This is a genomic window from Bradyrhizobium sp. SZCCHNRI1009, from assembly GCF_032487575.1.
In the GTDB taxonomy this organism is placed as follows: Bacteria; Pseudomonadota; Alphaproteobacteria; order Rhizobiales; family Xanthobacteraceae; genus Bradyrhizobium.
This window is the reverse complement of record NZ_JAUEUL010000010.1, coordinates 173,015-230,296: the sequence shown is the minus strand read 5'-3', so window position 1 is coordinate 230,296 and position 57,282 is coordinate 173,015. Positions and strand designations below refer to the sequence as shown.

Below are 57,282 nucleotides of genomic sequence, written 5' to 3'. Positions count from 1 at the left end.
TCTTGATCACCTCGAGCCGCGGCGTGAGATCGATGCCGGTGTCGGCGGCGGTCTTCTCGGCGATCGGCTTCTTCTTCGCCTTCATGATGTTCGGCAGCGACGCGTAGCGCGGCTCGTTGAGGCGGAGATCGGTGGTGACGATCGCCGGTCCCTTCAGCTTCACGGTCTGCAGGCCGCCATCGACCTCGCGGGTAACCTTGAAGTCGGACCCTTCGACCTCGAGCTTGGAGGCGAAGGTCGCCTGCGCCCAGCCGAGCAGCGCCGCCAGCATCTGGCCAGTCTGGTTGCTATCGTCGTCGATCGCCTGCTTGCCGAGGATGATCAGGCCAGGCTGCTCTTCCTGGGCGACCGCCTTGAGGATCTTGGCGACTGCGAGCGGCTCGACATTGCCTTCGGCCTTGACCAGGATGCCGCGGTCGGCGCCCATCGCGAGCGCGGTGCGGATCGTCTCCGAGGCCTGCGCGGGCCCGATCGAGACCACCACCACCTCGGTCGCCTTGCCGGCTTCCTTCAGCCGCAGCGCTTCCTCGACGGCGATCTCGTCGAACGGATTCATCGACATCTTGACGTTGGCGAGTTCAACGCCCGATCCATCGCTCTTGACGCGGACCTTGACGTTGTAATCGACCACCCGCTTGACCGGCACCAGAACCTTCATCGATCCTCTTTCGCTCTAAATTGTCCGGGGTTGACCTTTCGGGCGCGGAACCTAAAGCGCCCATCCCCCCCGGTCAACGCGCGACGGGCGAAAAAAGCAGGCCCGCACGCCCCCGGGTTAACGGTTTTGCCCCGGCACCCACAACACGTCGCCGGCGCCGTTCCGGTTCGCCGCCCTGCTGGCGACGAACAGGAAATCCGACAGCCGGTTCATATAACGAATGGCGGCCTCGCTGACCGGCTCGTCCGGCTTGCCGGCGAGTTCCGTCATGATCCGTTCCGCCCTGCGGCAAATGGTACGCGCCACATGCAGATGCGCCGCCGCCGCGGTCCCTCCGGGCAGCACGAACGAGGTCAATGGCGCGAGCCGCTCGTTCAGTGTGTCGATGTCGCGCTCCAGACGGTCGACCTGGCTGGCGACGACGCGCAGCCGCTCGGCCTTGCCCTCGCGCTGCGGCACCGCGAGATCGGCGCCGAGGTCGAACAGATCGTTCTGGATCAGGCCGAGCATCGCATCGATTTCGGGCGCATCAGCCAGATGCAGCCGGACCACGCCGATCGCGGCGTTGGTCTCGTCCACGGTTCCATAGGCGGAGACGCGCAGATCGTATTTGGGACGCCGCTCGCCATTGCCGAGCGCGGTCGTGCCGTCGTCACCGGTCCGCGTGTAGATGCGATTCAGGACCACCATGCTGCGTTCTCAACGTCCGTTTCTCGACGCCTCGGCGTCTCGGTCTCAGCGCCCCATCGCCCAGATCGCCGCCATGGCAATGACGACCGCGACGAACTGCAGGATCACCCGCCAGCGCATCAGCTTCTGCGACAGGTTGGGCGAGCCGCCCCGCGTCATGTTGACGAGGCCGAGAAACAGCACCAGCGCGACCGCGCCGACGGCGATGGGAAGGATGAATTTACCGAGAAGTGAAGCCATTCGGGCTAGATAACACCGCAGACGCAGGAGCGCCATGCCGGATCGGACCGCCAGAGGCCGCAACTTCTGGCTTTTGGGCCCGTAATATCGGATTGTACAAATCACATCGTTTCGCGGAGTGCAGGAACAGGTGAAGGCGCTTCGCTACATCTTCCACGTCGTCATGGACGCGTTCTACACCTTCCTCGCCGACGACGGCTGGGCGATCGCCAGCCATATCGCGCTGTCAACCCTGATGGCGCTGTTTCCGTTTCTGATCGTCCTGACCTCGCTCGCCGGCTTTCTCGGCTCCAAGGATCTGGCCGACCAGGCTGCCACCCTGATGCTGCAGACCTGGCCGGCCCAGGTCGCGGATGCGCTGACCGGCGAGATCCACGACGTGCTGACCACGACCCGGACCGACGCGCTGACCATCGGCGCCGTGCTCGCGGTCTATTTCGCCTCGAACGGCGTCGAGGCGCTGCGGGTCGCGCTCAACCGCGCCTATGGCGTGATCGAGCAGCGCCGCTGGTACTGGCTGCGGCTGGAATCGATCGGCTACACCCTGGTCGCCGCGATCACGGCGCTGGCGATGTCGTTCCTGATCGTGCTCGGCCCGCTGATGCTGGCCACCGCCCGGCGCTACCTGCCGCTGGCGGTCGAGGCCAACGAGCGCTTCGTCAACCTGTCGCGCTACGGCATCACCATCAGCGCGCTGATTGTGGCGCTGTTCATCCTGCATGCCTGGCTGCCGGCGGGCCGGCGCAGCTTCATGCAGATCATGCCCGGCATCGTCTTCACCTTCATCGCCTCGCTGGTGTCGGGCATCGTGTTCGGCCAGTATCTGGCGCGGTTCGCCAACAACTACGTCACGATGTATGCGGGGCTCGCATCGGTGATCATCGCGCTGGTGTTCCTGTATTTCATCGCCGCGATCTTCGTGTATGGCGGCGAGTTGAACGCCTCGATCATCAAGTCGCGGCTGCCGCGCGGCGTGTCGCTCCAAGAAGCGCAGTCGCTAGTGCCCGCGGCGAAACGGGCTTGAGCAGGAACGCGTCGGCGCCGGCGGCGCGCGAGGCCGCCTCGTCCTCGCCGCGTCCGGAGACGCCGATGATCGGGATCGTGCCGTGGGGCGCATCCAGCTTGCGGATACGGGCAATCGCCTCGACACCATTGATGCCGGGCAGCACCATGTCCATCAGCACCGCATCGTAGCTGCCGGCCATGATCCGCTCCGGTGCGGCCTCGCCGCGGCCGATGAACTCCGCCTGGTGGCCGAGCTCGTTGAGGATCGTGTTGAGCACCACGCGGCCGAACGGATTGTCCTCGACGCCGAGGATGCGCAAGGGCCGCGTCGGCCCCAGGGTGACGCCATCTTCCGAGCCGCCCGCCGTGGTGTGCGGCGCGGCCGCCACGGTCAGCGCCACGGTCAGCGTGAAGGTCGTGCCGCCGCCTTCATGCGGCGCCACCGCGACGTCGCCGCCCATGGCGCGCGCGATTTGCCGAACCGAGGACAGGCCGAGGCCGGCGCCCCCGAAGCGCGAGGCGATCGAGACATTGGCCTGGCTGAACGGGCGGAACAGCCGCTTGATCTCCTGCAGGGTCAGGCCGATGCCGGAATCGGAAACACGGAAGGCGACCGCGACCTTGCCCTTGGCGGCGCGCCTGATCGGCCTGCCGCGCCCGGCCTTGCCGGCCAGCGCGATGTCCAGCGCCACGCCCCCCTGCTCGGTGAACTTCACCGCATTATCGATCAGATTTTCGAGTGCGGCGCGTAGCCGCACGGGGTCACCGACGACGAGCCCCGGCAAATCGTCGGAGACACGGACCTTGGCCTCCAGCCCCTTGGCGGCGGCGCGGCCGGACAGCGAGTCCCCGGCGGCGCGCGCCAGCACGCGCAGGTCGAACAGATCCTCGCGCAGCAGCGTCCCCGCGGTCTCCTGCTTGGCGGCATCGACGAACAGGGTCGCCAGGCTCGACAGGTGCTCCGCGCCAGCCTTGATGGTGTCGACCCAGCGCCGCTCGCGCTCGCCGAGTTCGGATGTGGCGAGCAGGTCGCTGATGGCGAGAATGCCTGTCAGCGGCGTGCGGACCTCGTGGGCGAACACCGCCAAGGCGGCTTCGACGACTCCCGCACCTGGTCCGCCAAGCGCGAACGCCGCCCCTTTCGCCGAGACGGGCTTGGCTGATCCAGGCTTGGCTGATCCAGGTTTTGCTGATCCGGCCTTGGCCGCGCTGCGCCGGCTCCCCGCCATCGCCGTGACCTGAGGAACGTGCTTCTTGAGCGGTCGCGCCTTGGCGCGCTCCTTGACCGGCGGCGCCTTCGCGGCGGGCGTCTTCGGCTTCCCTGCTTTGGACGAGACCTTCGACGGCGCCATTCCAGAGGGCGTCTTTCCACCGGCCGGCCTCGACGCCGCGGCGGGCCTGGGCGCAGCAGGCTTGGCCGGTCGGGCCCGGCGCCCCGTACTCATGTTCCGAACGCGCTTCATCATGGCCCCTGTGACATGAACTCCGAAAAACGAAGGGGCACTTCTACTGTCATGTCTCGTCGTGCCGCTTTCGATTGAAGCTCCCGATTACCCGCGCCACCGAGCAGCATGGCACGGTCGTTTCCGGGTGTCACGATGCCCCGGAGGTTGTCCCCGCCGGAAACGTGGGAAGACATCGGGCTTGCGGCAGGACGCGGCTAGACCATGCCGATCCTGTGTCGGATTTCCGCCGGCGAGACGCCTTCCGCGCGCAAGGCGCGCAATCCCGTCGCCTGGGTGGACTTGGACAGCTTGTGGCCCTGTGCGTCGCGAATCAGTTGGTGATGCCGATAGGCCGGCGCCGGCAGGCCGAGCAGGACCTGCAGCAGCCGGTGGACGCTGGTGGCATGAAACAGGTCCTGGCCGCGCACCACCTCGGTCACCCCCTGCAGGACGTCGTCGAGCACTACGGACAGGTGATAGCTGGTCGGCGTCTCCTTGCGCGCCAGAACCACATCCCCCCACGCCTCCGGCCTTGCTTCGACCCTGCCGCTCTCGCCCGAAGGCCCGGCGCCCTGCTCGTCCCAGGCCAGCCGGCCCACGCGCGCGATCGCCGCGGCCATGTCCAGCCGCAAGGCATAGGGCACGCCACCGGCCATCAGCCCCGCACGTCGCGCTTCGGAAAGCGAGGTCGCCGTCCCCGGATAGAGCGGCGCCCCGTCGGGGTCGCGCGGCCAGGCCCCGTCCGCATCCCGTTGCGCGACCAGCCGCGCGATCTCGGCCCGGCTCTCGAAGCTCGGATAGACCAGCCCCATGCCCCGCAGCCGGTCCAGCGCAGCGCGGTACTCGGCAAGGTGCTCCGATTGTCGCCGCACCGGCTGCTCCCACGCGATGCCGAGCCAGGCGAGGTCCTCATAGATCGCCTGCTCGAACTCCGGCCGGCACCGGGTGGGGTCAATGTCCTCGATGCGCAGCAGGAAGCGGCCGCCGCTCTGCTGCGCGCATCGGACGTTCAACAGCGCCGAATAGGCGTGGCCGAGATGCAGATAGCCATTCGGACTGGGGGCAAATCGGAAAACGGGTGGCATGACATCTTGTCATTGCCGGACTTGAGCTGGCGCGATCCGACAATCATCCTTCAATTACGTTCGATCCGAGATGGATGCGCGGGTCAAGCCCGCGCATGACGACGCAGAAAGCTTTAGACACATGACCCTCCATCTCGACAGCCAGGACATTCTCGAGGACGCGGTCCGCGAGCTGGTGAAGCAGGACAACCGCCTCGCTCCGATCCTCGCCGCCACCGGCATGCCGGCGTTGCGGCGGCGGGAGCCGGGCTTTGCCGGGATCGCGCACATCGTCTGCGGCCAGCAATTGTCGACCGCGAGCGCGGCGGCGATCTGGGGCCGGCTGCAGGCGGCGTTCGATCCGTTCGATGCCGACGCGATCCGCCGCGCCCGTGCCGACCGGCTGGGCCGGCTCGGGCTCTCGGCCGCCAAGATCAAGACGCTGAAGCACATTGCGCGCGAACTCGGCGCCGAGCGCCTCAATCTCGACGTTCTCGCCAATGAGGACGCCGACGCCGCGCATGCGACCCTCACCGCGCTGCCCGGCATCGGGCCGTGGACAGCCGACGTCTACCTGCTGTTCTGCCTTGGCCATGGCGATGCCTGGCCGGCCGGCGACCTCGCCGTGCAGGAGGCCGTCAAGGTCGGGCTCGGCCTTGCGGCGCGGCCGACAGCGAAGCAGATGATGCCGCTTGCAGAAGGCTGGCGGCCGCTGCGCGGCGCGGCCGCGCATCTGTGGTGGAGCTATTACCGCGTGCTCAAGAAACGCGAGGGCGTCATCACGCCGGCGAACTAACAACTTCGGCGAACGCCGTTTCAAACAAAGTTGGGGTTGCAAAACGGTCATCGATGTCGGCCAGGATCGCACCACGACGCACATCATCGCATGGCCGGGGTCTTCATCATGCAATCGTCCGATTTCATCGTCGCACGCAGCGATCTGCAGCAGTGCCAGACGATCGTCACCGAGCTTCCCGGCAGCGACGCGCTTCCGGCCGAGGCGCTGCTGGTCAAGGTAGACCGCTTCGCCTTCACCGCCAACAACATCACCTATGCCCTGCTCGGCGAGCAGTTGAAATATTGGCAACTGTTTCCTGCGCCCGGCGGCTTCGGCATCATCCCCGTGTGGGGCTTCGGCGACGTGATCGCCTCTCGCCATCCTGCCGTGGCGGAAGGCGAGCGCCTGTTCGGCTACTTCCCGATGGCGACGCATCTCGTCATCGAGGCCGCCGACGTCGGCAAGCGCGGCCTGCGCGACGCGGCCGCACACCGCCAGGGCGTCGCGCCGGTCTACAACGCCTATGCACGGGTGGGCGACGATCCCGCCTTTGCCGGACGGCAAGGCGACTACCAGGCGCTGTTGCGCCCGCTGTTCATGCTGTCGTTCCTGGTCGACGACTTCCTCGCCGAACATGCCCATTTCGGCGCAACCACCGTGATCCTGTCCTCGGCCTCGAGCAAGACCGCGTTCGGACTCGCCCATCTCCTGCATACGCAGCGCAAGGGCATCCGCGTGATCGGGCTGACCTCGCCATCGAATGCAACCTTCGTCCGCTCGCTCGGCTGCTATGACGAGGTGGTGACCTACGATGCGATCGACATGCTCGACGCGGGGACGAGCGCGGCCTTCGTCGACATGGCCGGCAATGCCAGTCTGCGCGCCGCGCTGCATCGACGCTACGGCGACAACCTGGTCTATTCCGGCCGCATCGGCCTGACGCATCAGGACGTCATCGACGACGCAGACGCGCTTCCCGGTGCCCGGCCCACCTGGTTCTTCGCGCCCGACCAGATCAGGAAGCGCGCCAGGGAATGGGGACCCGGCGGCATCGAAAAGCGGCTCGGCGCGGCGTGGCAGGACTTTGCGCCGCGGCTCGACGGCTGGCTGACGATCGTGGATGGACGCGGTCCCGACGCGGTGCAGCGGATCTATCTCGACACGCTGCAAGGACGCATTCCGCCGGATCAGGGGCACATGCTGACAATGACGGCATGAGGCGCTTTCCGCCGGGTGCCGGTCGCGTGTAGCCTTGCGGCAGCTCAGATCAGGCGAATTCCCGGAGGCTGCTTCATGTCCATCACTCTCGGCTCCGGCGAGCACAGCTATCGCGTCGTCAAGGGCTGGGCCAGGCTGCCCGACGGCTGGGCGCTGACCGACGTCGCCTCGGTTGCCGTCGACAGCAAGGACCGCGTCTACGCCTTCAATCGCGGCGCCCATCCGATGATCGTGTTCGACCGCGACGGCAATTTCATCAGGAGTTTTGGCGAGGGGCTGTTCAGCCGCGCCCACGGCCTGTCGATCGACGCGGACGATAATCTCTACTGCACCGACGACGGCGACCACACCGTGCGCAAATGCACGCCCGAGGGCAAGGTGCTGCTGACGATCGGCCTGCCGGAGCGTCCGACGCCCTTCATGAGCGGCGAACCATTCAACCGCTGCACCCACACCGCGCTGTCGCCATCCGGCGAGATCTACGTGTCCGACGGCTACGGCAATGCACGGGTCCACAAATACACACCCGACGGCCGGCTAATCCGCAGTTGGGGCGAGCCCGGCTCCGATTCCGGCCAGTTCAACATCGTTCACAACATTGCGACCGATGCCGACGGCTTCGTCTATGTCGCGGACCGCGAGAACCACCGCATCCAGATCTTCGACGGCGACGGCCGCTACGAGACGCAGTGGAACAATCTGCATCGGCCCTGCGCGCTGTGCGCCTGCGGCGCCGGGCGCAAGACCTTCATCATCGGCGAGCTCGGTCCGGGCATGCCGGTCAACCTCAACGTTCCCAACCTCGGACCGCGGCTGACCATCACCGACGCCACCGGCCGGCGCATCGCCCGGCTCGGCGGCGAGCATGGCCCGGGCCTGGAAACCGGGCGTTTCCTGGCGCCGCACGGCCTCGCGATCGACAGCCGCGGCGACATCTATGTCGGCGAGGTCGGCGTCACCAATTGGAGCACGAGCTTTCCGGACCGGCCGATGCCGGACGAGGTCAGGATCCATCGCTGTCTGCAGAAGCTGGAGCGCGTCCCTGGCTGACCTTGGCCACCAGCGGATGCTGGCCCCGGCCGAGGACATGCAACTGATTTGCAGTGCAGCGGCTGAGCGCTCTGCCACGGTTCTGACGCGCTTTGACCGCAGCTCGAAAGGCGGGAGAAGCCAGGTCAAACCATGTGTCAAGCCATTCTTGGGGCTTCACAATCCCGTCACGCTGCATGTAGTATGTCAGGGCATGCTGCTTCGCAGCCGTTATGGAGGCCAGGAGCGTTACTTGAACGCACATGTCTCGCAAGGCGGTTGGCCGGTGTTGGTGCTGAACGCGGACTTCCGGCCGCTGAGTTATTACCCGCTGTCTCTCTGGTCGTGGCAGGACGCGATCAAGGCGGTGTTCCTCGATCGCGTCAATATCGTCGAGTACTACGACCGCGCGATCCGAAGTCCATCCTTCGAGATCCAGCTGCCCAGCGTGGTTTCGCTGAAATCCTTCGTGAAGCCGTCGACGCATCCGGCCTTCACCCGCTTCAACGTCTTCCTCCGCGACCGTTTCGCCTGCCAGTACTGCCACTCCGGCGACGACCTGACCTTCGATCACGTCATTCCCCGCAGCAAGGGCGGCCAGACCACCTGGGAGAACGTCGTCGCCGCCTGCTCGCCCTGCAATCTGAAGAAGGGCAATCTGACGCCGCAGCAGGCCAAGATGTTCCCCAAGCAGGCGCCCTATGCGCCGACCGTCCACCAGCTCCATCGCAACGGCCGGCTGTTCCCGCCGAACTACCTGCATGATAGCTGGCTCGACTATCTCTATTGGGACACCGAGCTCGATCCGTAGCAGATCGGCACGTCGTCGGAGCTGGTGCGGACGTCGCCCTGGGCGCGGCGACGCTTTGGCTGTTGCCCGCGCATGCCCCGCCGCCCGATCCGCTGGCCGAATGGCGCGGCCGTCCGGCGGTATAATGGACTGGATTAACCCCGCCTTAGGCCCCTGTTCAGCATGATCGCGCGTTGCCGCGTGGGCCCCATCATGGCTGCCCGCTTCCGTCATTGTTCGAGCAGGCTGTCCGTTCCGCGCATGCAGACCGCAATCCCCGAGTGCAAGGCGGCGGCGCTCGCGAAAGCCCAGGCGGCGAGCTCGCTGCAGAACATTTCCCTGACCCTGTTTGCCAACGTGGCGATCGCAACCTCGCTGGCGCTGCTGCTGTATCTCAGGGAGGGCGGCACCCTCATCTTCGGCTGGCTGGGCGCCGCCATCGTTTTCGCCGCATTCCGCGCCGGATGGGTGTCGTACCTGAAGGCATCCGGACGGATCGAGCGCGATGCACAGCGCGTGCTGCGCAATCTCACCATCATGGCCTTCGCCAGCGGCGTGCTGTGGGCGATCGTCCCGATCGCGCTGCCGGCCTTCTCCCGCGCGCACAACGTCAACGACGTCGTCTTCATCATGGCCGGCACCACCACCGGCGCCATCATCCAGAGTCTCGCTTATTCGCCGATGGCGATCGCCTTCGGCGCGCCACTGATGGGCGCGACCGTGCTGCGGATGCTGATCTCGGGCAGCGACGTCGACTACGTCGTCGCGGCCGACGTCGCGTTCCTGACCTTCATGCTGTTCCGCGCCTCGCGGCTCGGCGAGCGCAACTTCATCGCGAGCCAGAATACCGCCATCGAAGCGACGGTGCTCGCGGAGTCGGTGGCCGAGGCCAATCACGCCCTGGAGCGTCTGGTTCGCACGGACTCGCTCACCGGGCTCGCCAATCGCAGTCACTTCCGCACCGTGGCCGCCGCGGCGTGCCGTTCCGGACGCGGGGTCGCATTCCTCCTGATCGACGTCGACAACTTCAAGACCATCAACGACGCGCGCGGCCACGATGCCGGCGACCGGGTCATTCAGGCCATCGCCGCGCTGCTGCAATCCGCCTGCCGCGGCGAGGATCTGCCGGTCCGCCTGGGCGGCGACGAGTTCGTCGTCGTCATGCAGGGCGACGATGTGGCGAGCCGATCCGTCGCACTCGCCGAATGGCTGATGGCCGCCCTCGCGCAGCCGCTCGCGATCGCGGGCCAGTTGCTGCCCGTCAGCTGCTCGATCGGCATCGCGACGCAAGCGGAAGGCCCGATCGATCTGGAAGAGCTCTCCGCCCGCGCCGACGTCGCGCTCTACCGCGCCAAGGACGACGGCCGCGCCTGCATGCGCGTGTTCGACGCCAAGATGCAGTCCGAGCTGACACTGCAGCGCCGGCTCGACGCCGAGCTGCCGGCGGCGCTGGCCCGCCGCGAGCTCCACGTCGAATTCCAGCCTCAGGTGGCGATGGCGACCCAGGAGGTCATCGGCTTCGAGGCGCTGCTGCGCTGGAAGCACCCGAGCGCCGGATTGATTCCGCCGCCCGACATCGTGTCCGCGGCGATCCGGTTGCGCCTGTCCGGCCAGCTCACGGAGTTCGTGGGCGAGCGCGTCTGCGCGTTCCTGCGCGCGCTCGACCGCAAGAAGGCGCACGGCATCCGGGTGTCGATCAACGTCTCGCCGCGCGAATTCCCGCTGCACTCGCCGGCGCAGACCCTGAAGACCGTCTCCGAGCGCTACGGCGTCGATCCGCACCGGATCGAGATCGAGGTGACCGAAGAGGCGATGTTCGATCCCAGGCGCTGCGCCGACGAATTGAAGCTGATCGACCAATATGGCTTCGGTCTTGCGATCGACGATTTCGGCGTCGGCCATTCCTCGATCGCCAACCTGATGGCGGTCGAGATCGACACCATCAAGATCGACCGCTCCTTCATCCACGGCATCGCCGGCAACCGCCGGGACCAGCAGCTCGTCGCCGCGATCACCGCGGTGGCGCTGCCGCTCGGCCACCGCATGATCGCCGAGGGCGTCGAGAGCGAACAGGATGCCGAGTGCCTTCGCATGCTCGGCTGCTCCTACGGACAGGGCTGGCTGTATGGCAAGCCGATGAAGGAGGACGACGCGATCGCGTGGCTCGTCCAGCATCGCAGCGGTGCTGCTGCCGCAGGCGAGCCCTTGCCGCGCAGCGCGTAGGCGCGGCGCGGTCACGGAAGGACCAGCATCTGCGCGAGGCCCGGACCGAAGGCGCCGGCCCACGCGGCGGCAATCACGAGGATGAGTCCGGGAACGAGGCGAAGGGCGAAGGACGATCCGCCGCTGGTCCACGCCACCACGATCTTGCTGATCGTGTTCGCCGACAGCGCCGCCAGCACCGGCGCCACGGCATCGGCGGCGCCGATCTTGCCCGACGCGGCGAGCGTGGCCGCGGCCACCGCCGGCGCATGGGTATCGACCAGGCCGGCGACGGCGGCGCTCGCCACCAGGCCGGCTTCGCCGAACGCCTCGCGCAACGCGGCCGAGAGCACCAGCACCGCCGAGATCATCAGCGCCAGCAGCAGCGCGCCCGGCAGGCTGAAGGCGCGCCCCGTCGGCAGGTCGGCGGCGCCGCTCTGCCGCAGCCCGACGATCGTGAAGATCCCACCGTAGATCGCCGCCGCCGCGCCGGCACAGAGCAGCGGAATCAGCAGCGCGTGCAATGCCGGCAGGCTGGTGACGGCCAGCACCGCGGCGAGCTGGGCGATGGTCGCCACCGTCGACAATGCCGCGCCCGCGGCGGCGGCACCGCCAAGCTCCGGCGCCTTGCGCGCCCGCGCGCCCATCGCGCCGATCGTGGCGGTGCTGGAGACGAAGCCCGAGGCGAAGCCGGACACCGCGAGCCCGCCGCGGGCGCCGAGCAGACGCATCGAGATATGCCCGGCGGCGCCGATGGCCATCATCAGCACCACGAGCGTCCAGATGCCGCGCAGGTTGACCGCCCCGAACGGACCGATCGGCTGATCCGGAAGCAGGGGCAGCACGACCAGCGTCGCCGCGGCAAAGATCAGGCCGTCCTTGAGCTCGCTCTCGCTGAGCACCGAACGGACGAAATCGTGCAGCATCGGCCGCGCCGCGAGCAACACCGCCAGCACGACGGCGACGCCGGCCGCCAGGGCCGGACGCTCGGTGGCGAGGCCGCCGAGCAGGACGGTCAGGATCAGCGCCGCCTCCGAGGTCAGTCCCGGATCGTCGCTGCGCGAACGCCAATAGGCGATCGCCGTCAGGACCATGATTCCGGCGGTGACGACGGCCAGCAGCAGCTTGCCGCCGATCAGCATGCCGATCGCGCCGGCCAGCGACGCCACGGCAAAGGTCCGCAACCCCGCGGACGAGCGACCGGGTCCCTCGCCCTTGCGCCGCTCGCGCTCGAGACCGATCAGCAATCCGATGCCGAGTGCGACGACGATCGCGATGATCTCGGGGCTGAGGCTCATGACATCCGGCATCGCCATCGTCCTGAATCACACCTGTTCACGGCGCGACGAATGCGCTGACGATCATCAGCAGACATGTGATGAGACCGAGTGCGGGAATCCATAGCGGCACCCTGACATGGGGAGCATCCGACCCGATGCGCCGGATGCGAATCCGGAGCAGGCACAGATTGACGATGGCAAAGATCGTCAGCGTCGCGAGCGAGGTGCCTTCCGCCAGCCGCTCCAGCGGGAAGGCCAGCGCCAGGATCGCGACCGCCAGCATGACGAGGCCGGTTGCGATCAGCGGCGTTCCGGTGCGGGGATCGACCCGGCCGGCGATGCGCGGCAGGTCGCCCTGCCCCGCCATGCCGTAGACGACGCGGGCCGTCATCGTCATCTGGGCGAGAATGGTGTTGAGCGTGGACACGATCGCGATCGCATTGAAGGTGGCCGGACTGATGCCGGCGACGGCATTGAACACCAGGCTGAGCGGCGCCGGAGAGGCCGACAGCACGGCCGGCGGCACCGCGGTCACCGCGATCGCGGCAATCAGCACATAGAGCGCGGAGGTGATCAGCAGCGTGAGCGCCATCGCCCACGGAATGTTGCGCTGCGGGCGCTTGGCCTCCTCCACGACGTTGGCGAGGTCCTCGAAGCCGACGAAGGCGAAGAACGCCAGCAGGCCGGCGAAGGTAATGCCGGAGAGAACGCCGAGCTCGAGCGGCGGCGGGATCAGCAAGGCCGGGCCGAACGCGACGCCGGAGTGGACGGCCGAGACGATGATCCACAGCAGCCCGCCGGTCTCGATCAGGGTCAGCAGTCCTGCGAGCATCACCGATTCGAGAATGCCCCAGGACGCGACCATGCCGAGCGCGACCACGATCGCCATCGCGATCAACGGCGTCGGCAGGTCGATCAGCTGCCGGATGTAGCCGGCACCGCCGAGCGTCACCGCCGCCGCCGCAATGATGCCGGTGGCGAGCCGCAGCGTGCCGACCGCCGTCGACAACAGCCGCGACTTGAAGGCCGCGCGGACATAGGCGGCCTCGCCGGCGCTCACGGGATAGCGGGTCGCGAGTTCGGCATAGGAGGCGGCGGTGAAAGCCATCACGAACGCGGCCAGCGCAAAGGCCCAGGAGGAATGGACGCCCGCATGACCGGCGACCGCGCCGATCAGGACGTAGATGCCGGCTCCGACGGTCACGCCCGTGCCATAGAGGACGAGCAGTGGCAGCCCGAGCCGCCGCCGCAAGCCGGACGCAGGCACGATTGGATCTTGCGGCACCACGAATTCCATTCCTGATCACGACGAACAACGGAGTTGTAGGGGCTTAAGGGAGCAGGCGCGAGCCCTGTTGATCTCGGTCAATCCGGAGCGCGCGCCCGCGGCCGGCTGCTGCGGCATTCGGCCGCCGGGCCTTCTTCGCGAGGCGCGTTCGCCTTCACGGCCATCGGCCAACTTGAGATGCGCCGCGTCGAGACATGACTTCGCACTCTCGCGGCACGATGGGCCCGAGCCGTGCTGATCGATCTCCTCTCGAAACGAGAGGGCGCAGGGAAGACCGAGCCTAAAGACGTTTGTGAGCTACCAAATCCAAATTGCTAATGAGCACGGAGCCACCGAGGTGGATCGCACCGCTCGAATGTCGGATGATGCCTACCGTCGCTTTCGTGCAGCGAACAAAGCCGCGTTGGCCGACGACCTCCTTTCCCCACCGACGACTCCCCGGCCCAACAGGAATATCAGCGAAGAGTAAGCGCGAAACCCTTTTGGCAGAAGGCCGCCTTTTTTGTGAAAATACATGAAGTGATGACAGTTTAACCGCGCTGCTCGGCATCTTCGGCAATCGCATCGTGTCTACCGGCCCTCAATCAAGTAGCGTTGATTTTCCGTCGGTCGCCGGGCCAACAGTTTTGAGGATGTTGGTCTTGTGGGGCAATCTATCCGTTGCGATCAAGTCGCGTGATAAGAGCAGTCGTTGTCTCCGCTACAGCGGTAAGTCGCGTAAGCCGCTAGCGGCGTCCGACCATTTTTCGCTTCGTGACAATCGCTGGGATAGGAGCTTTCGAAGCTCATTTACTTTGTTGCGCACATGGTGACGCTCCTTCTCGTCGCGCTCCTGGAGGCTCCAGCATGCGTGAGCGAACGGATCACAGTACTTCTGAAATACTTCGAGGTCTGCATCGAAAATCGAGCGCCAGACTATTTCGAACGAGAGCTGAAAGCGCTGTTCGAGTCCAAAGCCTCGATGCATTGTTGCCGCTCTATCAAATTCGAAGGCTCCGTAATTTGCCAATCCTCCATGTTGAGCCGTAAGCTCGCTGGTCCATTTAGGAGCAATCTCGCCGGATACTTCCAGAAAGTCTCCAAAAGTCATCTGATGTCGGCGGCAAATGCCAAGCGTGAAGATCGCATTGTATACGTCGTCCCGTCCAAAATGAAAAAATTCACAGAGCAGGTTGGAACACGAAAGTAATCCAAACATGTCTCGCGTGAGACGTTTTGGTTGCACGTCATCAAGTGAGCGTGTGTGGGTGAGAAATGCGGAAAGGACGTTCGCAAAATTAGCTGTAACTTGATGAAGCTGATACGAGGAATTCAGCATCAGACTTTCGTAGAGAGCAATCTTGAGCAAGGATAATGTGTTTTGTGCACGATGATCCACCGCTCCCGGATCTGCGCCCTCTTCAACAAGCGCCAGTACCAGGCGGCGTTGAATTAGCGCTTGAATATTGAGCCAGCTGATGCGCACAGCCGAGACGGCGAGGCCGTTCGGCGTCATGTTGTTCAGAACATCCTGTGCTCTGGCGTATCTTCGTTTGAAGGAATAGAGATACCAAGCGTATGCAACTGCCCCCGACGCTGAAAAGAATTCCCGATAATGAGGGGTCGATAGAGATTTTGAAATAGACTTGAGCCTCCGATAGGTGAGCAGCAGGTTCGCGTGATTTTCGTTTGCGCGATACACCTGCACCAGTCTTTGCAGGCATACGGCTATCATTAGAGTATCAGAGTTGGTCTTGGCTGCGGTCAGAGCTGATTGCAGCAATCGTTCTGTTTCGTCCAGGGCGCCCACGGAGAACTTGGCGTCGCTTTCGACAATGACAGCAAGCTCGGGAGGATATAGGCGCGTAGTGGTGTCGACAGCGAATTCCTGCGCGTCTACAGGCGGAGGCACTGGGGGTGGCGGGTCAAGCCCGATGAAGTCGGCTATGTCCTCTAGTGTGGCTTCTCGGTTTTCGGACTGAATTATTATTCTCTCCAGCCGATCTTTCTTAAGGGTCCACGGGCCCGCTGTTCGGTTGGCATAGTCGATTGCTCCCAAAAGACCCCACTTGTTTTCGATGGTTTTCAGCGCTCTCGAAACCGCGGTCCGGAAGCTGCTTCCAGGGGCGATCCCGAGAACCGAGGCGGCGCGACCGCTCACGACGGGTGTCCAGTTGGAGCGGGCCGCATATACGAGAAGTAGCAGAAACTTCACCGCTATTGCCGGTGTTCTCTGCTCGCCATTTACCACGGCGCGATGACTAAGCAATTGAATAATCATATGAAAATTTCCTGCGTGCGCGTGAAGTGTAGCAAGTGTAGCGCTAGTAATCGAAGGCAGAAACCTTAGTGTGCAACCCAGGAGGGGTTGCCATGCTCGTTGAGGTCACCGGGATCAAATGCAAGCTTCGTTACGTTGCTTGGGATTTTCCAGGCACCATGCTGCATCCCTGGCTGCAAGCCGAGGTATTGGAGCGGCTCCGGGGGGTTGATCACGAAATCCGCTCAAAGACGGATGGCCGAGGACAGCTGCTGGTATGGGACGCGCTGCGATCCATGGAAACGCAACGCCACCTCTTCTCGCGGGAAAGAGCGCGTTTTGCACAGCTCTATCCGGAGAAATCACCGGCTGAAATCGATGCGATTACTGCGCAGTTCGTCCGCATTCCCTCGGCCGACAAGGCTCCTCCGCACACGACTGGTGGAGCGGTCGATGTGACCATATGGATCGACGATACGGACCAGAGTCTAGGCGAGTTCGATGATTTTAGCGAGTTTGGCCGCGCCGACTACTTCGAGCACCACGAGCCGCAAAATGAGGCCGAAGAGCACACGCGATCATACCGCCAAATTCTGCGGGATGCGATGCTCCGCGCGGGATTTGTCGGCATTCAGGAAGAGTGGTGGCACTTCGAATACGGCACTCGCTGGTGGGCCGAAGAAATTGGAGAAGAGGCAAAGTTTAACGAGGTCCTCACACCTCCGGAGGCTAGCGCAATTTCGCTTGGATTTCCTCGCCTTCCAGCGCGCCAGGGGATTGTTGCGCGTGGCGTAGCACAGGTGTTTCCCTCGGCGCTTGACCGCAACCGCTCGCTTCGCGGCGAGATTCCCGGTCATTATTATGCCCGTACCCGCCATCCGAACGGGGCACAAGTCAGCGAAATTCTGACCAACTTGGTCGGCTCCCGCGATTGCTTGCTTCTGCCTTCTGGCCTGACCGCTGCCTTGCTTGCGATATGGGCGCATACGCCGCCCGGTGGCAGTGTACTGATCGATAGGTCCGCCTACTACGAAACCAGAACGCATCTCAAAAGGCTAGCCTTCGATTTTAATTGGACGATACACGAGGCCGACCTTTCCGGCGATCTGACGGGATTGGCCCACCAGGTCGACGTGATCTTTTGCGATCACCCGACGAATTGGACCCTGCAATGCCCGAACTTGAAAGCGCTGTCAGCTTTGGCACGATCCACGAATGCCCGTCTGGTCGTAGATACTTCCGTACAGCCGTTGCAACGGCTGACCGAACTGGGTCTCGCCGACGTCATAGTCCTCTCTCTTTCCAAATACCCTTCGGCCGGCGAGACGATCGGAGGCGCAGTGATGGGCCCGCCGAGTGGCGTGGAGCCCACGAGAATTCTCTGTACCCGCCTGGGTATGGCGCTCTCGCCGGAAGCCGCCGGCACGTTGCTCACGCATTTGAGGACATTACCTGATCGTGTGGCAGCCATCAGCAAGAAGGCTGAAGCGATCGCCGACATGCTGCGAAGTGTTCACATTGTAGACGATGTTCGGCTTCCTGATTTGCGGAAGGTCAACGCATTTGCTGGAGGTCAGCTATCGTTCAGAATTCCTGCGGAATTCGCTGCTCGCGCAGAGCAAATCATTGCGGCGCACAGCCTTGACGAAACCTTTCCCTTGGCATTCGGGTGCACGTTCGGAGCATTGTACACTACGTTCGAACATTTTAGTTCACGTAATGCCAAGGAGGCTGTTACGTCACCTGGGTCTGAGCTGATTGAACCTGGCAGGATACGTCTGGGCATCGGGCATGAAGCAGAACATGCTATAATGGAGGCAGTGCGCTTCACATTGTATGCCTCAGTTCGACCCTAAACGGGGTATCCCCTTCGTTCCCAAACGCCCGCTCGGGCCTGAGCCTTGGCGCGAGTTTGCGGGCAGTAGTGCTGACTTTGTAAAGTGGGCACCGCATGTATGCGGAATCGCTTGCGTACGTTCGCTCATACTCGGGGCGAATGGGCGCGCTCCGTCCCCTTGGAAGCTCACAGAGGACGCCTGTGCGTTGGGCGTGTTTCAGGAAGGTTCGAACGGAGAAATTCGAGGGGCTTACCACCGACCACTCGTATCACTGCTGACGCGTTACGGCCTAAGATCGCGACTCTTCTCAGAGTATAGTTCGCGCGAAGTCCGACAAGATACCGAGACGCACGTATTAATCCTGAGCGTCGATCTTGCACGGGTGTCGCCCAACCTTCGCGATTCACATCTTGTGCTCATCCTTGGGATGGCAGGCAACCACGACTTTATCGTTCACGACAACGCCAACGCTCTCGCAGTCGACGGCAAGTCCTATCTAATCAACAAATCGCTTCTGGATCACATCTCGCGCGGACAGGGTATTCGAGTTCCATTGTCCTGCTTCTACGACTTGAAACGCGACTGATCCCTGCGCGGATCATATCGAACCCGGATCTTGGGGCGAGACCGTGGTCCGAGCCACAGGGTCCGCTTCGCCAACGATTCGATCGGATATTGGATATCTCCAATAATCCGAGGCCCGTGGCTCCCGTGCGACAAGACAGAAGCTGCCGAGCAGCGACGCCCGACACTAATTGAGTCGGACAAGAACGATGCGCAGTTACTCTTTCTCCTCTAAGGGCGGGCTGAGTAGCGTTGCGGCGAGGTCGATTAGAGCAAGGGGAAGCTTCGTTGACCAACCAACCCAAACACATTGGGATCTTTTTCGAAGCGGTTTGGATCGCTGCATATCAAACCCAACACATGAGAGAACATTGGGTCCTTGGCAAAGATTACCTCACCGGATTTACCAGTTTGCACGTATAGGCCCAGCTTTCGAAGACGCTCAAATCCCGCAACGAACTGGTCGTACGAAAAATGCTCATCTTCAGATGCAATTACAAACCTAACCAACCTATCTACACCATGAACTCCATTGGCACCTATCTTAAAGATCGCCCTCAAAACAAAACGAAGCTCAAGACTCTTTCGAAGTTCGACTTCAACGTCACGAATTCGCTTGTTGCACCTACTCAAATTTTCTTGCAACATTAACTCGGCTTGGCTGGCGGCCACTGCCGGCGACACCCTAACTCTCCTTCCCGGACTGCTTTCATCAAGAACCTTCTCACATATTCGAACACCCAACTCATTGATGTACTTTGGCATACCATCGGCTGCCTCATAGAACGCTATCTCCAAGCTATCAGCCTCACCCTTAGTTATAAGCTTACTCCTAAGCAGCGACCTCGGATTGTCAAAATCCAAACGATCGAATCCGTCATTTAGATAATTCCAAACCTCGCGATCGTTTCCGAATGAAGCGACTGGCAACTCTGCGAGCCTGCCGTCGAGCCCCTCATCAGCCTGGTAAAGACGAGCAAAGGTATCACCCGTCCCAATTATGATGCACTTCGGGACTGGCCGCGTAGTCAGCCGCTTGCAAAGGTCTGCGATCGCTTGAACAAGTGGATCGGGCGCCTTTTCAAAATCGTCGATCAGCAGACAATGCCCGCTAGCGTCAATAAACCCCTCCACATCTGCGATTTTCCAGTCTCTCGCTGCTTTACGTGCTTCCGAGACTTTGGCTCCGGCGTCCTTCGCGGCAAAAGTGAGCCTATCAAGAAGCTTCAATGGATTTATCAGTTCGCCGCCCGCAAGGGGCTTCGCCGAATCTATCTCAAGCGATACAGATTTTCGACTTCGTCCGCCACTTTGGCTTCCTCGATATTTGATTACTATCTCTTCACAGAAGTCTGCCCATGACATTTTATTGTAGACTGGGATCCAAACGAACGGTTGCCCAATCGTGCTCAGCATCGTGAGAGCCACCGAGGACTTTCCGCTTCCCGTGGGACCATCGACGCACACGTTCTGAGATCTAGCCGATATGAGCTGGGACAACCGTCCTTCAATTTCTCTCCTACGATGCCAAAGAGCGCCTTGCTTCGAGCCGTCTCTGGGTTGGCTGCCGAACGTCTCTTGAATCTTCGAATAAATGGAATTTGTCATCTAAAACTCCAAGTCAAAATTGGGATTACAACCAATCTTAGGACGATTCGACGCCAGAAGTATTTTCGCTTTGGACCAAATCCGGTTCTTGACCCGGCATTGGTCTTGGCGATAGGCCTGCCGGCCTGTCGAGCCATCGCGAACTGAGAGAAATTGAGCTCCCGCAAATCAGCAATAGCGCGGTCACGGGACGATGTCGCCGCCAGCAGTCAATGATGACCAGTCCACCGTATGATTTCTAGGCCGCTCACATTCGCACATGACATTGCGGTGCGAAACGGCTAAGCGGACCGCCCCCCGGACTGAAACGAGACGAGCATGGCGGCAGCGGCCCATTGTGGCATCGACTTCGGCACTTCGAACACCACCGTCGGCCTCAGCGATCATGCCTCAGCCCAGCTCATCCCCCTGGAGGGCGAGCAGCGGACCTTGCCGAGCGCGATGTTCTTCGATTTCGAGGATCACGGCATCCAGTTCGGGCGCAACGCGATCGAGCGCTATCTGACCGGCCACGACGGCCGCTTCATGCGCGCGCTGAAGAGCATCCTCGGCACCGCGCTGATTCACGAGAAGACCTATATCCGGCAGAAGGCGGTGCCGTTTGCCGGCATCCTCGGCTTCTTCTTCGCGCATCTGAAGACGCAGATCGAGAAGAGGCTCGGCAGGGAGATCAACCAGGTCGTGCTCGGCCGTCCCGTCCGCTTCGTCGACAAGGATGATGCGGCCGACGCGGAAGCGCAGAGCTCGCTGGAGGGAATCGCGCGCGACCAGGGTTTCAAACACATCGCGTTCCAATATGAGCCGATCGCCGCCGCGCTCGACTACGAGCAGCAGGTCGCGCACGAAGAGCTGGTGCTGATCGTCGACATCGGCGGCGGCACCTCGGATTTCTCGATCGTGCGCGTCTCGCCTGAGCGGCGCAGCAAGGCGCATCGCGAGGACGACATCCTCGCCAACGGCGGCATCCATATCGGCGGCACCGATTTCGACCGGCTGCTGAGCCTGAAGAGCGTGATGCCGCATCTCGGCTATGGCAGCCTGACCGCCGACGGCAAGCGCAATTTGCCGACGCTGTACTACCATGAGCTCGCCACCTGGCACCGCATCAACCAGCTCTACAAGAGAGGCGTGATCGGCGAGCTGCGCCAGATCCGCTACGAGGCCGAGCGGCGCGATCTGGTCGACCGCTTCATCAAGGTGGTGGAGGAGCATCGCGGCCATACGCTCGCGATCGGCGTCGAGCAGGCCAAGATCGCGCTGACCGCGGCGAAGTCGCTGACCTCGGTGCTGTCGGAGAAGGACGACTGGGCGCGCATCAAGTTCACGCGCAAGGATTTCGACCGCGCCATCGCCGATTCCGTCGAGCGCGTCGTCGGCACGGTGACGAAGCTGCTCGACGATGCCGGCGTCGAGGCTGCTGCCATCAACACCATCTTCCTCACCGGCGGCTCGAGCATGGTGCCGGCGCTGCGTCAGGCCATCCTGGCGCTGTTTCCGGCGGCGCGCATCGCCGAGACCGACCTGCTCGGCAGCGTCGGCATCGGGCTCGCGCTCGACGCGCGGCGCAAGTTCGGCTGACGCCAATTTCAGGAATGGCTCATTCGGGGGAGACCGTCGCGGCCGCCCGCGCCGGCTTCTTCGGTGCGTTCTGAAGCTGGGCGCGCGGCGCCGCCGATGTCGGGACGACGGCACGGACAGCGGCGGGTTTCGCGCGAACCGGACGGGCATCAGCCGCGCCGGTCCGCCCGGGATCGCCGCTGCGGATGATGCCCCAGGGTCCCGAATCCGCCCGAGGCGGCAGCGAATAGCCTGGCACGGTGCGACTCGTCCGCCGGGTCCGAGTCTGTTCTGCGCGCACCGGCGGTGCCGGGGCCTCGCCGACCGCGGGAGCAGCGACTGCGAGGGGCGCGGCGTCAATCGCAATGACCTCGGCCTTGGTGACGGCGGCGGGGGCCGGATCGAGGTCCACGGCAGGCCCGACCGGCGCCGGCGAGCCTGCGTTCGGAACGGCGTCCACGATCTGCCTTTCAGGTTGGACCGCAGCAGAAGGAGTGTCGGCCGGATCCGGCTCGTGCAGGACCACGCCGGCCGTCTCGTCGGCCAGCCCGTGAAAAACATGGCTCGGCAGCAGAAACCCCGCCGCCGTCACGGCGACGGCCAGGCTTCGGCCAAGCGCGAGCTTCGTGGATGGGGGAACGGACATCGCGCCACCCGTCCGCCAAGCCAGGTCGACGCCGGCCACCGCAATGAACGCCGCAAGGCCGAGGCTGCCGCCGACCAGGGGCAGAACCGTCGAAGCCTGGACCAGAACCACGGTGAGCGTCAGCGCGGCCACGATCGGCTGCAACCGGCCTGACAGCCGCTGCGGCGAAGACATCCCGAGAAAACATCCGGCATAATAGGCATCGACGAGACAGCGTTCGTCGGACCAGAGCCCTCGCATGACCGCCATTCCGGCAAACGCCAGCGTGGCCGAGACGAAGGTGCGGGCTGCCCGCCCCGACTCTGCGACGTGCGGAAGCCGTTGCATGACCATGGTCAGGAACGTCCCGGCGAGACAGGCCGCAAGGATCGCGAGCGAGCCACCGAGCTCCTGGTCGAATTGATTCAGATGCCCGAGACGGAGCGATCCGCCTTGTCCGGCGAGCCACGGCCCGAGCGTGACGAACAGCAGCGATCCGATCGCAGCCAACACGCCGAGCCGACCACCATAGCCCTGCAACAGCACGACGCGCCGCCGGGTTTCGATCGCAGTGAAGATGCAGAACAGCAGGCCGCAGGATATCGACAGCAGATAGAGCGATGCCTCCTGTGGCAATCCGGTACGAGCGACGCTTTCGCTGAGCTGTCCGATCGGAGTCATGCCGCTGAAGCTGCCGCCATAGACCGAGGACGAAAACGTGGTCGCGGCGAGGTTGTCCGGAGACGCGACGACCAGGCCTGCGCACAGCACGACCGTCACCGCCGCCGAGGCGAGCGCGGGCGACAGGCCCAGCGCGTTCAGATGCAGCGTGGCAAGACAACCGAGAAAGGCGCCGGCGAAGGCCACGACAAGCGCAACAGGGAGATCAGAACGCCGCCGCTGAGGACGCGGCTGGAACAGGACCGGCAGGCCCGTCCGGTACGGCGCACCATCAAAGGCCTGCTGCATCTGCGAACCGCCCCCAAATGTGGATCGGCTCGGCCCTCACCTCCTCCTGACGCCGAACGACAGCCGCGATGCGGGCGAAAGATCCCACGTCGTTTGCGTCCTGACGTACGAGCAGAAGACAAGAGCCGGACGGGCCTGCATCATCCGCTAAGCACCGCTGTGTGCACGATGCAGTGAAAACATGGCAAAACGCGTGCGGAGGTATGGCCGAGTCGGGTTATGGCCGCAAAAATGCTCGCGGCCCGTCAGGGGCCCGCCAACGTCGACGGATCAGGTCGCCACTCCGGCACGGGCTGCTGCACCTCATGGCGGGCCATGATGTGCTGTCGGGTCGTCGCGTGCGGCACCACCCGTGTCTGTTGGCGCTTCAGCCGCGCAGCCAGGACGCCCGCCGGCCGACCATCGCGACCGATCCGCCGGGACGGCTCTGCAGACGCGGGCGACGCGGACTCCTGGGCCGGCTCACTCGAGGGCCGCAGGGCGAGCGGATTGGCGCCCTCCGGATTCAGGATCTGAAGCGGCAGATCCGGCGCTGTGTCAGCGGCCGAGGCCGGCTCGCCGAACGCCGCGCCATCGCGCCGATCCTCGTCGTGTAAGGGCATCGTGGTCCGCACCGGCGCGGCGGCTTTGTCCGCGTTCACGAACGGACCGTTGGGCTCCGCCACCGGCGGCTGAAACATCAGCTCGCTGGCGAGCAGCACCGCGAAAATGGCGAGTGTGGCGACGAGTCCCCGCGTCCAGGCGAGGACGGTCTGCCACGGCGATTCCCCTGCCTCGACGAACAGACGAACCGCAGCATCCACGAAGATGACCGAGACGAAGGCGATGTATCCGAGGCTGCCGCCGACGCTCGGCAGGATGGGACCGGTGAGGATCAACAGGCCCGTCAGCAGCACCGCCGCAGCCATCGCCTGCGGCAGGCTGCGCAGCCGCCGCGACGACGACATGCCGACGAAGCAACCGGCAGAATAGGCGTCGAGATCAGGGGCCCCGCTGGGCAGAAGCTGCAGCGCCACGAGGCCGGCAAAGGCCACCGACGCCGCAACGAAGATGCGTACCGCGCGGCGCGACCCTGCCACGGGCGCCCAGCGCAAGGCGGCCATCGTCGCCAGCATGCCGACCGCGCACAACGCGAAGGTGAGCGCGGTGCTGCCGAGCCCCTGCTCCAGCACGCCGCGGCGCGCGATCGGAAACAGCTCGCCCTCGGTGCCGAGCAGCGGCGCGAGACCGACGAACAGGAACGAAGCGACCGCCGCCAGCGCGCCCAGTCGTCCGCCATAGCCGCGCGCGAGCCCGCCACGCAGCCACATGTCGAGCGCACAGCCCAGACAGAACACCAGTCCACAGAACAGCGAGAGCAGAACGAAGGCGGCGTCGAGCGGCAGGCCGGCGCGAATGACGCTTGCGTTCAACAGCGCCACCGGAGTCATGCCGACGAAGCTGCCGCCATAGGCCGACGAGAAGAACGTGCTCGGCACCAGATCCGCGGTCCGTGTCAGGATCAGCGAGGCGCACAGCAGCAAAGCCGCCGCCGCCGAGGCAATCAGCGGCGACAGCCCGGTTGCACTCAGATGCAGGGTCATCAGACAGCCGAGGAACGCGGCGATGAACGACGCCAGCGGCGGGCAGCCGAGCTGGAACAGCTCCGAGCCGTAGAACGGAACGGCACGGCCGAGCTGCCGATCGCGCCATGTGCGTGGATCGAAGCTCTGCTCCGCCTGCAGACGACGTAACTGACGATCCGCCGCTTTGCGCTTCATGTCCACGACACCCCGAATCGCGCCCGCCCAAGATCTGCGTGATGATCTCGCGGCAGACGAATGGTTGACGTTCGGGCGCAACCCTGAGCCCGAGCCGGCACAGTTTCCTGCGACGGTTGTACGCACGCTGCAGTCGCGCAGGTTGCGTGTGCCCGAATTCATGCACTGCAATGCAACGTTGTGGAAGTATCGGGCTCCAGCACGGGCGTGAAAGTTCCTGGCAACCTTAATGGCGACGCCCGATGCGAATTATCAATGACATGCGAGTCGGGCGGCGGAGCAACCCCGGCTTGCGGACGAGCTTGGTAAACGACAACATGGCGTCATGCTCTCGCCCACGTTGCAGACCGCCCGTCTGATCCTGCGGCCGCTGTCGCTCGCCGATGCGCCGGCGATCCAGCGTGGGTTCGACAACTGGAACGTCATCCGCAACCTCGCAGCCGTCGTTCCGTGGCCCTATCCTCCCGACGGCGCCGAGACCTTCGTGAGGCTGCAGCTCGACAGGATCGCGGCCGGCGAGGAGCTGTATCAATGGGTGCTGGCGCTGCGCGACGGTGACGGCGAGGCCATCGGCAACATTCACTTCCGGCCGCGCATGGAATCGACGAAGGGCCATCGCGGCTTCTGGCTCGCTGAGCCCTATTGGAATCGCGGGCTGATGAGCGAGGCGGTCGCCGCCGTGAACGACTTCGCCTTCGGTCCGCTCGGCCTCGATCAGTTCACCGTCTGCAACGTCGCGAGCAACATCGCGTCACGGCGGGTCAAGCAGAAGACGGGCGCCGAGTTCGTCGGCTTCATCGAGGTCGCGCACCACAATGGCGAGACCCGCTCCGAGCAATGGATCGTGCGGCGCGAGACGTGGCTGCAACGCCAAGAAAAGCAACGCGCTCCCGCCTGAGATCGTCGTCGCTACGCGCTCGCCGTCACGTCAAGCACCGCCTGCGCAAACGCCTGCGGCGCCTCCTGCGGCAGGTTGTGGCCGATGCCGCCAGTGATCAGCCGGTGTTCGTAGCGGCCGGTGAACTTCCTGGCATAGGCTTCTGGCGCCGGATGCGGCGCGCCGTTGGCATCGCCCTCCATCGTGATGGTGGGGACGCTGATGTCAGGAAAGGGCGCGAGCTTCGCCTCCAGCGCATCGTATTTCGCCTCGCCCTGCGCGAGGCCGAGCCGCCAGCGATAATTGTGCACGACGATGTCGACGTGATCGGGATTATCGAAGGCGGCGGCGCTGCGCGCGAACGTGGCGTCGTCGAACGTCCATTTCGGCGAGGCCGTCTGCCAGATCAGCCTGGCGAAGTCGCGCCGGTTCTTGTCGTAGCCCTCGCGGCCGCGCTCGGTCGCGAAGTAGAACTGATACCACCATTGCAGCTCGGCGGCCGGCGGCAGCGGCATGCGGCCGGCCTGCTGGCTGCCGATCAGATAGCCGCTGACCGAGACCATCGCCTTGCACCGCTCCGGCCACAGCGCCGCGATGATGTTGGCGGTGCGCGCGCCCCAGTCGTAGCCGGCGAGGGTTGCGATCCTGATCGCAAGCGCGTCCATCAGCGCGACGATGTCGGCGGCGACGGCGACCGGCTGGCCGCTGCGCAACGCGGACGGCGACAGCAGCCGCGTCGTGCCGTAGCCGCGCAGATGCGGAATGATGACGCGATGGCCGAACGCGGCCAGCGCCGGCGCGACGTCGGCGAAGCTGTGGATGTCGTACGGCCAGCCGTGCAGCAGGATGATTACGGGCCCATCGGCTGGACCTGTATCGACATAGCCGATGCTGACCTCGCCGGCCGTGACCTGCTTGATCGGTCCGAGCGACGTCCCCGCCCCCGGGCGGATCTCCGGCAGCTTCGACGCCGACTTGAAGCCCTGCGCCTGCCCAGCGCTGGAGCCGAGTTGAAGGGCCGCAACGGCGGTTCCGGCAAGGGTGAGGAAGCAGCGGCGGCTGGGGCGAAGAACGGTCGGCATGGCGGAGGCTCCTGGTTCCGATGTGCCGTTGTTGTGCGCCTTGCGCCCGCGCGGCGCTTGGAGGAGGCATTGATTTTTCCTTGAGGCCGGCTTGATTTTGCTGATCGCGTGACGCGAAGGTGAAGCCGGCGGCCAGGACGGTGCATGTGGTATATTGCTTCGACGATTTCGTGCTCGATCCCGACCGCCGCGAGCTGCGCCGCGGCGGCGGCCTGGTCGCGATGGAACCGCAGGTGTTCGACCTGCTCGCGTTCCTGATCAAGACGCGGGACCGCGTTGTCAGCCGAGACGACATCCTCGCCGAGGTGTGGGGCGGCCGCATCGTCTCCGAGGCGACGCTGGCGAGCCGCATCAGCGCGGCGCGCAGCGCGATCGGCGACAGCGGCGAGGCGCAGCGCCTCATCCGCACCATTCCTCGCAAGGGTGTCCGCTTCGTCGGCGAGGTCCGTGAGCAGGCCGAAGCGGTGCAGACGCCGGCGGTGTCGGCCGCGCCCGCGTTCGACGGCCCCGCCATCGCCGTGCTGCCGTTCACCAACATGAGCGGCGATCCGGAGCAGGACTATTTCGCCGATGGCATGGCCGAGGACATCATCACCGCGCTGTCCCGCTGCAGCGGCCTCGCCGTGATCGCCCGCAACTCCTCCTTCATATACAAGGGCAAGGCCGTCGATATTCGGGCGGTCGGACGCGAGCTCGGCGTCGGCTACGTTCTCGAAGGCAGCGTGCGCCGCGCAGGGTCCCGCCTGCGCATCAACGGGCAGCTGATCGACGCGGCGTCCGGCGCGCATCTATGGGCGGAGCGCTTCGACGGTCAGCTGGACGACGTGTTCGCGCTGCAGGACCGCATCACCGAAAGCATCGTGGCCGCGATCGAACCGACGCTCGAACTGGCGGAAGGCGAGCGGCGGCGGGCGACGCCGCCGCTGCATCCCGACGCCTACGACCTGCTGCTGCGCGCCGCCAGCCTGCGTGACGCCTTCACGCCCGACAGCCTCGCTGCGGCGATCGTCTGTCTGGACCAGGCGTTGGCGATCGATCCCGCCTGCGCACCCGCGATGGCGGCTTGGGCCTATTGCCAGGCGCTGCGCCACTTCCAGGGCTGGAGCGCGCCGGACGAGACCTATCGCACGGCTGCCGTGGCGCGGGCGTGGCAGGCGTGCGAGCATGCGCCCAGTGACGCGCAGGTGCTGTGGATGGCGGCCTTCGCGATCTGGAACATGGCCGAGGACATCGCCCCGGCACGAGAGCTGTTCCGCCGCTCGCTTGTGATCAACCCGAACTCGGCGATGGCGCTGACCTTGAGCGGTTGGATCGAGATCATGGCCGGACACACGGCTGCGGGACGCGCGATGATCGAACGGGCGCGGCGGCTGAACCCGCGCGATCCGCGGGGATGGTTCGCAGCCGGAGCGCTGGCGATCTGCGCGGTGGCGGAGGACGATCGCGCTGCCGCCATTCAATGGGCGGAGATCGCGCTGGCGCAGAACCGGCGTTTCGCCGTCGCGCTTCGCGTCCTGATCGTCGCCCTGGTCAGGAACGGAGAGATGGCGCGCGCCGGCGACGTCGCCCGTCAGCTTCTGAGCCTCGAACCGCATCTCACGGTGTCCGAGTTCCTCGAACGGATCCCATTTCCGGCCGGGACGCTCGCCACAACCTATGCGGAGGCGCTGCGCGCAGCCGGTGTGCCGCCATGATCCCGTTCGCGTGCAGTGGACCATGTTGCAACTGGAATTTTCGACATGAACGGCACAGCTGCGAAACTTGGCTCGACCTCGTTCATACTACCTTAGGTTCCATTCCGTAGTTTCGCGGACATCGTCCGGCGGTCCTGTCGTTGGACGGCGGAGGGAATTAATGAGGAAATTGCTTCTCAAATTTTACGAGGATGAATCGGGCGCAACCGCGATCGAGTACGGCCTGATTGCGGCCGGCATCGCCCTTGCGATCATCACCATACTCAACAAGCTCGGACTCACCCTGGAAGGCATCTTCACGACCCTGACCACGAAGCTGAACGGCGGCTGACCGATCGATTGTCTGCGATGGCGTTCTCAGGACTGGAGCAATCCGGTCGCCATGGTCGGACTGGCCGGGCCTCGCGCCCGGCCTTTGTCTTTTTAATGGGCCTCCATTCTTCGATGGAGCAGCGCCGCAACCGGCCTCTCAGTGCGTCGTGCTGCGTCCCGCCTCCTCGCAGGCGTTCATGCAGCGACGGCAGGACTCGGCGCAGATCCGGCAATGGGCATGCATCTTGGCGTGCTTCTCGCACTCCTCGGCACATCGCCGGCAAGCCGCCGCGCAGGCCTCGAGCATGCGACTGATCATCTCCTGGTCGGAGCCCGTACGCCGCGTGGCAAGCCGGCCGGTGACGTTGCAGACGTCGGCGCAATCGAGATTGAGCCGGATGCATTGCGTCAGCCTGGCGACGCTGTCCTCGCCGAGACAGGCGTCGGCGCAGGAGGTGCAGATCTGTGCGCAGGAGTAGCACTCCTCGATGCAGCGGACGAGTGCATCGTCGACTCGGCCGCGGACGTGCGGGTGGGTTTCGATCATCTGTTGAGCGTGCATGGGAGCTCCTGTCCGTTGGACCCCGCGAGCGACAATGAAGATCGGCTGCAAAGGTTCTTATCGCCGCGCCGTTCGGTGCGATGCCTGACCTGTTCCCCGTGGCGCGACCTCGACCGCCTTACGATCCGCGTGACGGAATTATCAGTCCACCTGCGTCACGGCTTCCAGCCTTTCACTCCTGCCTCATGGGTATCAGCGCCATTTCGCAGAACTGCCATCCGAAACCTGGCGCCGCGCGCGTATGGACGACCCGGTTCGGTTGAGGCACAACACCTCTCGTCACTGACGTCGGCGGCCCGAGCCGCAGACCAAGAACGGGCGCCCGAGCGAGGCGGCCGACGATGTGGAGGAATGGATGCTGATTCCGATGGCCGACGTGCCGCGCTGGTATGCGGAGCGCAAACCCAGGGATAGCGTCGCGGTCCGGCACGGCACCGATACGCTGACCTGGGAGCAGCTCGAGCGCCGCGCCAATGCGCGTGCGCGCGCCTTCGCGGCCAAGGGCGTGAAGCCCGGCGACTTCGTCGCGATCGGCCTGCCCAACGGCAATGCGCTGTTCGAGACCAGCTTCGCGGTGTGGAAATGCGGCGCGACGCCGACGTCGCTGTCGTGGCGGCTGCCGCGCGGCGAGGCCGCCGCGGTGCTCGAGATCCTCAATCCGTCGCTGGTCGTCGGGGGCGAGGCCGACTGGAATGCACCGAACGCGCTGCCGGCCGATTTCATGCCCGACGGCTTTTCCGACGCGCCGCTCACCGCGCCGGTGTCGCGCTATTGGAAAGCGATGACCTCGGGCGGCTCGACCGGACGGCCGAAGGTGATCCTCGATCACCAGCCGGCGGTAACCGACACCGCCGCCGAGCCGCCGCTCGGAATCCCCAGGGGCGCATCGCTGCTCAATCCCGGACCGCTCTATCACAACGCGCCGTTCATCGTGTCGCACTACGCGCTGTTCGCCGGCGGCAGCCTGAGCGGGATGGTGAAGTTCGATGCCGAGGAGACGCTGCGGCTGATCCAGGCGCAGCGCATCCAGTGGGTCAACTTCGTTCCGACGATGATGCACCGGATCTGGGCGCTGCCGGAGGCGGTCCGCAACAGCTACGATGTGTCGAGCCTGAAGATGGTGTTCCACATGGCCGCGCCGATGCCGCCATGGCTCAAGGAAAAATGGATCGAGTGGCTCGGGCCCGAGCGCGTCTACGAGCTCTATGGCGGCACCGAGCGCCAGGGTCGCACCGTCATCTCCGGCACCGAATGGCTTGAGCACAAGGGCTCGGTCGGCAAGATCGACGAGTCCTGCAAACTGCGCATCCTCGATCCCCAAGGCAACGACGTGCCGCCGGGCGAGAGCGGCGAGATCTACTTCCTGCCGGCCGATGGCGCCGGCAGCACCTATCACTACCTCGGCGCCGAGCCGAAGCGGCGCGCCGACGGCTGGGAGTCGCTCGGCGACATCGGCCGGCTCGATGCCGACGGCTACCTCTATCTCGGCGACCGCCTCGCCGACATGATCCTGCGCGGCGGCGCCAACATCTATCCGGCCGAGGTCGAGGCGGCGCTGATGGCGCATCCCGACATCCGCTCCTGCGTCGTGGTCGGCCTGCCCGACCCGGAACTCGGCCAGCGCGTGCATGCGATCGTCGAGATCGACCGGGCCAGGAACGCACAGGCTATTGTCGACGGCATGAGCGCGTTCCTCGCCGACCGGCTGAGCCGCTACAAGCACCCGGAGAGCTACGAGCTGGTCGACACCATGCTGCGCGACGATTCCGGCAAGGTGCGCCGCACCCTGCTGCGCGACGAGCGCGCGGAATGGATCAAGGATGGCCGCGACTTCCGTCTCGCACCCACCCGGGCACGACCGGCCGCAGACTGACCGCACGGAAATTTTTCGAACGTTTACGATGCCGGCGTAGACTCCGTCAGGGGAAGGAGAGTCCGCGCCATGATGTCGAGACGACGGTTTCTGGGCGCCGCAGCCACGGCCGCGGCGCTGCCCCTGGCGCGGATGCCGCGGGCGCGGGCCGAGCTGCGCACCATCCTCAACGACGCCAGCCGGCTCAACCCGACGCCGGTTGCGAAGCATGTGGTGATCCGCAAGCCCGCCACCGACGATCTGATCGCGCGGCTGCGCGCCGAGCTGAAGGAGGCTGCGGCCGCGAAACGTCCGGTGACCGCGGCCGTGGCCCGGCATTCGATGGGCGGCCAGAGCCTGCCGCGCGACGGCACGGCAATCACGCTCGACGGCGGCGCGATCGAGCTCGACACGGCGGCAAAGACCTATCGGACCGCGGCCGGCAACCGCTGGTGGGACGTGATCGCCGCGCTCGATCCCAAGGGCTTCTCGCCGGCCGTGATGCAGTCGAACAGCGATTTCGGCGTCGGCAGCACGTTCTGCGTCAATGCCCATGGCTGGCCGGTGCCGTACGGCCCGTTCGGCTCGACGGTGAAATCGATCCGCATGCTGCTCGCCGACGGCACCTTGGTGCAGTGCTCGCGCACGGAGAATGCCGAGTTGTTCGGGCTCGCGATGGGCGGCTATGGCCTGTTCGGCCTCATCGTCGATCTCGAGGTCGAGATGGTGCCGAACCTGCTGCTCGAGCCGCGCTTCGAGCGCATGGCGCCGGAGAAATTCGCCGAGCAGTTCACACGCAACATCGATGGCGACGCCAATGTGAAGATGGCCTATGGACGGATGTCAGTGTCGCGCAAGGCGTTCTTCGACGACGCCCTGCTCGTCACCTTCCGCCCCGCCCCCGATGCTCCGGCGACCCTGCCCGCGGCCGTGAGCTCCGGCAAGCTCACCGGCGTCGCCAACACGATCTATCGCGCCCAGACCGGATGGGAGGTCGCCAAGGGCCTGCGCTGGTTCATGGAGACCCGGCTCGGCCCCGCCATCTCCGACAGCCGCTACACCCGCAACTCGCTGATGGCCGAGCCGGTCGCCAATCTGGCGCAGAAGGACATGCACCGCACCGACATCCTGCACGAATATTTCGTGGCGCCGGAGCGGTTCGGCGAGTTCCTCACCGCCTGCCGCGAGATCATTCCCAAAGCGCGCGCCGAATTCCTCAACGTCACCCTGCGCTACGTCGCCGAGGACAAGACACCCGCGCTCACGATCGCGCCGGTGCGCCGGATCGCAGCCGTCATGTCGTTCTCGCAGGCGACCTCGCCCGAAGGCGAGATCGACATGCTGCGGACGACCGAAGCGCTGATCGACCGCATCACCGCGATTGGCGGCGCGTTCTATCTGCCCTATCGTCTGCATGCCCGCCGCGACCAGGTCGAGAAGGCCTATCCGGCGGCCGCGCGTTTCGTCGCCGCCAAGCGGCAGTATGATCCGAACCTCCTGTTCCGCAACGCGATGTGGGACGCCTATTTCGCATGAATACATCAGCAGCAGACGGCTTCGCATTGGACCGCTATCGCATCGCCGCGCTCGCGCTCGCCGTGGCGCTGCTATTCGCGGCCGCGACCGACTACATCCCTGCCTTCATCGATGCGCAGGGCCGCGTGTTCGGCCTGTTCCAGCTCGACATCTACAAGGATGCGCTGCATGTCGTCTCCGGCCTGTGGGCGCTGGCGGCGATGCTGACCCGCCGCAGCGCGGTGTTCTTCCTGCGCGTGTTCGGCTCGCTGTATTTCCTGGACGGCGTGATGGGCGTCTTCACCGGCTCGGGCTATCTCGACCTCTCGATCGTCATCGACGGCATCCGCGACACCTCGTGGCTGGTGAAGGTCCTCTCCAGCCTGCCGCATCTCGCGCTCGGCGCGATCGGCATCGCGGTCGGCTGGTCGCCGTGGCGTAGACAGGCTGCCGTCGCATGAGCCTGCGTCGCAAAGCGCTGTATCTTCTCGGCGTCGTCTTGGCAGCCACGGCGATAGGCATTGCCACCACCGTGATCAGCGTCGAGACGGTCTGCGTGGCCGACGTCCCGACCCCGGTGGTGAACTCCGACTTCGGCATCACCGATCCCGCCTATGCGAGGTCGCAGGGTGACAGCTTCCTGACCTTTCCTGAATGGTACATCGTCCACGCCTATGCCGACCTCGCTGCGGTGACCGGGCAGGCCTCGGAGTCCGACTTCCACTATCTATCGAGCGTCTCCGGCTTCTGGCGCAGCCTGTGCCGGGCCACGCGCCAGGCGGCCGGCTCCGGTCCCGCCACCTCGGAGCAGAAGCTGACGAACTACATCATCGGCTTCAGCTTCACCGCCGAGATGGCGTTGCAGGGCGCTTACGAGAAGAGCATCGGGGCGATCAGCTGGGAGACCACGGACGGCGTCAAGACGGCAGAGGACGTCTTCAACCTCGCTCTGCTGAAGGATTACGCGGCATTCCTGTATCAGACCCCCTGGTATCGCTATCCCTTCGTCGCCAAGCTCGATCAGTTCTGGCGCGAGACGCCCTTCGTGCCGTCGTTCCGCGCCGTGGAGCGGCGCGTCTCGCTCAGCCTGCAATATGCCGGGCGCGCCGCCTATGCGGCCGTCATCGGCTATGCGGCGGGCTACGATCCGGCCGTGCTGGCCATCCAGAGCGTCGTCACCGGCCTGCCTGCCGCCGAGCTTGCAGTCATGCCGGGCGTGAAGGTGATCCGTGAGGTCACGGACGCCAAAGGCATGAAGGGCGTGCTGGTGGAGACCGAGCGCTACGCCAAGTTCGATGCTTTCGCCAAGGAGCTCGGCCGTCATGACGGTGCCGGGCTCGGCGAGGTCGCGGGCAACCATCGCATCCTGGTCACGATCATGGTGCCGCCGGGCGACGGACGGCTGGCAGCTTTCGATGGGCTGCCTATATTCAGCGTCCCGATCCAGTCGCGTCCCGGTGCCCGCCGCATCGGCGTCGACGTACCGGTGCGGTCATTGGTTCAGGACATCGGCCGTTTCGAAGCCGCGGGATATACGTTCGAGCATGCCTACGACTATTGACCGGCCTCCCCCGTCCCGCGCCCTTCCCTTGAAGGGCGTGCTGGCCGTTGCCCTCGCCTGGTTTGCGGGCATGGCTGCCATGGCCCTGGTGATCAAGCCGGATGCGGTGGTCGTGTTCGGCCCGTCCGACCGTATGATCTCGGCGATCGTCGCCTCCGATGGAGCCTTGCTCGATGCCGGACGTTTCCACATCGCGGCCAGAACCGGAGCCTCGACTGTCGGCAGCCTGTATGCTGCCGGCGCGTGGCTGGTCTGGCCCCTGATCGGCAGGGGCTGCGGCCGCGGGTAGTCGGCACGGGCAGTTCCTCCCAGCGCCGGCGCGGGGCCCGCGGAACTGGCGCAGCCGCCCAAAGATGTTAAGCTCGCGTTCACGCTGTGGCCGTCACGCGACACGAAGCAGAAGCTTGGTCGATACATCCGGGCGTATCGACAGAGCAGGAGAACGAAATGCCTTCTTTGACCGAATGGAAAGTGCCCTCCGCCTTCCAGCCTCGCGCCGAAGACTATCAATACGATCTTGATCAAGCCCTGTCCTCGATCGTGGGCCTGCATGCCATCATTCCGTCCGACGCCTTCAGCGCGGAAACGCTCGGGACCGAGCGTGCCGGCAATGCCGTCGTCATCGACGACGGGCTGGTGCTGACCATCGGCTACCTGATCACCGAGGCCGAATCCGTCTGGCTGCACCCCAATGACGGACGCGTGGTCGAGGGCCATGTGCTCGGCTTCGACTTCACCACCGGCTTCGGGCTGGTGCAGGCGCTCGGGTCGCTCGACCTGCCCGCGCTGCCGCTCGGCTCGTCGGCGGCAACCAAGGTCGGCGATCACGTCGTGCTCGGCGGCGCCGGCGGACGGACGCGATCGGTCGCGAGCCAGATCATCGCCAAGCAGGAATTCGCCGGCTATTGGGAATATCTGCTGGACGAGGCGATCTTCACCCACCCCGCCCACCCGAATTGGGGCGGCACCGGCCTGCTCTCGGCCAAGGGCGAGCTGATCGGCATCGGGTCGCTCCAGCTGGAGCGCGAGCGCGACAGCAAGGACGAGCACGTCAACATGGTCGTGCCGATCGATCTGCTGAAGCCGATCATCGATGATCTCAGGCGCTTCGGTCGCGTCAACAAGCCGGCACGCCCCTGGCTCGGCATGTACGCGACCGAGGTCGACGATCGCGTCGTCGTGATCGGCGTCTCCGACAATGGCCCGGCCGCCCGCGCCGAGCTGAAGGCGGGCGACGTGATCCTCGGCATCAACGGCGACAAGGTGACGAGCCAGAGCGAGTTCTATCGCAAGCTCTGGGCGCTCGGCGCAGCCGGCGTCGACGTGCCGCTAACGGTGCACCATGAGGGCGTCACCTTCGACGTCACCATCGCCTCGACCGACCGCGCCAAGCTGCTCAAGGCGCCGCGGCTGCACTGAGGCGGCCGCGGGCCTGCGTTCACGCGTTGACGTGCCAGGCCGCGGCGATCTGGTCGTGCAGTTGCGCATCCGTCGGCAACTGTGATGCTACCGTGGGATCGAAGGCCGGATGCGCCTGGGCGTAGGTCGCCATCGCCTGCACGAGCTGCGACACCTGGGTATCGATCTCGAGACCGCCGGCCTTGATCTCCTGCAGCTGATAGGAGCCGCCCAGGAACCAGTCGGCGACGGTGACCTGCTGATGGGTGCCGAGAATGTCGATCTCGAGATCGTTGCCCGATTTGACGAACCAGAAATTGTCGGCCGTGTAGGCCGTTCCGAAATCGAGCGTGCCGGTCGGCTTCGGCAGCGAGGCGACGCCGTTGATGATGACGTCGTTGCCGTCGCCGGGCGCATAGACGTAGGTGGCGCCGACGCCGCCGACCAGGATGTTGTCGCCGGCCCCGCCCTTGAGCACGTCGCTGCCGCCGCCGCCGATCAGCAGGTCGTCATTGGCGGTACCCGCCAGCGTGTCGTTGCCGCCGCCGGCGATCAGCAGCGCACCGTCGGAGGCGGCAATGATCGCGCCGGGCACCGGATCGACCGCGACCGAGGTCGCGGCATCGCTCAGCGCCGCGCTGAGCCAGTCGAGATTGTCGGTCTTGCCGCCCCACAGCACGCCGATCGCCATGTCGAGAAGGTTGGCGTCATCGCCCTCGAAGCTCGCAACCGCATCGATCAGCGCGAGCTTGCCGAGGATGTCCACCGTAGATCCGGTGTCGGTGTGCGACCACAGGTCGGACGACAGATCCGCAACCAGCAGGTTGTTGGCCGTATCCTGATAGAAAATGCCGTGCTCATGGCCGATCACGCCGGGCGTCGCCGTGACCTCGTCGTGGTTCTGCGCCAGCAGCGCCGAATATTCCACCACGATCTCGGCCAGCGCCTTCTCGACCCCGCCGTTCTTCAGGTAGGTCGCCGCGGTGTCGGCGCTGACGCTGTTGCCGAGCACGCCGCCGCCATTGAACAGGGCCTGAACGGCGCTGTTGCCGTAGCCGCTCGCATCGGTGACGGTCGAATAGGCGATCATGTCCTTCATCTTGTCGGACGGCGCGCCTTCGCCGCTCACACCGGCCGCGGGAATGCCGACCGCCGAAGCAATCGCGTCATTCTCCAGCGGCGCCAGCAGCACAGCCGCCGCCTTCTTCCAATCCTGGGCACCGTTGTCGCTCGCCCACTGCATCATCGTCAGCAGCGCGATCGAGTGCAGGCTGACCGGATCCAGACCGAGATCTGTGCCCGCGCCGAGCACGGTCTTCTGCTCGGACGAGATGCCGATCGCAGCATCGGCGATGGCGAGCGCGCCGGCGACCGGTCCGAGCTGCAGCAGCGCCAGCGGCGCTTCCAGCACCGGCGCCGCTGCCCGCACATATTGCAGGATCTCGCCGGAAAGGGAGACCATGTGAATGTCGGAATAGCGGTCGACCGGGTGCGACGTCAGCGCGCCCCAGAAGCCGTGCAACTGGTCGTAGCGGACTTCCGCCGCGAATTCGAACGGCATCGCGTCATACGCATAGGCCACCTTGTCGTTGAGCGCCGCGATGTAGCCGGCAAGTCCGCCACCGAGCGAATGTCCGGTCAATGAGACGTTCGATGTCGCCCATGTCTTGTAGTAGGACTCCGCATCCGGGAACTGCGTCGGCCAGCCAGCCAGACCGGCGCCGCCGAGCCACGACGGCACGTCGGCGAGACTGTCGGTGCCGCGAAACGAAATGATCCGTGTCGATGGATCGCCCGCGAGCTGATAGGTCGCGGCCTCGAAATTGTCGGCGGTCGACGTCACGCTCGCCGCCACCAGCTCATAGCTCCCGATACGGTTGAAATTGACCACGAGCGTCGGGTTGACGCCTCTGTTGTAGACGTCCATGGCGAGCACCGCGTTGATCAACGCGGCCGACGGCGACTTGGTCATGATGCGAATCCCCCCTCGGCAACCGATCGGCAGTTTTGACCCAGGGCGGTGATCCATGAGGAACCCTCCGCTGCGCCGTCGGCTCTCACCAAGTGCGACATCGCGCCCGAATTTTGTCAATCAACTATCGTCTGCGCGTGTATTCGCGCGCGACTCACCTGCCACGCGCGACGGCAACGTCCGCACCATGTTGACTTGCGGGAGCCGCATCGCGAGATTGCGGCTTCGCGGAGCGAACACGCGTTCGGAAAATGGTCATTGCCCGGACGGCCGATTTTGCGTTGCATGACAGCGCTCGCCGGCAAACAGACGAGACGGCCAGACCCGCGGTTCGCGTATCAAGGAGACCTGCATGACGGATGCCGTGGTGGATGACATTCTCATCGTGTTGCCGCCACTGCTGCAGACGCTCGAAGCCCTGTCCTACGTCGCGCGCTACCTGAATCCGCCGGATTTCGATCGCGTGATGGCTGATGTCGGCGATCCGGAGCAGGCGCTGCACACGGCGCGGATTCATCTCACGTCGTGGCCGGCGGACTTCGCCCATATCCGTATCGCCTTCGACACCGCAGCGGACGCCGCGCTGATGTCGTTTGCCGGCCTGCGCGCCGTTCAGCGCGGCGAGGGCGACCTGGTCGACGTGTTCAGGGCCCTGCGTCAATTGCCGCGCGCGCTCGAGGCGCTGTTTCCGCTCGCCGCGACGCTGCCGCCGCTGAGCGAATTCTTCCTCGATCCCGCCGTCGACGGCGACGACGGGCTGCGCCGGTTGCTGGCCACGTCCTCTGCAGGCAAGGACGCCGTATTTCACGACCATAACGAGATCGGCAATCGCGGCGGCTTTTCGCTGTATGTGCCGGAATACTACACGGCGGACCGGGCCTGGCCGCTGGTCATGGCGCTGCATGGCGGCAGCGGCAACGGCCGCGACTTCCTCTGGAGCTGGCTGCGGGCCGCGCGCAGCCTCGGCGCCATCCTGGTTGCCCCCACCGCGGCCGGACCGACCTGGGCGCTGATGGGCGACGACGCTGATACGCCGAACCTGCTGCGCATTCTCGACCTCGTCCGCAGCCGCGTCGCGATCGATCCCACCCGCATGCTGCTGACCGGGATGAGCGACGGCGGCACGTTCTGCTACGTCAGCGGACTGGCCGCAGGCTCGCCGTTCACGCACCTTGCGCCGGTGGCCGCGACGTTCCATCCGCTGATGGCTGAGATCGCCGACCGCGACCGTCTGCGCGGGCTGCCGATCCAGATCGTGCACGGCCGGCTCGACTGGATGTTCCCGGTCGAAATCGCGCGGCATACCGCCGACGCCCTGGCCAAGGCGGGCGCCGATGTCGCCTATCGCGAGATCGATGATCTCAGCCATTGCTATCCGCGCGAGGCCAATGTCGAGCTGCTGCGCTGGCTGATGCGCTGAGCCAGCGTCTCCCGACGACATGGCTGATCGGTAATGCCGCCGACACAATGTCGGCGGATTTTGTCCGCACTGGTTCTGCTCGGCCATACAGCGGGGGCGCTGCATACGGGCGGCCATGAGGCCGCCGAAGGTCCGCTCATGCCCTCGCCGCTGATGCCCTCGTCTCCTGCGTCCGTCGCGCAAGTCTCCTCCGCCCGCTCCTCCACCTCCGTCGTGCTCGCCAATGGCGTCAGCCGTCTCGAAGTGACGCTGAAGCTCACGACCGCGATTCTGGCGCTAGCCGCCGGCGTCTACACCTATCTCGGCGTCCGCGAATTGCTCAACGGCAGTCCGACCACGGTGTTCTTTGCGGCGGTCATCTACTCGGTCGCGGTCTCGGTCGGCATCTACGCCTTCTGGGTGTTCATGATGCAGTTCATGCCGCACGTCACCAGCACGATCGGGCGCTTGATGATGGCCGGCTGCATGTTGCTGGGCTCGCTGATGATCGTCGCGATGTCGTCCTGGCTGAATGCCTCGGCGCTGGCCGGCGCCGCCGCAATCCAGCAGCATCTTGCGATCACCGTGCAGAACTACACGCGCGACCTCGACCGGGCCAACAGCCAGGCGATCGCTGCGCAAAGCCTGCTGCCGGACATCCAGCTCGCCTCCTCCCGCTTCGCCAAGCTGGCGGACGCCGAACGCGCGGGCTCGCTCACCGGCACCTCCGGATCGGGCACCGTGGTCCAGCTTCTCGCGCAGATGTCGACGCAGCTCGACGGACTGGGCCAGCAGGTCCAGGAGTCGGGCAAGCACGTCTCCGCTCTCTATGAGCAGGGCGGCAAGAGCCTCGCCAGGATGCGCGAGTTGATCTCCGACCGCGGCCCGATCGCAACGCGCAGCGATGCCTTCGCCACGGAGTCGCTCAACCTGATGGGCGTGATCGCCAATCTGCAGCAGACCTCGGTGGCCCCTGCGGTGAAGCGCGCCGCGACGTCGCTGTCGGCCGGATTCATCGCGCCTGCCCCGGGCGGACGCAGCGGCGACCTGGCCGAGCGCCAGACCGCCGTCGTCGGCAAGGTGGAGGGCGCGATCGCCACGCAGGCCGCCTCGCTCGCCGACGCCGCCGACAAGATCCTGGCGCTGCCGCGGATCGAGCCGACCCGGTTCCAGACGCTGTCGCCCGCCGAAGCCGTGCTGCGCTACGCCGGCGACTTCATCCCGAGCTGGGCGGGCGCGATCTCGATCGACCTGATGCCGGCGGTGCTGGTGCTGATCCTCTGCGTCGTCCATGCCGCCATCCGCCGTGAGGGCCTGCCCGCCGTGAGCGCCTCCAGCCTGACGGCCAGCGATCTCGTCACCGCATTGCAGATCGCGCGCGAGGTCGAGGATGCCAGGCGGGCGGCCGAGCGACGGCCTGCCGAAACGCCTGCTGAGCAGCCTTCCGCGCCATCCATCGAGCCGGCGCCGGCCGCGGTGGATGAGAACGTGACGTCGCTGTCGTCGGCTCGGCTTGGAAAGTAGTCCCGTGGCTTCGGCGCTGAACCGACGCGTCCATGCCTGGCTCGCGGACAATCCCGATGAGAGCATTCTGCGTTGGGTCTTCCGCAGCATCCTCGTCGTCACCGTCGCAGTTCTCGCGGCGGACCTGCTCGAGCTGAATGCTCCACAGGCGCCATCGGATGCGGCCCCGTCTCAGCTCGACATTCGGCGCGACGCGCCAGACATGCCGGCCGAATCACCATCGGTGCTGGCGCCCCTGATGAAGCGGCTGATGCCGCTGCCCCAGGGGGATCGTGCCTTGCAGCAGCCTGTTCAGTTCGAGCTGCGCAGCGGCGGCCGGCTGTTCGCGACCGGCACGATCACGCCCGGCAGCGCACGCAGCTTCGCGGACGCAGTCGAACGCCACGGCGAATATATCAAGACGGTCGTGCTGAACTCGCCAGGCGGCTCCGTCGCCGACGCGCTGGCGATGGGGCGACTGATCCGCGCGCGGAAATTCGCGACCGAAGTGGAGGCGGGAAAATATTGCGCGTCGTCGTGCCCGCTGGTGTTCGCCGGCGGTGTCGAGCGCCGGGCCGGCGAGCGGGCAATCATCGGCGTGCATCAGATCGCCGCAGTCCCCACGTCCGGGACCACCGTGAGGTCCGGCGACGACATGAGCCTTGCGCAGAACATCTCGGCGCGATGCCAGCGCCACCTCGCCGCGATGGGCATCGATCTGAAGGTCTGGGTGCATGCGATGGAGACGCCGCATGACCAGCTGTTCACGTTCAAGCCCGACGAGATGAAAGCCCTCAATCTCGTCACCTCACCGCCGGAATCGCGGCCTGAAAAATCGCGCAGTTAGGATGTTCTGATCGCGGTGGACCGGGACCGCGGCGAGCGCGGAACCAAGTTTCGACCGCGGCGTTGTTGGCCGTCACACTGGAGAACATGACATGCGGACATTCGTGGGAATGATCCTGGGGGCCCTCATCCTGGGTTTGGGCGTCTACATCCATGATTCGATGCAGACCTCGGAGGTCGCCAACGGACCGAGCGCGCAGTCGCGCCGGACCATCGTGAACTGGGACGTCGCGGCGGACAGCTGGAATTCGCTAAAGACCCGCGCGCATGACGACTGGGTTCGCATCTCGTCGAAGTAACGCGCACGACGCTTCGTTTTCAGGGCGCCTCGGCTTCGGTCGAGGCGCCTTTGCTTTGCCAGCTAGTTGGCCGCCTTAGTTGGCCGCCTTGGCCTTGCGCGCGTCGGCGATGACCTGCTCGAACTGCGCCATGGTCAGCACGCCGGGCACCCTGAACTTGCCAACGATGAAGGACGGCGTGCCGCGGAAACGCAATCCCCGCGCCTGCTTGTCGTTGCGCGCCAGCATGGCGTCGATGGCCTTCGCGTTGGCTGCGAGGTCGCGCTTGGCGCGGTCGATATCAACGCCGGCTTCAGCGAGCAGCTCGTCGATGCGCGGCTCGGTGAGCTTCGAACTGACGCCGATCAGCGCGTCATGCGCCCTGGCGTATTTGTCCTGATATTTGCAGGCCAGCGCCATCCGCGCAGCAACCACCGAAGTCGGCCCGAGGATCGGCCACTCCTTGAGAACCCAGCGCACCTTGCCATCATCATGGATGACCTGCTGCAGCTCGGGATCGAGCTTGCGGCAATACGGGCAATTGTAGTCGAACCATTCGACGATCGCGATGTCGCCCGCGGCATTGCCGAGCACCGGCGCATCGGGATCGCGCAGCACCGCGCCCTCGTCGGGCTCATCGGCATCCTCGGCGCGACTGTCGCGGGGCCACAAGGACAGCGCCGCGGTTGCGCCAAGAAGCGTCAACACGTCACGCCGGCTGCTGGCGGAGATGATCGCAGTCGAGGGGACGCGCTTCATTGAGGTCAGCTCCAGATATGCAGCAGGCTGCGCGTCAGCATGTACAGCGCGACCGCCGCGATCACGACCGAAAACACCACGTTCAACGCGCCGCGCCGTTCGGACAGATGGCGCGCCAGGCGCGTGCCGGCTAGACCTCCGGCGATCCCGCCGGCGATGAACAGGCCGGCGAGATCCCAGGCGACGAGCCCGGACCAGGCATAGCTCGCCGCGGTGGTAAGCCCGAAGGTCGTCACCGCGACCAGCGACGAGCTGACCGCGTTCATGATCGGCATGCCCGTCGCAGCCATCAGCGCCGGCACGATCAGGAAGCCGCCGCCGATGCCGAAGAAACCGGACAGCGTGCCGGTGGCGAGACCGAAGCCGACGATCGCCGGGATGTTGGCCATGCTCATCTTCACATCGGGGGTGCCGATGCGGGCGCGCGTCTTCAGCATCAGCATGGCGATGACCATCATCACCAGCGCGAACAGCGCCAGCAGCTTCTGGCCGTCGACCATCTTGCCGAGCAGCGAGCCGGTGAAGGCGCCGACGATTCCCGCCGTTGCAAACAGCGCCGCGATCGGCCAGATCACGGTGCCGCCGCGCGCATGATTGGCGAGATTGATGGCCGCGTTGGTGGCGACCGCGATCGCGCTCGAGCCGATCGCGATGTGCGGCTCGGGCACGCCGACGACATAGACCATCAGCGGCACCGCCAGCACCGAGCCGCCGCCGCCGACGAGGCCGAGCGAGAACCCGACCATCGCGCCGCAAACCAGGCCGAGCATACCTTGGACAGCAGAGATCATGGCGAGAGCAGGGTCATTTCCCGCACCGGAAGGCAAGCCCCAAAATCACCGGAGCAGCAATGCCCCGCCACCGGCGAGGACCGCCGCGCGACCGGCGTTGAGCCCGGTCCGGCCGGCGGTCTCGCGGCGATGCATGGCGTCGAGAGCGGCGGCCGGCCGCATGATGCCCCCGGCCGCCGGCAACGTCACGTCAACCCGGATCAGGCCGCGCCCTTCAGCTTCTTGGTGCATTCGCTGTAGTAGCCGCCGCCCTTCTGGATCCACTTCAGGCCGCCATTGGCGTTGGTCGCCTTGTTGGCATTGTACTGATCGACGCAGGTCTGCAGCCGCGCCTTGCCGGGCTTCTCCTTGGCGTATTTCGGGTCCACCGCGTTGGGGAACACGGCGGGACCGGTCGGCGCGGGAGCGGCCTCCTTGGCGTCGGATTTCGCCTCCTTGGCCGGCTTGGCCTCGGCCGCGGGTGCGGCCGGAGCCGCCGGTGCCGCGGCCGCGGTGGCATCGCTGCCGCACTGGGCCTTGCGGAAGTCGTTCCACTTCTGGCCGCCCAGCGTGCCGGCCTCCTTCGCCTGCTTGTACTTGGCGCTGCATTCCTGCGCGGTGAGCGCCTGCGCCGGCGCCGCGGCGAACGTCGCGAGGCCGATCACGGCCAGCGTGGCGAGTGATGAAGCAACCAATGATTTTGCGTGAAAACTCATCCCAGATCTCCCTGTGGAGCATGTTGAATGGGACGGTAATTCTAGCGAGACGCCTGCGACCGACAAAGCAGGCGGGAGCGTGGCCGCGCGAAAATATAATTTGCCTCGCGCGGCGATCCGGCTCATTCCATTCACTGCGGGTTCAGCATCGCCGGACATCGCACCATGCCTTTCGTTCGAGGACTTCAGCATGAGAGTAACTGCCCGGGCGGCGATTGCGGCCATCGCAATGGCCACCCTGTCGGCCGCGGGCCCCGCCCGCGCGCAACCCGGATTGACGCTGCCGGCGCGGCCCGATGCCGCCACCGACAAGTTCGCCACCCTGGACAAGGCTGCGCGCCGGACGATTTCCATCGCCTGCTCCAAGGAGGCCGACGAGCAGGGGCTGAAGGGCAAGGCGCGCGGCAAATTCCGCTCGGCCTGCAAGCGCGACAAGGCGGCGGCGGCTGCCGCGACGACACCCGCGCCCGCTCCCTTGCCGACGCCGGACAAGCCGAAATGACCGGCGCCCGCGGGTGCATGCGCGCATGGCGCCTGCGCAACGGCGGGAATTGTTCGCGCAGGCGGCTTTTGGCATAAGGCGCCGTGCGCCAGATCATCTCCTCCCTCCCCTTCGACCTGCCGAGCCGCGCCAAGACCCTGAGCGCGATCGAGACCCTCGTGCTCGGCACCGCCGGCGGCTTGATCTTCCTCGTCGCCCATCTGCCGGGCGGGCTGATCTCCGGCGCGATGATCGCGACCGCGATCGCCGCGATCGCCGGCCGCCCGCTGGCGATGCCGCCCATCCTGACCCAGACCGTTCTGCTGCTGCTCGGCATCTCGATCGGCGCCGTCGTCTCGCGCGAGCTGATCAACCATGTCAGCGCCTATCCGGTGACCATCGGCCTGCTGGCGCTCGCGACGTTCTGCTCGACCTTCGGCTCCAGCCTCTATCTGCAGCGCGTCCATGGCTGGGACCGCACCTCGGCGCTGCTCGCCGGCAGTCCCGGCGCGCTGTCCCAGATCACGATGCTCGCGGTCGAGCGCGGCGCCGACCTGCCGGCGATCGCGGTGGTGCAGACGCTGCGGGTGATCATCCTGACGGCGGCGCTGCCGCTGGTGCTGGCCGTGGCCGGCGTCGCACCGGCCGCGCCGATCTCGCTCGGCCAGACCGTCGCCTCGCCGCTCGGCCTGCTTGCATTGCTGGTGGCCTCGCTGGTTGCGGCGATGCTGATGCAGCTGATCAAATTTCCGGCGAGCTGGCTGTTCGGCGCGATGGTCGCCAGCGGCCTCCTGCACGGCACCGGCCTCGTCGAGGGCGGCCTGCCGGAATGGATGCGCGGCGTGGCGCTGGTCGGCATCGGCGCCCTGATCGGCAGCCGCTTCGCCCGGATGCGGGTGAAGACCCTGGTCGGCCATATCAGGGCCGCGCTCGGCTCGTTCGCGATCGCGGTGGCGATCTCGGCGCTGTTCGTCACCGTGATCGTGCTGTTGACGCATGTGCGCTTCTCCGACACCATCGTCGCGTTCGCGCCCGGCGCCATGGACGCGATGATGGCGCTGGCGCTGACGTTGCACATCGACCCGATCTTCGTCGGCGCGCATCACCTGTCGCGCTTCGTGTTCGTCACCATTGCCACCCCCGGCATCGTCCATCTGTTCGGACGGCCGCAGGAGGATGTCGACGACTAGGCGCGCTTCCGGGTGATGCCCCAGCCGGCGATGGCGGCGATGGCGAGCGAAATCAGCACGCTGTAGCCGGCGAGCGACAGGCCGAGGAAGCGGAATTGCACCTCGTCGCAGCGGACGACCTTGACGCTGTCGAGCCGCTCCAGGAGGCTGCCGGCGCTGCCGAGATTGCCGATCGGCCCGGTGCATTCGGTCGGGCCCGGCCAGAAGCCCCATTCGACCCCGGAATGATAGACGCCGAGCCCGGCATTGCCGAGCGCGGCCAGCGCGACCACGCCGAGCCCGGCGAGCACCAGCGCGCGCGGTGCGCCGCCTTTGGCGGCGAGCGCGATCAGCAGCCCGAGCGGTACGATCGCATAATAGGCCCAGCGCTGCTTCAGGCAGAGCTCGCAGGGCTGCAGGCCCCAGACCAGCTGCATGTACCAGGCGCCGGCCAAGGCCGCCGCCGCGATGCCGGCCGCGAGCAGCGCCGCCGCCACCGCCGGGCTCATGCTCCCCGCCGCAGGGCGCGCCATCACAGAAGTATTGGTCATCGGTCCTCCCGAACGGGGCTGCATCCGGTCCCATACCGGGCCGTTCCGGCTCCTACTCCGGCCCGCGAAAGCTGTCGAGATGCGCGCCCATCACGTCCGTGCGGGTTGACCCGGCCCGACCGCCCGCTATAGTCCGCCCGCTTCGCTATGGTTCCTGCACAGGCCCGGCGAATGCCCCTGTGGCGGAACTGGTAGACGCGCTCGACTCAAAATCGAGTTCCGCAAGGAGTGCTGGTTCGATTCCGGCCAGGGGCACCAAGAGCGCTTCTCATAGCGACTCATAGTTTCTCAGAAACCGCTGTGGGACAGGCACTTCTGAGATTTCTTCACGCCAGTTTGACGCATCGCGACTCTAGCTTTCTCCCCCAAATGTGAGTACGTTCGTGAGTACAAAACGGGATCACGAGGAGGCGTACTCACATGAGTCTCTCCCAGTTCGGGATCGATAGAGCGAAGCCGAAAGACAAGCCGTACCTCTTGTCGGATGGCGACGGTTTGCACCTGCGCATTCATCCCAAGGGCGGCCGACAGTGGCGGCTGCGCTTCCGGTTCGGCGGTAAGCCCAACATGATGTCGCTTGGCCCCTACCCTGCCGTCTCCTTGCTGCAGGCACGAAGAAAACGGGACCGGGTCAAGGAGCAACTCGCGGCCGGAATAAATCCGTCGCTGAGCCGGAAGCTCGAAAAGCTGGCCAACTCAGCCGCTGCTCAAAACACGTTCGGCGCGGTCGCAGATGAGCACCTTGCCAACTTGAAGAAGAACGGGGCGGCCGAACAGACGTTCTGCAAGAACCGCTGGATGTTGCAAGACCTCGCTGGCCCCATTCGCAACCGCCCTATCGCCGACATCAAGCCGATCGAAGTGCTCGATCTTCTCAAGAAGGTCGAGGCGAGCGGCAGACGAGACACCGCTCATCGCCTGCGCGCCGTCATCGGAGCCGTATTCCGCTATGCCATCGCGACCCTTCGCGCAGAGACCGATCCCACCTATGCCCTTCGCGGCGCACTATTGAAAGTGAAGGTCAAGCACCGTGCCGCCATCACGGACGAGAAAGAGCTTAGTGCGTTTCTCGTCGCCCTCGACCAGTACGAAGGCTAGCCTATTCTTCAATCGGCCTTCCAGTTTCTCATCCTCACCATGACGCGGCCGGGCGATGTGCGCGGGATGAAGCGTACCGAAGTCAATTTCGACAAGCGCCTGTGGTGCATTCCGGGAGAGCGGATGAAAATGCGCGAGCCGCATGACGTGCCGCTCTCACGCCAAGCTATCGCTAAGATCGATTACTACTCGCCCGACATGCAAGGCGGCTCCGAAAATCCCGCTGATCCCGTAAAGACCGCGCGCGTCCTCACGGTGATGAAGGCCGAGGAGTACCGACGTTGCCGACTCGAGCCCCGCCGCCGCGGGGCTCCTCGTTTTATCCCCAAGTCGTATGGTTTTCTCATGGTCCATGCTATGATGTGCACCATATCGTTGTATGAGCAGTATCCGTATTCAGCCCATCGCCGCTTCTCTTGTTGCCATTACTCTCATCTCGGTTCTAGCGGCCTCTCCACTCCATGCCGCGGCCACCACAACATTCCAGTTCTCGAGGAACCTCCAACTCTGGGAGACCGGCCCCGACGTTCTGCAACTCCAGCAATTTCTCAATGCGCAGGGATTTCTTATAGCGCAGAGTGGCCCTGGCTCTTTGGGCGACGAGACAACGCTTTTCGGTCCCCACACCTACGGCGCGCTCGTGCGTTTTCAGGCGGCACGCGGCCCGCCACCGGATATTTCGGCCCGCTAACAAGAGCGGCGTTTATGCAAACGATGCTGTCTTCAGGCTCTGCATCAGAAATCAGTTTTGGGGGCGGTGCGACTACAACAGCAACCCGACCACCTATCACGTCACCCGCCGCCTCATCGTCCGTCGCGGCATCTTCGACGTGTGCAGCAAGTTCCGGGCTCGCCTGTATCCCCGGCACCAACATCATTCAGCCGCTCTCGGGAACGAGCAGCGGAAACAGCTATCAGCCAGGCTTTGGAGGAGGTGGCGGCTCCTCCCCGGCATCCGACACAACGCCTCCAGAGATTTCAGCGGTCTCTGTAAGCTCAATCTCGTCTTCAACAGAAACTATCATTTGGACGGCCAATGAGCCTGCAACATCCGCGGTAAACTACGGTCTCACAACCAGCTACGGCCTGGCATCATCGTCGTTGGCGCTTTCCACGTCCCACTCCATCACACTCACCGGCCTCACTGCGAGCAGCACCTATGATTTCGATGTCTCGTCGACCGACAAGGCCGGCAACACCGCCGCATCGAACAACCAAACCTTCACGACCGCCGCCTACAACTACTATGTTGATAGCGTAAACGGCAACGATGCAAACCCGGGCACAAGCCCATCATTGGCATTCCAGAATCTCACTGCTCTTCCAACGATAAACTCTGGCCAAAGCGTAGGACTTGCCGCCGACTCCTACTGGCGACAGACCCTCGCGATCGGCACCGGCTCGCCTCTCGTCAACAACGTCACGGTTGCCATGTATGGTACGGGCGCGAAGCCTGTTATAGACGGGGTCGATGCCGTTAATGCCGGAGATTGGAGCAAGACCGGCGGTTTTACAAATCTCTACCAAGCAACCGAGTCGCTACCCGGAGCTGGTAGTTGGGTTAATGTTTTTGAAAACGGTCAATTTCTCCAGAACGTCGCAAGCCATGCAACGGCTGATGCGACGGCCTGCTCGTATTACATTTCAGATATGACCCTCACGAGCGCGCCCATTTATGTTCACACGTGCGACGGCTCCAATCCCGGATCAAACGGAAAGACCTACGAGTATACGCGTCGAAGCCTCGTACTACAGGTATGGGGAAACAACGAAACGATTTCTAACGTGAGCACGAAACGTGCGGGGAGCAATAACGGCAGTCTCGTCGTGCAAGGTGATGGATCGGCATCTTATATTCAGGGATGCACTGCGGATCTGGGAGGCAAACACAACATCTTTGCACCTGGCGGAAGCACAATAGATGGCTGCACTTTTACGGATGAGTATTATCCCTCATTCGGTAGCATGGCGGTCTTCTTTGATGGGGTCGGTTCTGGGCTGCCCGTCGTTCTCAAAAATTCGACGTTCACGCAAACACAAAACATCACTGGAAATAATGTAGGCGTATTTACTGCGCATACGGGGTCTGGTTCTTTGGGTACCATAACCGTGGCAACAAGCACCCTTATTGCGACAAATGGCGCAAAGTTGACGGGCATAACAGCCCAAAATGCCCCTTCACTGTTGGTTACCAATGTAATTGCATCAAGCACGACAGCTCTGGTTTCACCGTCGGTCAACACAACAATCAATAATTCACAGCTTGTATCCAGCTAAAGTGGCGGCACTAGTCTGGTCGGTACGTCGGCCAACAACATCTCAATTGCCGTCTCAAATTCCCAAGCCTGTCTGAACAACATATCTAACGGAATTGTGGTTGCACAAAATGTGGGTGCTTCCATAACGTTGACTGGAAATACATTTTACATCGGGCCGACGCAGACGGTAGGCATCTTCAGCATGCCGCGGTCTCTTGCAGCCACCACAACGCTCACTGCTAACAAGGCTGTGAGTACGCTTTCCTCTATCCGAAGGAAGGCCTATATTTCCAGCCTTTCCTGGACCGGTTCGATTCCGGCCAGGCCAGCTACGATCACTGAAGCATAAGGGAATTTTTGTCGCGACCTCTGCCCGATTACACCGGAATCGAACCCGCAGGCGCTCGGAATCGAAGTCCCCATCGCATATCGCATGCGCGCCTTCCGGAACGGGTTTACTGACGGACGATTAACATCGACGCATCGCCAGTGCTTCGGGTTCTTAAGCCGGCGCTCCAAGCCAGTGCTGGCGCGGACCTGTCGCGTCGCCCGCGCCGTCGGATCAGCGCCGCCGGATGACCTTGCAAGGACCGCATCACGTCGCAGACCGCGATCGCCATCTTGCACTGCCGACCAGTGCGCCGAATTTGCCTTCCTGTGGCGGCGGCCGCCCATCGGATTTCGCGTCACCCGGCCTCGTTCGCGATGGCCCGTTTGTACCGCGCCTCCCTAGCGAGCGCCTGACCAAAGTCGGCTTCTGATGCGAAACCCAGGATGCGCGCCCAATGCTTCGATTCGTCAGGCGGCAATCCAATGGTCCGAAAATGGCATTCGAGGGCTTGCCTCACCTCTGTGGCTGAAAATGGCTCACGATCATTCTGCAGACGCAGCTGCTTGTCGAGCCCGCGTCGTAAAAGCCGTTGGTATTGGCCGGAAGCAACGGTAACGTTCACCAAGCCTTTTTCCGCTCGCGGAGCCATTTGAGCCAGCGCCCGCTGCGCCGATTGCTCGCTGGATGCCAGCGTCAGAAGCTCGATCGCCTCTATCCTACTCGCGGCAAGGCCGTACCTAGTTCGCAATTCATCGAGATTTGAGATCTCGACCGGGCTGTACCGCTCGAAGAGCGGACCGCTCAGGGCAAACTCCCGTAGAAGCGCACTCTCGAATGCGTGCGCGTAGTCCGTTGGAGATAGCCTTAGTTCCTCAAGAACGATTTCCGCCTCCAAGCTCGCCTCCAGTGAAAGATGTCCACTGGAAAACTCGTGAACTAGTCGATCCCAGAAGATCGTATTGATAAAGCCGCCTTGAACAGTAGGATCAAACTCAGCACGGTCAGCCTTCATCGCGTGCAGCATGTCGCGCGCGTCAATTGCCTTCTGGTCGACGCTTCCGGTAGTGATCCAATCTTTAAGGCGAGCTGCGCAGGCGGGGTCGGTCTGCATCATCGCATCGAAGAGCACATCATAAGTTCGGTCGGCGAAAAATATCTGCTTAGCGAGCGTTTCACAGCGACGGCGGTCGCCGATATCTATCACACCAGCTTCGGTCGCGGCAACGAGTGTGCGCCGCACATTCACCATAGCCACCGAGACCGGTTCAAACTGAAGCTCCGCAGGTGCATGTGCGACGGCTACCTCGTCGTCATCGGTGAGTTCGCCGCGCTGATAGGCGCTGAAAATCCAACCAACGCCTTCCATGCCAAACGGCCCCAATTCCGCCGCGCGAAGCGCCCCCATACTGGCGGCGCCATAGACCCGAATGCCCTGTGAAAGCGCCCACATGATCTCCTTGTGAAGAACAGACGGGCGGTCGCCAAAATATCCGTCGATTATACCAATTGCTCGTGGTCGGCTCAGTCCTATGCGGTAGATGTCACCCCTAGCGACGGGTGGCAGATAGTGCGCTGACAGTAGGGTCTTAGCTTCGTCAAGCGGCAGACTAGGGCCCAAAAATACATAATCAGTCATGCCGACTTTCGCCCCCGAAGCCGCCGTCCGATTGTGTATTCTTCCGATATGGCAGCAGATTCTAGCCCCGGGATCACGACACGCACCACAGGAATGTTCATGTCATCGCGCGAGAGATCAACCGCGACGACTGGACCCAGCCCCGCCGCCGCCACCATGTTCTTCAGCACGGCAAGATCGCCTTCGAAAGTCGGTGTCGCTAGGCTCGGAACAGATCGGAAAGACATGACTGGCGGTTGCGCCCCCTCTGCGAACTCACTAACAGAACCGGTCAGCGTGCGATACAGCGCAAACGACAGGTCGTCGCGCGATCCTGCGATCGCCGTGAGACGCGACTGGACCGCCTCGGAGATACTTCGCAACAGAGCAATTCCGGCATCGAGATGGCACCCGGATCCGCCGGCATGGATGGCCGTTCGTGAAGCGCCTTGATGCCGGTCGCGTATCTGGCAGAAAAATGCGGGTACGGCGATGTCGCTGGTCACGTTCCAAATGACGTAGCTGACGCCGGCACGATCGAGTACATCGAGCATCTCGCGGCACGAAGCGTCGGTCACCGACTGTGGATCTACTTGAGTGGACAGCCGGACGGCGTCGTCGAGGGCCTCCCACAGCGTGAGAGCATCGCGCTCTATCAATTCACAAATGGCGTGACATGTGGCTTCCAGTATGTGATTGCCCGATGCCAGACCATTGGTGTTGATCGGGAAGCTGCCCGTTCCGACCGGCGGCCGAATGGCAAAATCAGCGTGCACGCAGTCGAAGGGTACAAGAGTTCCATTACCCGATAAGAGGTCAATGCCTTCGACCCAGAGCACGCGGTCGGTTTCGGCGTACGGATTGCGAACGTATTGAATCATGCCGGCCGGATCGAGCAGTCGCCGGCCGTTCTTGAGTTCGGCGTAGCTTGCTAGGATCAAATCCAGCGCGGTGTTCTCGGCGTGAAAACTTTCCAGCGCTTCCATGATCGCCGAGACTTGTGCGGCGACAAGCGACATTCCCTTGCCTTGTGATACGGAGAGACCGCGAGAACCAGGCCTTATGGCCATCACGACGGGCACACCGATCCTGTCGAGGCCGGTTATGTTCGCGATCCGGGTGATGCCGGCCTTGCCAAATAGCGGCCCTATCTTTTGAAGCGTGGCTTCTACGGTGGCCGTCCGATGGGTCCCATCGGTAAACAATTTTGGCGCGGGCGCGTCCCAATCGGCCAGTTTCGTTCGCATCCGTGGCAACACAGCCTCAACACAAGCTATCCCGCGAGGACGGTCTGATCCGGCACCGGATGCAATTCCGTATAGATCTCGTTATCCGCGGTCACGTAGTGATCCACATTATCTATGCTGACAACGCGGGCAACATGGAACAAAGAGGATAATTCGACTGATCGCAGCCACCAAAGTCCCTGTCGTTCGGCAACCTTCTTGGCCGCGAAGTTGGTGAACTTGTGCGCAAGCAGTCGCTTGAGAGCGTCCCCCGAAGGCGGCGTCAGGAACTGGTCCGACATCATGAGACCGGCAAGGTCATTGAAGATGACGTTCTTGTACTTGGAAACCACCGCAGCCCACACCAGGCGCCCATTCATTTCCACCGGAGCGATGAAATACTGCTCTTCACTGCCGATGACGTTGACCGCTACCGGTTCGGTCGGAACGGCGCCCCCGCCAAGCACGCGACTTCCCTTGCCTACTCCATAGAAGCTCATGTCCGCGATCACTATGTCCAGAACATCTTCAGCGCCGATCACGCCGCCGCCGCCAGATGGTCGTTCCGTCAATTCAAAACTGCCGGCGACTTCGTCGTTGACCTCGCTCACCGTGACCAGGCGGTCTTTCCACAAAGTGTCTCGAGGAATTCGACACGGCGTGAAATAGCTCTCTCGCATGAACTGGTTGAAGGGGTGGAATACGATGCCGGTCTCGCCGCGGCTGGGATCTGCGATCCAAAAACCGGTCAGCCTGCCGGTGGTCCGGGTGTTGTCGTCAAATTCGCCCTGCACCCCCGCAATGACGACCCAGTGACCTCCCGACCAGACAAGGCCTGCAACGGGGCATTGATATTGCAGGATCGTCCTTGCAGCCTTGTTCACGGCGAGCGTGAATTGCTCGCTGGCGATGTCCTGAACCTTGACCTTGCGCGTGATGGCTTCGAAGGAGTCGAGGTATGTGCTGACGGCGCGTGGATCTGTGTACCAGACGCCGTTGGATTGTGGGGCAAGCAGAGGCCGCGTAGCATTCCAGATATTGGTCTGCGTGTCCTCAATATTATAAGACTTCAAAATCATCTGCAGGCAGGCAGCTCCGCAATATCGTAGTGGATCCTCCTGCACCGCTCGAGTGACGTTCAACTGGACGTCATCAAAACCCTTTGCGCGGACATCAAAAAAGGCGCTACGGCTCTTTCGCCGCCTCATGGGTCTCGCCTCCAAATTCGAACCCTCATCACTCCGCGCTAGGAATGACGAGGGATCTGCACTGAGAAAGAGCGCCGTCTAGGAGCCGGTGCCGCAGATGAAGCATTCCTTGCCGCCGCCGATGCCGCCGGCCTTGTCCTTCAATTCGATCACACGCTTCAAATTCAGGATCGCGATCTGGTCGTTGGTCAAATCCTTTGCATCCTCCGCATCCCAGGTCTCCGCCTGCTTGAAAAGATCATTCAAAGAAACATTCCCTTGGTCGAGACTTACACGATTAGGCATTTCACGCTCCTTGCGCTGCAGTAAAATCACGACTCATCTTCAGTGTGTATTCGCCCGTGATAATTTTGTGCTGCTCCATGGCGTGGAGGACTCTTGCTACGGCCACGGGATCCTTGGCAACTACTGGCATCCATTGCAGGATACGCAGGGTGGCGGTCTCCTGGAAGGCCTTGTAGAAAGCGCTTTGCTCCAGTCCTCCGCTGGAGTTGAGCATATCAGCGACACAAATGTCGCCGACCACGCCTCTGTACCAAGGAACCCGGGTTCCTCTGGCAGCCATGGCTTCCCATTTGTGCGCGGCCCTGAATTCCTGGCGCCGATCCTCAAGCTCTGTCTTCGACGTCCACTTGCTTCCGTAAGCCGACGTCGACTTCTCAGCGAATGTATAGCACGCCATCAACTCGCCAGAGGGAAAGATCGTGGTGAGATTGGAAGCGGTGCAAGCATGTTCGTAGGGCAACGCGGTCTCGCGAACGATCCCGTAGATAAATCTGAATATATTGTTGTCGTAGAGCCAACGACCGTCGTTTGGCGAGATGAAGGCACTAGTCATGGCCTCCATGATGGCATCGACAGCCTCCACGACCTGGGCACGTGCCATCTGAAGCGGTTCTTCGCCCATCTCATGGCTAGCCGCATCACCCAGGCTTTCCAGGAACTGAACCTTCGAGAGCGGCGCGATCTCGTTGAGGTATTTGATCATGTCCAGATAGGACATACCGCTGCGCAAATGGCGCTCGTCAAATACTCCGACGACTGCAAACGGAAAATTAGCCGCGGCCAGGTCTCGGCAATAGGCTACGGCACTGGCGTGGCTGCCGCGGCCGTCCGCCCGCGTGCGAACGGCATCGTGAACGTGCGGCGGACCGTCGACCGTAACGGAAACGCTGACGTGATAGCGCTGCCACAAGTCCAGATGCCGCGAGGCTGCCAGGGTACCATTCGTCGTCAGAGCGAAGTGCACCCGTTTCTTCAGCTTGTTTTCCACGAAATCGCAAATGCCCTTGATCAGATCGATCCGCAGGGTCGGTTCGCCGCCGAAAAACTTGATGAAGTCGATATCCGGATTGGCCTCAAACAAGGATTCGATTCGCGTCGTGACCTCGGCTTTTTTCATGTTCGCGACATTTAGTCCGAACGTACCCTGCTTCGCCAAGCAGTAACCGCAAGTCAAATTGCACTGCTGTGATATAATCACGGCTATGCCAGGGGAGTGACGCCGTCTAAGCTTGGCCGGCCCAAGCCGATGCATTTCTCCGCGCAAGTCCGCGGCTATCGTTGGGAATTCGCCAATGTCGACTATGCTGAAGCCGTCGGGCCCCACCCATTCAGAGTTGAATTCATCGTCCCTGAGCGAGTAGGTACGACATAATGCTGGAACAAAAGCGAAGGGTCGAGACCTTCGATCAAGCGAAACAAGCACGTCGCGGTCCAACGGCGATAGTGGCGGCAGCTCTCGCGCGCGCCCCACTTCGGCGCTGGCGGCGGTCACCGAACCATCAAGAACGGACCCCAACATCACCCCCACCCGCTATAATTGCATAGCAATTTGAAAACATTTCAAGCTGCCTGTCAACCACAGATTGCCTAGACAGCGGTCGGGTGCTACGCGTTCCAGGGCGCGCTGACAGTGACCGACCTCCCGGGACCTTCGACCGTTTGAGCGCGTCGACTAACGGCAAGGAGCAGCAGTTGTTGTTTCGCTTTCGCAAACGCTGTCGACACCGCGCGGCTCTTGCCGTGCTCCTTATGTCCTTTTCATCGTTTCTTTCGGACCCATCGGCAGGTGACGAAGGCAAGTGGACGCCAGAGCAGCTTTTGCAATTTCGAGCGGAGCAGTTTCGCAAGCTCGGCCTCCGAATTCGTCCCGACAAATTGTGGGGCTCATCGCGTAGCTTGTTAAGGGCCACGGTCATTGCGAACGGCTGTTCAGGAGCATTCATCTCCCCGCAGGGCCTCGTTGTGACTAACTACCATTGCGTGCTCGACATTCTCCAAAAGCATTCTACTCCGACAGTCGATCTGGTTAGTAACGGGTACCAGGCAACTGGCCGAAAGCAGGAATTGCCGAGCGACGCCACAGTTCGTGTCTTCGATTCGTCGCAAGACGTGACGGCCCAAATATCCCGCGTCCTGCTGCAAGCTCCGGATGACCGCACCCGATTCCATGCCTTTCAGACTGAGGCATCCCGGCTTGCAAGCGAATGCGGACGCCGACAAAATCATAAGTGCCGTGTCGTCACCTATGACGGCGGAGGGCGATTCGTTCTAGTGGACGAGCTGGAATTTAGTGATGTCCGGCTGGTGTTTTCGCCTCCCTCCTCGGTCGCCGATTTCGGCGGCGACCTCGACAACTGGAACTGGCCACGGCACGCCGGGGACGTTGCGCTGCTTCGCGTTTATGCTGGCGCTGACAATCTCCCGGCGGCACCGGCATTGAGCAACCATGAGTTCAATCCCCCGGCGTTCTTCCGGATCAATTCGGACGGTACCGGACCCAATCAGCCCGTCATGATTGTTGGCTATCCTAACCAGACCTTCCGCAACATTACACCTGAAGAATTGCAGGAACGCCAACGGTGGTTGGCGCTGCGTGCCGATTTGTACAAGGCCTGGATCGAAATCTTCGAGCGTGGTTCAAGGGATGCGGCTGTGCGTAGAGCTCTCGCTGCGCGGTTCGATCGAATATCCAATGAGCAAAAAAGCAGCCGCGGCCAAGCCGAAAATTTTATCAAATTCCGGTTGCTGAAGAAAGCCGAAACGGCCGCTAGTGAGGTTATGGCTTGGGCCAAGCACCGGAGCAACTTCTCCAATCTTGGCCGAGCGCGCCAGATGATCGCTGAAATCGTGGCTCGTCGGCAGCCGCATCTGCCGGGCGACCTGCTATTGTCGGAAATCCACAATGGCCCCATGACACTAGCTCGGGCCATCGAGATCGTGCAGCGCGCCCGTATCCCAAATGCCCTCACATGCCCGGGCAATCGAAGTCCCTGTCCGGATCCGGTAAAACCGCGCATGCAGCTGGACGGCCATCAAATGGATTCACCAACGGAGCAAGCCTTGCTGGCCGAACTGCTCGAGCGATTGACAAGCGTCGCCGCTCTTCGGCCGGCATTG

General features: G+C 63.9%; 50 protein-coding genes, 1 tRNA gene and 1 pseudogene (2 of these 52 only partly in view). 29 read left to right on the top strand and 23 right to left on the bottom strand.

Going from position 1 to position 57,282, the window contains the following annotated elements; genetic code table 11:
- From QX010_RS19405 to QX010_RS19395, 3 genes are all read right to left on the bottom strand, one after another.
- Positions 1-658: the 5' portion of an electron transfer flavoprotein subunit beta/FixA family protein gene (locus QX010_RS19405; protein WP_315805680.1), read on the bottom strand. 92 nt of this gene lie to the left of the window's left edge; 658 of the gene's 750 nt are visible here — the first part of the coding sequence; the start codon lies at positions 656-658; the stop codon falls past the left edge of the window.
- A gap of 117 nt (positions 659-775) precedes the next feature.
- Entirely contained in the window at positions 776-1,348 is a 573-nt protein-coding gene (locus QX010_RS19400) for a cob(I)yrinic acid a,c-diamide adenosyltransferase (protein WP_315805679.1), read from the bottom strand.
- Positions 1,349-1,393: 45 nt separating this feature from the next.
- Positions 1,394-1,588 carry a twin transmembrane helix small protein gene (locus QX010_RS19395; RefSeq protein WP_015664263.1) on the bottom strand — a complete coding sequence of 65 codons (195 nt, stop codon included), beginning with the start codon at positions 1,586-1,588 and terminating at the stop codon, positions 1,394-1,396.
- Between the two features lie 130 nt (positions 1,589-1,718).
- On the opposite strand from QX010_RS19395, the gene QX010_RS19390 reads away from it, so the two are divergent.
- Complete coding sequence (locus QX010_RS19390; protein WP_315805678.1) at positions 1,719-2,612, top strand: YihY/virulence factor BrkB family protein; 894 nt, start codon at positions 1,719-1,721, stop codon at positions 2,610-2,612.
- Here the strand turns inward: QX010_RS19390 and QX010_RS19385 are convergent.
- Complete coding sequence (locus QX010_RS19385; RefSeq protein WP_409998000.1) at positions 2,539-3,681, bottom strand: ATP-binding protein; 1,143 nt, start codon at positions 3,679-3,681, stop codon at positions 2,539-2,541. The genes QX010_RS19390 and QX010_RS19385 overlap by 74 nt on opposite strands.
- A gap of 572 nt (positions 3,682-4,253) precedes the next feature.
- Entirely contained in the window at positions 4,254-5,123 is an 870-nt protein-coding gene (gene gluQRS, locus QX010_RS19380) for a tRNA glutamyl-Q(34) synthetase GluQRS (RefSeq protein ID WP_315805676.1), read from the bottom strand.
- Between the two features lie 121 nt (positions 5,124-5,244).
- Here gluQRS and QX010_RS19375 point away from each other — a divergent pair, with 121 nt between their 5' ends.
- From QX010_RS19375 to QX010_RS19355, 5 genes are all read left to right on the top strand, one after another.
- On the top strand, positions 5,245-5,898 hold the full coding sequence (locus tag QX010_RS19375) for a DNA-3-methyladenine glycosylase 2 family protein (protein WP_315805724.1): 654 nt from the start codon (positions 5,245-5,247) through the stop codon (positions 5,896-5,898).
- Positions 5,899-6,006: 108 nt separating this feature from the next.
- Positions 6,007-7,098 (top strand): DUF2855 family protein, encoded by a 1,092-nt coding sequence (locus tag QX010_RS19370; protein WP_315805675.1) that lies wholly within the window; start codon positions 6,007-6,009, stop codon positions 7,096-7,098.
- 75 nt (positions 7,099-7,173) lie between these two features.
- Positions 7,174-8,148: a peptidyl-alpha-hydroxyglycine alpha-amidating lyase family protein gene (locus tag QX010_RS19365; protein WP_315805674.1), complete on the top strand. Its 975-nt coding sequence runs from the start codon at positions 7,174-7,176 to the stop codon at positions 8,146-8,148.
- A 232-nt stretch (positions 8,149-8,380) separates the two neighbouring features.
- Positions 8,381-8,938, top strand: coding sequence for an HNH endonuclease (locus QX010_RS19360; protein WP_006610584.1), 558 nt, complete (start codon positions 8,381-8,383; stop codon positions 8,936-8,938).
- Between the two features lie 240 nt (positions 8,939-9,178).
- A complete protein-coding gene (locus QX010_RS19355; RefSeq protein WP_316181234.1) occupies positions 9,179-11,140 on the top strand; it encodes a putative bifunctional diguanylate cyclase/phosphodiesterase in 1,962 nt (653 codons plus the stop codon).
- An 11-nt stretch (positions 11,141-11,151) separates the two neighbouring features.
- Here QX010_RS19355 and QX010_RS19350 read toward each other — a convergent pair whose 3' ends face one another.
- The 3 genes from QX010_RS19350 to QX010_RS19340 all read right to left on the bottom strand — a co-directional run bounded on the left by QX010_RS19350 (position 11,152) and on the right by QX010_RS19340 (position 15,947).
- Positions 11,152-12,429, bottom strand: coding sequence for an MgtC/SapB family protein (locus QX010_RS19350; RefSeq protein WP_410051962.1), 1,278 nt, complete (start codon positions 12,427-12,429; stop codon positions 11,152-11,154).
- Between the two features lie 25 nt (positions 12,430-12,454).
- Positions 12,455-13,684: an APC family permease gene (locus QX010_RS19345; RefSeq protein ID WP_316181231.1), complete on the bottom strand. Its 1,230-nt coding sequence runs from the start codon at positions 13,682-13,684 to the stop codon at positions 12,455-12,457.
- Positions 13,685-14,387: 703 nt separating this feature from the next.
- Positions 14,388-15,947 (bottom strand): hypothetical protein, encoded by a 1,560-nt coding sequence (locus QX010_RS19340; RefSeq protein ID WP_316181229.1) that lies wholly within the window; start codon positions 15,945-15,947, stop codon positions 14,388-14,390.
- Positions 15,948-16,039: 92 nt separating this feature from the next.
- Here QX010_RS19340 and QX010_RS19335 point away from each other — a divergent pair, with 92 nt between their 5' ends.
- The gene (locus tag QX010_RS19335; RefSeq protein ID WP_316181227.1) at positions 16,040-17,782 is read left to right on the top strand and encodes a PLP-dependent transferase; all 1,743 of its coding nucleotides are present in this window, start codon (positions 16,040-16,042) and stop codon (positions 17,780-17,782) included.
- An 813-nt stretch (positions 17,783-18,595) separates the two neighbouring features.
- Here the strand turns inward: QX010_RS19335 and QX010_RS19330 are convergent.
- Positions 18,596-19,936 carry a hypothetical protein gene (locus tag QX010_RS19330; protein WP_316181226.1) on the bottom strand — a complete coding sequence of 447 codons (1,341 nt, stop codon included), beginning with the start codon at positions 19,934-19,936 and terminating at the stop codon, positions 18,596-18,598.
- A 318-nt stretch (positions 19,937-20,254) separates the two neighbouring features.
- Between QX010_RS19330 and QX010_RS19325 the strand changes: the two genes are divergently transcribed.
- Positions 20,255-21,514 carry an Hsp70 family protein gene (locus tag QX010_RS19325; protein WP_316181224.1) on the top strand — a complete coding sequence of 420 codons (1,260 nt, stop codon included), beginning with the start codon at positions 20,255-20,257 and terminating at the stop codon, positions 21,512-21,514.
- A gap of 19 nt (positions 21,515-21,533) precedes the next feature.
- On the opposite strand, the gene QX010_RS19320 is transcribed toward QX010_RS19325, so the two are convergent.
- Both QX010_RS19320 and QX010_RS19315 read right to left on the bottom strand, forming a co-directional pair.
- Positions 21,534-23,087 carry a hypothetical protein gene (locus QX010_RS19320; protein ID WP_316181223.1) on the bottom strand — a complete coding sequence of 518 codons (1,554 nt, stop codon included), beginning with the start codon at positions 23,085-23,087 and terminating at the stop codon, positions 21,534-21,536.
- 245 nt (positions 23,088-23,332) lie between these two features.
- The gene (locus QX010_RS19315) at positions 23,333-24,847 is read right to left on the bottom strand and encodes a hypothetical protein (protein WP_316181222.1); all 1,515 of its coding nucleotides are present in this window, start codon (positions 24,845-24,847) and stop codon (positions 23,333-23,335) included.
- A gap of 325 nt (positions 24,848-25,172) precedes the next feature.
- Here QX010_RS19315 and QX010_RS19310 point away from each other — a divergent pair, with 325 nt between their 5' ends.
- Positions 25,173-25,745, top strand: a complete 573-nt coding sequence (locus tag QX010_RS19310; protein ID WP_316181220.1) for a GNAT family N-acetyltransferase — start codon at positions 25,173-25,175, stop codon at positions 25,743-25,745.
- An 11-nt stretch (positions 25,746-25,756) separates the two neighbouring features.
- Here QX010_RS19310 and QX010_RS19305 read toward each other — a convergent pair whose 3' ends face one another.
- Complete coding sequence (locus QX010_RS19305) at positions 25,757-26,806, bottom strand: alpha/beta hydrolase (protein WP_316181219.1); 1,050 nt, start codon at positions 26,804-26,806, stop codon at positions 25,757-25,759.
- Between the two features lie 146 nt (positions 26,807-26,952).
- On the opposite strand from QX010_RS19305, the gene QX010_RS19300 reads away from it, so the two are divergent.
- Complete coding sequence (locus QX010_RS19300) at positions 26,953-28,500, top strand: winged helix-turn-helix domain-containing protein (protein ID WP_316181217.1); 1,548 nt, start codon at positions 26,953-26,955, stop codon at positions 28,498-28,500.
- 160 nt (positions 28,501-28,660) lie between these two features.
- Entirely contained in the window at positions 28,661-28,831 is a 171-nt protein-coding gene (locus tag QX010_RS19295) for a Flp family type IVb pilin (RefSeq protein ID WP_315736183.1), read from the top strand.
- Positions 28,832-28,969: 138 nt separating this feature from the next.
- On the opposite strand, the gene QX010_RS19290 is transcribed toward QX010_RS19295, so the two are convergent.
- On the bottom strand, positions 28,970-29,374 hold the full coding sequence (locus QX010_RS19290; protein ID WP_315804543.1) for a four-helix bundle copper-binding protein: 405 nt from the start codon (positions 29,372-29,374) through the stop codon (positions 28,970-28,972).
- A gap of 355 nt (positions 29,375-29,729) precedes the next feature.
- Between QX010_RS19290 and QX010_RS19285 the strand changes: the two genes are divergently transcribed.
- The 6 genes from QX010_RS19285 (at position 29,730) to QX010_RS19260 (ending at position 35,721) form a co-directional block, all read left to right on the top strand.
- Complete coding sequence (locus QX010_RS19285; RefSeq protein WP_316181216.1) at positions 29,730-31,247, top strand: AMP-binding protein; 1,518 nt, start codon at positions 29,730-29,732, stop codon at positions 31,245-31,247.
- Between the two features lie 69 nt (positions 31,248-31,316).
- A complete protein-coding gene (locus QX010_RS19280) occupies positions 31,317-32,762 on the top strand; it encodes an FAD-binding oxidoreductase (RefSeq protein ID WP_315804545.1) in 1,446 nt (481 codons plus the stop codon).
- Positions 32,759-33,202, top strand: a complete 444-nt coding sequence (locus QX010_RS19275; protein ID WP_315804546.1) for a DUF4383 domain-containing protein — start codon at positions 32,759-32,761, stop codon at positions 33,200-33,202. The genes QX010_RS19280 and QX010_RS19275 overlap by 4 nt, the downstream gene beginning before the upstream one ends.
- Positions 33,199-34,302 (top strand): hypothetical protein, encoded by a 1,104-nt coding sequence (locus QX010_RS19270; protein ID WP_316181214.1) that lies wholly within the window; start codon positions 33,199-33,201, stop codon positions 34,300-34,302. Before QX010_RS19275 ends, QX010_RS19270 begins: the two co-directional genes overlap by 4 nt.
- A complete protein-coding gene (locus QX010_RS19265) occupies positions 34,286-34,591 on the top strand; it encodes a hypothetical protein (protein ID WP_315804548.1) in 306 nt (101 codons plus the stop codon). The genes QX010_RS19270 and QX010_RS19265 overlap by 17 nt, the downstream gene beginning before the upstream one ends.
- A 158-nt stretch (positions 34,592-34,749) precedes the next feature.
- The gene (locus QX010_RS19260) at positions 34,750-35,721 is read left to right on the top strand and encodes a S1C family serine protease (RefSeq protein ID WP_315804549.1); all 972 of its coding nucleotides are present in this window, start codon (positions 34,750-34,752) and stop codon (positions 35,719-35,721) included.
- 19 nt (positions 35,722-35,740) lie between these two features.
- Here QX010_RS19260 and QX010_RS19255 read toward each other — a convergent pair whose 3' ends face one another.
- The gene (locus QX010_RS19255; RefSeq protein ID WP_316181213.1) at positions 35,741-37,672 is read right to left on the bottom strand and encodes a calcium-binding protein; all 1,932 of its coding nucleotides are present in this window, start codon (positions 37,670-37,672) and stop codon (positions 35,741-35,743) included.
- Between the two features lie 352 nt (positions 37,673-38,024).
- On the opposite strand from QX010_RS19255, the gene QX010_RS19250 reads away from it, so the two are divergent.
- From QX010_RS19250 to QX010_RS19235, 4 genes are all read left to right on the top strand, one after another.
- Positions 38,025-39,092 (top strand): phospholipase, encoded by a 1,068-nt coding sequence (locus QX010_RS19250; protein WP_316181212.1) that lies wholly within the window; start codon positions 38,025-38,027, stop codon positions 39,090-39,092.
- Between the two features lie 138 nt (positions 39,093-39,230).
- Positions 39,231-40,595: a hypothetical protein gene (locus QX010_RS19245; protein ID WP_410051961.1), complete on the top strand. Its 1,365-nt coding sequence runs from the start codon at positions 39,231-39,233 to the stop codon at positions 40,593-40,595.
- A gap of 4 nt (positions 40,596-40,599) precedes the next feature.
- Positions 40,600-41,421: a hypothetical protein gene (locus QX010_RS19240; RefSeq protein WP_316181211.1), complete on the top strand. Its 822-nt coding sequence runs from the start codon at positions 40,600-40,602 to the stop codon at positions 41,419-41,421.
- A 91-nt stretch (positions 41,422-41,512) separates the two neighbouring features.
- On the top strand, positions 41,513-41,719 hold the full coding sequence (locus QX010_RS19235) for a hypothetical protein (RefSeq protein WP_315804553.1): 207 nt from the start codon (positions 41,513-41,515) through the stop codon (positions 41,717-41,719).
- Positions 41,720-41,794: 75 nt separating this feature from the next.
- Here the strand turns inward: QX010_RS19235 and QX010_RS19230 are convergent, their stop codons facing one another.
- From QX010_RS19230 to QX010_RS19220, 3 genes are all read right to left on the bottom strand, one after another.
- Positions 41,795-42,457 (bottom strand): DsbA family protein, encoded by a 663-nt coding sequence (locus QX010_RS19230; protein ID WP_316181210.1) that lies wholly within the window; start codon positions 42,455-42,457, stop codon positions 41,795-41,797.
- Between the two features lie 5 nt (positions 42,458-42,462).
- The gene (locus QX010_RS19225; protein WP_316181209.1) at positions 42,463-43,248 is read right to left on the bottom strand and encodes a sulfite exporter TauE/SafE family protein; all 786 of its coding nucleotides are present in this window, start codon (positions 43,246-43,248) and stop codon (positions 42,463-42,465) included.
- A 200-nt stretch (positions 43,249-43,448) separates the two neighbouring features.
- Positions 43,449-43,943, bottom strand: a complete 495-nt coding sequence (locus QX010_RS19220; protein ID WP_315804556.1) for a hypothetical protein — start codon at positions 43,941-43,943, stop codon at positions 43,449-43,451.
- A gap of 190 nt (positions 43,944-44,133) precedes the next feature.
- Between QX010_RS19220 and QX010_RS19215 the strand changes: the two genes are divergently transcribed.
- On the top strand, positions 44,134-44,445 hold the full coding sequence (locus QX010_RS19215; RefSeq protein ID WP_316181207.1) for a PsiF family protein: 312 nt from the start codon (positions 44,134-44,136) through the stop codon (positions 44,443-44,445).
- An 83-nt stretch (positions 44,446-44,528) separates the two neighbouring features.
- Positions 44,529-45,614 (top strand): AbrB family transcriptional regulator, encoded by a 1,086-nt coding sequence (locus QX010_RS19210; protein WP_316181206.1) that lies wholly within the window; start codon positions 44,529-44,531, stop codon positions 45,612-45,614.
- Here the strand turns inward: QX010_RS19210 and QX010_RS19205 are convergent.
- A complete protein-coding gene (locus QX010_RS19205; RefSeq protein ID WP_315804559.1) occupies positions 45,611-46,144 on the bottom strand; it encodes a disulfide bond formation protein B in 534 nt (177 codons plus the stop codon). The genes QX010_RS19210 and QX010_RS19205 overlap by 4 nt on opposite strands.
- Before the next feature lie 173 nt (positions 46,145-46,317).
- On the opposite strand from QX010_RS19205, the gene QX010_RS19200 reads away from it, so the two are divergent.
- The 5 genes and pseudogenes from QX010_RS19200 to QX010_RS19185 all read left to right on the top strand — a co-directional run bounded on the left by QX010_RS19200 (position 46,318) and on the right by QX010_RS19185 (position 49,519).
- Positions 46,318-46,402 (top strand) — tRNA-Leu (locus QX010_RS19200).
- 162 nt (positions 46,403-46,564) lie between these two features.
- The gene (locus QX010_RS19195; protein WP_316181205.1) at positions 46,565-47,242 is read left to right on the top strand and encodes an Arm DNA-binding domain-containing protein; all 678 of its coding nucleotides are present in this window, start codon (positions 46,565-46,567) and stop codon (positions 47,240-47,242) included.
- A gap of 39 nt (positions 47,243-47,281) precedes the next feature.
- Positions 47,282-47,503 (top strand): annotated as a pseudogene (locus QX010_RS19190) (DUF3768 domain-containing protein); the annotation flags it as partial.
- 118 nt (positions 47,504-47,621) lie between these two features.
- The gene (locus QX010_RS33075; RefSeq protein WP_410051963.1) at positions 47,622-47,933 is read left to right on the top strand and encodes a peptidoglycan-binding domain-containing protein; all 312 of its coding nucleotides are present in this window, start codon (positions 47,622-47,624) and stop codon (positions 47,931-47,933) included.
- Between the two features lie 14 nt (positions 47,934-47,947).
- On the top strand, positions 47,948-49,519 hold the full coding sequence (locus tag QX010_RS19185) for a hypothetical protein (protein WP_316181281.1): 1,572 nt from the start codon (positions 47,948-47,950) through the stop codon (positions 49,517-49,519).
- A 667-nt stretch (positions 49,520-50,186) separates the two neighbouring features.
- On the opposite strand, the gene QX010_RS19180 is transcribed toward QX010_RS19185, so the two are convergent.
- The 5 genes from QX010_RS19180 to QX010_RS19160 form a co-directional block, all read right to left on the bottom strand.
- Positions 50,187-51,467, bottom strand: a complete 1,281-nt coding sequence (locus QX010_RS19180; RefSeq protein ID WP_316181204.1) for a TfuA-like protein — start codon at positions 51,465-51,467, stop codon at positions 50,187-50,189.
- The gene (locus tag QX010_RS19175) at positions 51,464-52,693 is read right to left on the bottom strand and encodes a YcaO-like family protein (protein WP_316181202.1); all 1,230 of its coding nucleotides are present in this window, start codon (positions 52,691-52,693) and stop codon (positions 51,464-51,466) included. The genes QX010_RS19180 and QX010_RS19175 overlap by 4 nt, the downstream gene beginning before the upstream one ends.
- A 26-nt stretch (positions 52,694-52,719) precedes the next feature.
- Positions 52,720-53,880 (bottom strand): hypothetical protein, encoded by a 1,161-nt coding sequence (locus QX010_RS19170; protein ID WP_316181201.1) that lies wholly within the window; start codon positions 53,878-53,880, stop codon positions 52,720-52,722.
- Between the two features lie 78 nt (positions 53,881-53,958).
- Positions 53,959-54,195 (bottom strand): hypothetical protein, encoded by a 237-nt coding sequence (locus QX010_RS19165; protein ID WP_316181199.1) that lies wholly within the window; start codon positions 54,193-54,195, stop codon positions 53,959-53,961.
- Positions 54,167-55,684: a radical SAM protein gene (locus QX010_RS19160; RefSeq protein WP_316181197.1), complete on the bottom strand. Its 1,518-nt coding sequence runs from the start codon at positions 55,682-55,684 to the stop codon at positions 54,167-54,169. Before QX010_RS19160 ends, QX010_RS19165 begins: the two co-directional genes overlap by 29 nt.
- 140 nt (positions 55,685-55,824) lie before the next feature.
- On the opposite strand from QX010_RS19160, the gene QX010_RS19155 reads away from it, so the two are divergent.
- Positions 55,825-57,282: the 5' portion of a S46 family peptidase gene (locus QX010_RS19155; protein WP_316181196.1), read on the top strand. It continues 792 nt past the right edge of the window; 1,458 of the gene's 2,250 nt are visible here — the first part of the coding sequence; the start codon lies at positions 55,825-55,827; the stop codon falls past the right edge of the window.

What these genes read in the sequence shown, in the direction of transcription:
- QX010_RS19400 (WP_315805679.1), bottom strand. Translation starts at nt 1,348, where the DNA reads ATGGTGGTCCTGAATCGCATCTACACGCGGACCGGTGACGACGGCACG.
- QX010_RS19395 (WP_015664263.1), bottom strand. Translation starts at nt 1,588, where the DNA reads ATGGCTTCACTTCTCGGTAAATTCATCCTTCCCATCGCCGTCGGCGCG.
- gluQRS (WP_315805676.1), bottom strand. Translation starts at nt 5,123, where the DNA reads ATGCCACCCGTTTTCCGATTTGCCCCCAGTCCGAATGGCTATCTGCAT.
- QX010_RS19375 (WP_315805724.1), top strand. Translation starts at nt 5,245, where the DNA reads ATGACCCTCCATCTCGACAGCCAGGACATTCTCGAGGACGCGGTCCGC.
- QX010_RS19370 (WP_315805675.1), top strand. Translation starts at nt 6,007, where the DNA reads ATGCAATCGTCCGATTTCATCGTCGCACGCAGCGATCTGCAGCAGTGC.
- QX010_RS19365 (WP_315805674.1), top strand. Translation starts at nt 7,174, where the DNA reads ATGTCCATCACTCTCGGCTCCGGCGAGCACAGCTATCGCGTCGTCAAG.
- QX010_RS19355 (WP_316181234.1), top strand. Translation starts at nt 9,179, where the DNA reads ATGCAGACCGCAATCCCCGAGTGCAAGGCGGCGGCGCTCGCGAAAGCC.
- QX010_RS19350 (WP_410051962.1), bottom strand. Translation starts at nt 12,429, where the DNA reads ATGCCGGATGTCATGAGCCTCAGCCCCGAGATCATCGCGATCGTCGTC.
- QX010_RS19340 (WP_316181229.1), bottom strand. Translation starts at nt 15,947, where the DNA reads ATGATTATTCAATTGCTTAGTCATCGCGCCGTGGTAAATGGCGAGCAG.
- QX010_RS19335 (WP_316181227.1), top strand. Translation starts at nt 16,040, where the DNA reads ATGCTCGTTGAGGTCACCGGGATCAAATGCAAGCTTCGTTACGTTGCT.
- QX010_RS19330 (WP_316181226.1), bottom strand. Translation starts at nt 19,936, where the DNA reads ATGACAAATTCCATTTATTCGAAGATTCAAGAGACGTTCGGCAGCCAA.
- QX010_RS19325 (WP_316181224.1), top strand. Translation starts at nt 20,255, where the DNA reads ATGGCGGCAGCGGCCCATTGTGGCATCGACTTCGGCACTTCGAACACC.
- QX010_RS19320 (WP_316181223.1), bottom strand. Translation starts at nt 23,087, where the DNA reads ATGCAGCAGGCCTTTGATGGTGCGCCGTACCGGACGGGCCTGCCGGTC.
- QX010_RS19315 (WP_316181222.1), bottom strand. Translation starts at nt 24,847, where the DNA reads ATGAAGCGCAAAGCGGCGGATCGTCAGTTACGTCGTCTGCAGGCGGAG.
- QX010_RS19310 (WP_316181220.1), top strand. Translation starts at nt 25,173, where the DNA reads ATGCTCTCGCCCACGTTGCAGACCGCCCGTCTGATCCTGCGGCCGCTG.
- QX010_RS19305 (WP_316181219.1), bottom strand. Translation starts at nt 26,806, where the DNA reads ATGCCGACCGTTCTTCGCCCCAGCCGCCGCTGCTTCCTCACCCTTGCC.
- QX010_RS19295 (WP_315736183.1), top strand. Translation starts at nt 28,661, where the DNA reads ATGAGGAAATTGCTTCTCAAATTTTACGAGGATGAATCGGGCGCAACC.
- QX010_RS19290 (WP_315804543.1), bottom strand. Translation starts at nt 29,374, where the DNA reads ATGCACGCTCAACAGATGATCGAAACCCACCCGCACGTCCGCGGCCGA.
- QX010_RS19285 (WP_316181216.1), top strand. Translation starts at nt 29,730, where the DNA reads ATGCTGATTCCGATGGCCGACGTGCCGCGCTGGTATGCGGAGCGCAAA.
- QX010_RS19280 (WP_315804545.1), top strand. Translation starts at nt 31,317, where the DNA reads ATGATGTCGAGACGACGGTTTCTGGGCGCCGCAGCCACGGCCGCGGCG.
- QX010_RS19275 (WP_315804546.1), top strand. Translation starts at nt 32,759, where the DNA reads ATGAATACATCAGCAGCAGACGGCTTCGCATTGGACCGCTATCGCATC.
- QX010_RS19270 (WP_316181214.1), top strand. Translation starts at nt 33,199, where the DNA reads ATGAGCCTGCGTCGCAAAGCGCTGTATCTTCTCGGCGTCGTCTTGGCA.
- QX010_RS19265 (WP_315804548.1), top strand. Translation starts at nt 34,286, where the DNA reads ATGCCTACGACTATTGACCGGCCTCCCCCGTCCCGCGCCCTTCCCTTG.
- QX010_RS19260 (WP_315804549.1), top strand. Translation starts at nt 34,750, where the DNA reads ATGCCTTCTTTGACCGAATGGAAAGTGCCCTCCGCCTTCCAGCCTCGC.
- QX010_RS19255 (WP_316181213.1), bottom strand. Translation starts at nt 37,672, where the DNA reads ATGACCAAGTCGCCGTCGGCCGCGTTGATCAACGCGGTGCTCGCCATG.
- QX010_RS19250 (WP_316181212.1), top strand. Translation starts at nt 38,025, where the DNA reads ATGACGGATGCCGTGGTGGATGACATTCTCATCGTGTTGCCGCCACTG.
- QX010_RS19245 (WP_410051961.1), top strand. Translation starts at nt 39,231, where the DNA reads ATGCCCTCGCCGCTGATGCCCTCGTCTCCTGCGTCCGTCGCGCAAGTC.
- QX010_RS19235 (WP_315804553.1), top strand. Translation starts at nt 41,513, where the DNA reads ATGCGGACATTCGTGGGAATGATCCTGGGGGCCCTCATCCTGGGTTTG.
- QX010_RS19230 (WP_316181210.1), bottom strand. Translation starts at nt 42,457, where the DNA reads ATGAAGCGCGTCCCCTCGACTGCGATCATCTCCGCCAGCAGCCGGCGT.
- QX010_RS19225 (WP_316181209.1), bottom strand. Translation starts at nt 43,248, where the DNA reads ATGATCTCTGCTGTCCAAGGTATGCTCGGCCTGGTTTGCGGCGCGATG.
- QX010_RS19220 (WP_315804556.1), bottom strand. Translation starts at nt 43,943, where the DNA reads ATGAGTTTTCACGCAAAATCATTGGTTGCTTCATCACTCGCCACGCTG.
- QX010_RS19215 (WP_316181207.1), top strand. Translation starts at nt 44,134, where the DNA reads ATGAGAGTAACTGCCCGGGCGGCGATTGCGGCCATCGCAATGGCCACC.
- QX010_RS19205 (WP_315804559.1), bottom strand. Translation starts at nt 46,144, where the DNA reads ATGACCAATACTTCTGTGATGGCGCGCCCTGCGGCGGGGAGCATGAGC.
- QX010_RS19195 (WP_316181205.1), top strand. Translation starts at nt 46,565, where the DNA reads ATGAGTCTCTCCCAGTTCGGGATCGATAGAGCGAAGCCGAAAGACAAG.
- QX010_RS33075 (WP_410051963.1), top strand. Translation starts at nt 47,622, where the DNA reads ATGAGCAGTATCCGTATTCAGCCCATCGCCGCTTCTCTTGTTGCCATT.
- QX010_RS19185 (WP_316181281.1), top strand. Translation starts at nt 47,948, where the DNA reads ATGCAAACGATGCTGTCTTCAGGCTCTGCATCAGAAATCAGTTTTGGG.
- QX010_RS19180 (WP_316181204.1), bottom strand. Translation starts at nt 51,467, where the DNA reads ATGACTGATTATGTATTTTTGGGCCCTAGTCTGCCGCTTGACGAAGCT.
- QX010_RS19175 (WP_316181202.1), bottom strand. Translation starts at nt 52,693, where the DNA reads ATGCGAACGAAACTGGCCGATTGGGACGCGCCCGCGCCAAAATTGTTT.
- QX010_RS19170 (WP_316181201.1), bottom strand. Translation starts at nt 53,880, where the DNA reads ATGAGGCGGCGAAAGAGCCGTAGCGCCTTTTTTGATGTCCGCGCAAAG.
- QX010_RS19160 (WP_316181197.1), bottom strand. Translation starts at nt 55,684, where the DNA reads ATGTTGGGGTCCGTTCTTGATGGTTCGGTGACCGCCGCCAGCGCCGAA.